The 56,165-nt window shown below is 72.7% G+C and carries 54 protein-coding genes and 1 riboswitch (1 of these 55 running past the window's edge); of the genes, 33 read left to right on the top strand and 21 right to left on the bottom strand.

Annotated elements, in window-relative coordinates; genetic code table 11:
- The 5 genes from ABT232_RS30765 to sucD form a co-directional block, all read left to right on the top strand.
- A protein-coding gene (locus ABT232_RS30765; RefSeq protein ID WP_351845866.1) for a VWA domain-containing protein crosses the window boundary here: on the top strand, positions 1-368 show its end. Its footprint begins 796 nt before the window's first position; the window shows 368 of its 1,164 coding nt (coding positions 797-1,164); the start codon falls outside the window, past its left edge; its stop codon occupies positions 366-368.
- Positions 369-533: 165 nt separating this feature from the next.
- The gene (locus ABT232_RS30760) at positions 534-1,517 is read left to right on the top strand and encodes a hypothetical protein (RefSeq protein ID WP_351845864.1); all 984 of its coding nucleotides are present in this window, start codon (positions 534-536) and stop codon (positions 1,515-1,517) included.
- A gap of 147 nt (positions 1,518-1,664) precedes the next feature.
- Entirely contained in the window at positions 1,665-3,800 is a 2,136-nt protein-coding gene (locus tag ABT232_RS30755) for a hypothetical protein (RefSeq protein WP_351845861.1), read from the top strand.
- A gap of 449 nt (positions 3,801-4,249) precedes the next feature.
- Positions 4,250-5,431, top strand: a complete 1,182-nt coding sequence (gene sucC, locus ABT232_RS30750) for an ADP-forming succinate--CoA ligase subunit beta (protein ID WP_351845858.1) — start codon at positions 4,250-4,252, stop codon at positions 5,429-5,431.
- Positions 5,432-5,459: 28 nt separating this feature from the next.
- Complete coding sequence (sucD, locus tag ABT232_RS30745; protein WP_189229063.1) at positions 5,460-6,344, top strand: succinate--CoA ligase subunit alpha; 885 nt, start codon at positions 5,460-5,462, stop codon at positions 6,342-6,344.
- Between the two features lie 223 nt (positions 6,345-6,567).
- Here the strand turns inward: sucD and ABT232_RS30740 are convergent, their stop codons facing one another.
- Positions 6,568-7,848 (bottom strand): helix-turn-helix domain-containing protein, encoded by a 1,281-nt coding sequence (locus ABT232_RS30740; protein WP_351845856.1) that lies wholly within the window; start codon positions 7,846-7,848, stop codon positions 6,568-6,570.
- A 96-nt stretch (positions 7,849-7,944) separates the two neighbouring features.
- Between ABT232_RS30740 and ABT232_RS30735 the strand changes: the two genes are divergently transcribed.
- On the top strand, positions 7,945-10,002 hold the full coding sequence (locus ABT232_RS30735) for a cell division protein PerM (RefSeq protein ID WP_351845854.1): 2,058 nt from the start codon (positions 7,945-7,947) through the stop codon (positions 10,000-10,002).
- 29 nt (positions 10,003-10,031) lie between these two features.
- Here the strand turns inward: ABT232_RS30735 and ABT232_RS30730 are convergent, their stop codons facing one another.
- On the bottom strand, positions 10,032-10,772 hold the full coding sequence (locus ABT232_RS30730) for a hypothetical protein (RefSeq protein ID WP_351845851.1): 741 nt from the start codon (positions 10,770-10,772) through the stop codon (positions 10,032-10,034).
- Positions 10,773-11,112: 340 nt separating this feature from the next.
- On the opposite strand from ABT232_RS30730, the gene purN reads away from it, so the two are divergent.
- Together purN and purH are read left to right on the top strand one after the other, a co-directional pair.
- Complete coding sequence (gene purN / locus ABT232_RS30725) at positions 11,113-11,742, top strand: phosphoribosylglycinamide formyltransferase (RefSeq protein WP_351845848.1); 630 nt, start codon at positions 11,113-11,115, stop codon at positions 11,740-11,742.
- The gene (gene purH, locus ABT232_RS30720) at positions 11,739-13,319 is read left to right on the top strand and encodes a bifunctional phosphoribosylaminoimidazolecarboxamide formyltransferase/IMP cyclohydrolase (RefSeq protein WP_351845846.1); all 1,581 of its coding nucleotides are present in this window, start codon (positions 11,739-11,741) and stop codon (positions 13,317-13,319) included. Before purN ends, purH begins: the two co-directional genes overlap by 4 nt.
- 85 nt (positions 13,320-13,404) lie before the next feature.
- Here purH and ABT232_RS30715 read toward each other — a convergent pair whose 3' ends face one another.
- Complete coding sequence (locus ABT232_RS30715) at positions 13,405-14,052, bottom strand: hypothetical protein (protein WP_351845844.1); 648 nt, start codon at positions 14,050-14,052, stop codon at positions 13,405-13,407.
- A 252-nt stretch (positions 14,053-14,304) separates the two neighbouring features.
- Between ABT232_RS30715 and ABT232_RS30710 the strand changes: the two genes are divergently transcribed.
- From ABT232_RS30710 to ABT232_RS30670, 9 genes are all read left to right on the top strand, one after another.
- A complete protein-coding gene (locus ABT232_RS30710; protein WP_351845841.1) occupies positions 14,305-15,159 on the top strand; it encodes a bifunctional methylenetetrahydrofolate dehydrogenase/methenyltetrahydrofolate cyclohydrolase in 855 nt (284 codons plus the stop codon).
- A 94-nt stretch (positions 15,160-15,253) separates the two neighbouring features.
- A complete protein-coding gene (locus ABT232_RS30705; protein WP_351845895.1) occupies positions 15,254-15,688 on the top strand; it encodes a DUF3017 domain-containing protein in 435 nt (144 codons plus the stop codon).
- Positions 15,689-16,111: 423 nt separating this feature from the next.
- On the top strand, positions 16,112-17,263 hold the full coding sequence (locus ABT232_RS30700) for a helix-turn-helix domain-containing protein (RefSeq protein WP_351845840.1): 1,152 nt from the start codon (positions 16,112-16,114) through the stop codon (positions 17,261-17,263).
- A 389-nt stretch (positions 17,264-17,652) separates the two neighbouring features.
- Entirely contained in the window at positions 17,653-18,642 is a 990-nt protein-coding gene (locus ABT232_RS30695) for a malate dehydrogenase (RefSeq protein WP_351845838.1), read from the top strand.
- Between the two features lie 386 nt (positions 18,643-19,028).
- Positions 19,029-20,555, top strand: a complete 1,527-nt coding sequence (locus tag ABT232_RS30690) for an aldehyde dehydrogenase family protein (RefSeq protein WP_351845836.1) — start codon at positions 19,029-19,031, stop codon at positions 20,553-20,555.
- A 129-nt stretch (positions 20,556-20,684) separates the two neighbouring features.
- The gene (locus tag ABT232_RS30685; RefSeq protein WP_351845833.1) at positions 20,685-22,217 is read left to right on the top strand and encodes a GMC family oxidoreductase; all 1,533 of its coding nucleotides are present in this window, start codon (positions 20,685-20,687) and stop codon (positions 22,215-22,217) included.
- On the top strand, positions 22,214-23,440 hold the full coding sequence (locus ABT232_RS30680) for a quaternary amine ABC transporter ATP-binding protein (RefSeq protein WP_351845831.1): 1,227 nt from the start codon (positions 22,214-22,216) through the stop codon (positions 23,438-23,440). Before ABT232_RS30685 ends, ABT232_RS30680 begins: the two co-directional genes overlap by 4 nt.
- A complete protein-coding gene (locus tag ABT232_RS30675; protein WP_351845829.1) occupies positions 23,440-25,374 on the top strand; it encodes an ABC transporter permease in 1,935 nt (644 codons plus the stop codon). The genes ABT232_RS30680 and ABT232_RS30675 overlap by 1 nt, the downstream gene beginning before the upstream one ends.
- Position 25,375: 1 nt before the next feature.
- Complete coding sequence (locus tag ABT232_RS30670; protein WP_351845826.1) at positions 25,376-26,329, top strand: ABC transporter substrate-binding protein; 954 nt, start codon at positions 25,376-25,378, stop codon at positions 26,327-26,329.
- Positions 26,330-26,332: 3 nt separating this feature from the next.
- Here ABT232_RS30670 and ABT232_RS30665 read toward each other — a convergent pair whose 3' ends face one another.
- Positions 26,333-26,782: a carboxymuconolactone decarboxylase family protein gene (locus tag ABT232_RS30665; protein WP_351845823.1), complete on the bottom strand. Its 450-nt coding sequence runs from the start codon at positions 26,780-26,782 to the stop codon at positions 26,333-26,335.
- Positions 26,779-27,378: a carboxymuconolactone decarboxylase family protein gene (locus tag ABT232_RS30660; RefSeq protein ID WP_351845822.1), complete on the bottom strand. Its 600-nt coding sequence runs from the start codon at positions 27,376-27,378 to the stop codon at positions 26,779-26,781. The genes ABT232_RS30665 and ABT232_RS30660 overlap by 4 nt, the downstream gene beginning before the upstream one ends.
- A gap of 47 nt (positions 27,379-27,425) precedes the next feature.
- Between ABT232_RS30660 and pdxR the strand changes: the two genes are divergently transcribed.
- The 3 genes from pdxR to ABT232_RS30645 all read left to right on the top strand — a co-directional run bounded on the left by pdxR (position 27,426) and on the right by ABT232_RS30645 (position 30,447).
- The gene (gene pdxR, locus ABT232_RS30655; protein ID WP_351845819.1) at positions 27,426-28,808 is read left to right on the top strand and encodes a MocR-like pyridoxine biosynthesis transcription factor PdxR; all 1,383 of its coding nucleotides are present in this window, start codon (positions 27,426-27,428) and stop codon (positions 28,806-28,808) included.
- A gap of 88 nt (positions 28,809-28,896) precedes the next feature.
- Positions 28,897-29,250 (top strand): hypothetical protein, encoded by a 354-nt coding sequence (locus tag ABT232_RS30650; protein ID WP_351845817.1) that lies wholly within the window; start codon positions 28,897-28,899, stop codon positions 29,248-29,250.
- Positions 29,251-29,262: 12 nt separating this feature from the next.
- On the top strand, positions 29,263-30,447 hold the full coding sequence (locus ABT232_RS30645) for a glutathionylspermidine synthase family protein (RefSeq protein ID WP_351845814.1): 1,185 nt from the start codon (positions 29,263-29,265) through the stop codon (positions 30,445-30,447).
- Between the two features lie 39 nt (positions 30,448-30,486).
- Here the strand turns inward: ABT232_RS30645 and rocD are convergent, their stop codons facing one another.
- A complete protein-coding gene (gene rocD, locus ABT232_RS30640) occupies positions 30,487-31,692 on the bottom strand; it encodes an ornithine--oxo-acid transaminase (RefSeq protein ID WP_351845812.1) in 1,206 nt (401 codons plus the stop codon).
- Positions 31,693-31,796: 104 nt separating this feature from the next.
- Positions 31,797-31,886: riboswitch (ZMP/ZTP riboswitch) on the top strand.
- A gap of 33 nt (positions 31,887-31,919) precedes the next feature.
- On the opposite strand from rocD, the gene ABT232_RS30635 reads away from it, so the two are divergent.
- Positions 31,920-33,374, top strand: coding sequence for a glycine hydroxymethyltransferase (locus ABT232_RS30635; protein WP_351845809.1), 1,455 nt, complete (start codon positions 31,920-31,922; stop codon positions 33,372-33,374).
- A 40-nt stretch (positions 33,375-33,414) separates the two neighbouring features.
- Here the strand turns inward: ABT232_RS30635 and ABT232_RS30630 are convergent, their stop codons facing one another.
- The 3 genes from ABT232_RS30630 to ABT232_RS30620 all read right to left on the bottom strand — a co-directional run bounded on the left by ABT232_RS30630 (position 33,415) and on the right by ABT232_RS30620 (position 35,652).
- A complete protein-coding gene (locus ABT232_RS30630; RefSeq protein WP_351845807.1) occupies positions 33,415-34,077 on the bottom strand; it encodes a hypothetical protein in 663 nt (220 codons plus the stop codon).
- 125 nt (positions 34,078-34,202) lie between these two features.
- Entirely contained in the window at positions 34,203-35,057 is an 855-nt protein-coding gene (locus tag ABT232_RS30625; RefSeq protein ID WP_351845806.1) for a hypothetical protein, read from the bottom strand.
- Positions 35,050-35,652: an RNA polymerase sigma factor gene (locus ABT232_RS30620; protein ID WP_450871945.1), complete on the bottom strand. Its 603-nt coding sequence runs from the start codon at positions 35,650-35,652 to the stop codon at positions 35,050-35,052. Before ABT232_RS30620 ends, ABT232_RS30625 begins: the two co-directional genes overlap by 8 nt.
- 89 nt (positions 35,653-35,741) lie before the next feature.
- Between ABT232_RS30620 and trpS the strand changes: the two genes are divergently transcribed.
- Positions 35,742-36,755 carry a tryptophan--tRNA ligase gene (gene trpS / locus ABT232_RS30615; RefSeq protein ID WP_351845801.1) on the top strand — a complete coding sequence of 338 codons (1,014 nt, stop codon included), beginning with the start codon at positions 35,742-35,744 and terminating at the stop codon, positions 36,753-36,755.
- A 237-nt stretch (positions 36,756-36,992) separates the two neighbouring features.
- Complete coding sequence (locus tag ABT232_RS30610) at positions 36,993-37,574, top strand: 2'-5' RNA ligase family protein (RefSeq protein WP_351845798.1); 582 nt, start codon at positions 36,993-36,995, stop codon at positions 37,572-37,574.
- A 69-nt stretch (positions 37,575-37,643) separates the two neighbouring features.
- Here the strand turns inward: ABT232_RS30610 and dprE2 are convergent, their stop codons facing one another.
- Positions 37,644-38,399, bottom strand: a complete 756-nt coding sequence (gene dprE2 / locus ABT232_RS30605) for a decaprenylphospho-beta-D-erythro-pentofuranosid-2-ulose 2-reductase (RefSeq protein ID WP_351845795.1) — start codon at positions 38,397-38,399, stop codon at positions 37,644-37,646.
- A gap of 8 nt (positions 38,400-38,407) precedes the next feature.
- The gene (gene dprE1, locus ABT232_RS30600; RefSeq protein WP_351845792.1) at positions 38,408-39,763 is read right to left on the bottom strand and encodes a decaprenylphosphoryl-beta-D-ribose oxidase; all 1,356 of its coding nucleotides are present in this window, start codon (positions 39,761-39,763) and stop codon (positions 38,408-38,410) included.
- 133 nt (positions 39,764-39,896) lie between these two features.
- On the opposite strand from dprE1, the gene ABT232_RS30595 reads away from it, so the two are divergent.
- The 4 genes from ABT232_RS30595 to ABT232_RS30580 are packed head-to-tail and all read left to right on the top strand — an operon-like array spanning position 39,897 to position 42,868.
- The gene (locus ABT232_RS30595; RefSeq protein ID WP_351845789.1) at positions 39,897-40,448 is read left to right on the top strand and encodes a phosphatase PAP2 family protein; all 552 of its coding nucleotides are present in this window, start codon (positions 39,897-39,899) and stop codon (positions 40,446-40,448) included.
- Entirely contained in the window at positions 40,441-41,553 is a 1,113-nt protein-coding gene (locus ABT232_RS30590) for a decaprenyl-phosphate phosphoribosyltransferase (RefSeq protein ID WP_351845787.1), read from the top strand. The genes ABT232_RS30595 and ABT232_RS30590 overlap by 8 nt, the downstream gene beginning before the upstream one ends.
- Positions 41,547-41,975, top strand: coding sequence for a GtrA family protein (locus ABT232_RS30585; protein WP_351845784.1), 429 nt, complete (start codon positions 41,547-41,549; stop codon positions 41,973-41,975). The genes ABT232_RS30590 and ABT232_RS30585 overlap by 7 nt, the downstream gene beginning before the upstream one ends.
- Positions 41,963-42,868 carry a YihY/virulence factor BrkB family protein gene (locus ABT232_RS30580; protein WP_351845782.1) on the top strand — a complete coding sequence of 302 codons (906 nt, stop codon included), beginning with the start codon at positions 41,963-41,965 and terminating at the stop codon, positions 42,866-42,868. The genes ABT232_RS30585 and ABT232_RS30580 overlap by 13 nt, the downstream gene beginning before the upstream one ends.
- Here ABT232_RS30580 and ABT232_RS30575 read toward each other — a convergent pair.
- Positions 42,822-44,171 (bottom strand): D-alanyl-D-alanine carboxypeptidase family protein, encoded by a 1,350-nt coding sequence (locus ABT232_RS30575; RefSeq protein WP_351845779.1) that lies wholly within the window; start codon positions 44,169-44,171, stop codon positions 42,822-42,824. The two genes, ABT232_RS30580 and ABT232_RS30575, sit on opposite strands and share 47 nt — an antisense overlap.
- Before the next feature lie 91 nt (positions 44,172-44,262).
- Between ABT232_RS30575 and ABT232_RS30570 the strand changes: the two genes are divergently transcribed.
- The 3 genes from ABT232_RS30570 (at position 44,263) to ABT232_RS30560 (ending at position 46,427) form a co-directional block, all read left to right on the top strand.
- On the top strand, positions 44,263-44,502 hold the full coding sequence (locus ABT232_RS30570) for an SCO4848 family membrane protein (protein WP_351845776.1): 240 nt from the start codon (positions 44,263-44,265) through the stop codon (positions 44,500-44,502).
- A gap of 48 nt (positions 44,503-44,550) precedes the next feature.
- Positions 44,551-45,894, top strand: a complete 1,344-nt coding sequence (locus tag ABT232_RS30565; RefSeq protein ID WP_351845773.1) for a metallophosphoesterase — start codon at positions 44,551-44,553, stop codon at positions 45,892-45,894.
- Positions 45,895-46,025: 131 nt separating this feature from the next.
- Positions 46,026-46,427, top strand: a complete 402-nt coding sequence (locus tag ABT232_RS30560; protein WP_351845770.1) for an ATP-binding protein — start codon at positions 46,026-46,028, stop codon at positions 46,425-46,427.
- Between the two features lie 30 nt (positions 46,428-46,457).
- Here ABT232_RS30560 and ABT232_RS30555 read toward each other — a convergent pair whose 3' ends face one another.
- The 9 genes from ABT232_RS30555 to ABT232_RS30515 all read right to left on the bottom strand — a co-directional run bounded on the left by ABT232_RS30555 (position 46,458) and on the right by ABT232_RS30515 (position 52,895).
- Positions 46,458-47,201: a TetR family transcriptional regulator gene (locus ABT232_RS30555; RefSeq protein ID WP_351845768.1), complete on the bottom strand. Its 744-nt coding sequence runs from the start codon at positions 47,199-47,201 to the stop codon at positions 46,458-46,460.
- Between the two features lie 31 nt (positions 47,202-47,232).
- Positions 47,233-47,745, bottom strand: coding sequence for a thiol-disulfide oxidoreductase DCC family protein (locus tag ABT232_RS30550; RefSeq protein WP_450871946.1), 513 nt, complete (start codon positions 47,743-47,745; stop codon positions 47,233-47,235).
- Positions 47,742-48,158, bottom strand: a complete 417-nt coding sequence (locus ABT232_RS30545; RefSeq protein ID WP_351845766.1) for a hypothetical protein — start codon at positions 48,156-48,158, stop codon at positions 47,742-47,744. Before ABT232_RS30545 ends, ABT232_RS30550 begins: the two co-directional genes overlap by 4 nt.
- 108 nt (positions 48,159-48,266) lie before the next feature.
- The gene (locus tag ABT232_RS30540; protein ID WP_351845764.1) at positions 48,267-48,677 is read right to left on the bottom strand and encodes a VOC family protein; all 411 of its coding nucleotides are present in this window, start codon (positions 48,675-48,677) and stop codon (positions 48,267-48,269) included.
- A gap of 136 nt (positions 48,678-48,813) precedes the next feature.
- Positions 48,814-49,575 carry a succinate dehydrogenase iron-sulfur subunit gene (locus ABT232_RS30535; protein ID WP_351845762.1) on the bottom strand — a complete coding sequence of 254 codons (762 nt, stop codon included), beginning with the start codon at positions 49,573-49,575 and terminating at the stop codon, positions 48,814-48,816.
- The gene (gene sdhA, locus ABT232_RS30530; RefSeq protein ID WP_351845761.1) at positions 49,575-51,329 is read right to left on the bottom strand and encodes a succinate dehydrogenase flavoprotein subunit; all 1,755 of its coding nucleotides are present in this window, start codon (positions 51,327-51,329) and stop codon (positions 49,575-49,577) included. The genes ABT232_RS30535 and sdhA overlap by 1 nt, the downstream gene beginning before the upstream one ends.
- Positions 51,330-51,348: 19 nt before the next feature.
- The gene (locus tag ABT232_RS30525) at positions 51,349-51,825 is read right to left on the bottom strand and encodes a succinate dehydrogenase hydrophobic membrane anchor subunit (RefSeq protein WP_351845759.1); all 477 of its coding nucleotides are present in this window, start codon (positions 51,823-51,825) and stop codon (positions 51,349-51,351) included.
- A gap of 5 nt (positions 51,826-51,830) precedes the next feature.
- Complete coding sequence (gene sdhC, locus ABT232_RS30520; protein WP_351845757.1) at positions 51,831-52,211, bottom strand: succinate dehydrogenase, cytochrome b556 subunit; 381 nt, start codon at positions 52,209-52,211, stop codon at positions 51,831-51,833.
- A gap of 189 nt (positions 52,212-52,400) precedes the next feature.
- Positions 52,401-52,895 carry a 2-oxo-4-hydroxy-4-carboxy-5-ureidoimidazoline decarboxylase gene (locus ABT232_RS30515; protein ID WP_450872047.1) on the bottom strand — a complete coding sequence of 165 codons (495 nt, stop codon included), beginning with the start codon at positions 52,893-52,895 and terminating at the stop codon, positions 52,401-52,403.
- A 228-nt stretch (positions 52,896-53,123) separates the two neighbouring features.
- Here ABT232_RS30515 and ABT232_RS30510 point away from each other — a divergent pair, with 228 nt between their 5' ends.
- The 3 genes from ABT232_RS30510 to ABT232_RS30500 all read left to right on the top strand — a co-directional run bounded on the left by ABT232_RS30510 (position 53,124) and on the right by ABT232_RS30500 (position 56,069).
- Positions 53,124-54,788 carry a beta-N-acetylhexosaminidase gene (locus tag ABT232_RS30510; protein ID WP_450872041.1) on the top strand — a complete coding sequence of 555 codons (1,665 nt, stop codon included), beginning with the start codon at positions 53,124-53,126 and terminating at the stop codon, positions 54,786-54,788.
- 79 nt (positions 54,789-54,867) lie between these two features.
- Positions 54,868-55,371: a hypothetical protein gene (locus tag ABT232_RS30505; RefSeq protein ID WP_351845755.1), complete on the top strand. Its 504-nt coding sequence runs from the start codon at positions 54,868-54,870 to the stop codon at positions 55,369-55,371.
- 98 nt (positions 55,372-55,469) lie between these two features.
- Positions 55,470-56,069: a hypothetical protein gene (locus ABT232_RS30500; protein ID WP_351845753.1), complete on the top strand. Its 600-nt coding sequence runs from the start codon at positions 55,470-55,472 to the stop codon at positions 56,067-56,069.
- Positions 56,070-56,165 lie beyond the last annotated feature (96 nt).

Genomic DNA, 56,165 nt, shown 5'->3' with positions numbered 1-56,165 from the left:
ACGACCCGGTCGACGTGCTCTTCGGCACCCAGCTGGGCGGCGGTACGGACATCAACCGGGCCCTGGCGTACTGCCAGTCGCAGATCACCCGGCCCACCGAGACGGTGGTCGTGCTGATCAGCGATCTCTACGAGGGCGGGATAAGGGACGAGATGCTGCGGCGGGTCGCGGCGATGAAGGCGTCGGGGGTGCAGTTCGTGACCCTGCTCGCGCTGTCGGACGAGGGAGCGCCCGCCTACGACCGGGAGCACGCGGCCGGGCTCGCGGCGCTCGGCGCACCCGCGTTCGCCTGTACCCCCGACCTCTTCCCGGAGGTGATGGCGGCGGCGATCGAGAAGCGCCCGCTGCCGATACCGGACACCGCGTGACGACAGAGAACGGACGTATGAGACCGGCAGGAAAGGGGACATGACTACTCATCGGTAACGGGGGGCTTGCGCGACCTCGGGAGGGCCGTGCAAGGATCGACGCCCTGCCGGCCGATCGCACACCGGCACCCGCACCTTTCCGCCGCATCGGAGGAACCTCCCCTCTTGACCTGGTCAGCAGCCCTGCCTGGTGCCGCCGCGCGTGCGTTGCGCACGGCGGTGGCGCGGCGTGCGCTGCAACTGGTCCTGCTGGCGGGCGGACTGTTCGTCATCGGGGTGCTGTGCGGGGCCCGGGCGGAGGCGGCGGAGACGTCAGCGTCGACGCCGACGTCACCGTCGGCTACGGCGGAGACGGTGACGACGGTTACGAGGGCTACGACGGCTGCACCGGCATCGACCGCGGTCACCGCGGTGACCGCGGTGACCGCGAAGGCGTCTGCCGCTGTGGAACCCGAGACGGTCCTCGACAGCGAGGTGGTCGTCGAGGCGGTCGTCGAGGATGTGCGTGGGCGGGTCGTGCGGCCCGTCGGGGACGTGGTGGAGTCGGTGACGGAGGGACTTGCCGAGGGCGGGTCGGCGGCGCTGCCGTCACAGCCCTCACTTCCCGGTCTGCCCTCACTCCCCGGCCTGACCCCGCTGCCCGAGGAGCCGTCGCTGCCGGGCCTGCCCGACCTCCCGGAGCAGCCGCTTCCGGCGCCGGGCGAGGCGACGCCGCTGCCTCTTCCGTCGCCGCAGTCGCAGACCCCGGCCGGACCGGGTGCGGACGACGGTGAGGCGTCACCGTCCGACGCCGTGACCGGGCCCGGTGAGCCGCGCGCCCAGCACGGGCCGCACCTCACCACCCCGATCGCCCCTGCCGCCGCCGAGCGCCACTCCACGGGCACGGGCACGGGCACCGGCACCATCGCCGGCACCGCCGGCGCTGCCGGCACCGAGCACGCTCCCGCCCACCCCGCTCCGACGGGTGGCGACCACGGCGTGCTCGGCAATCGGACGGCCGCCGACAGCGGCACCTCGCGGCACGGTGACGCGTATGCCGTGACCGTGGACCACCGTGCGCCGCTGCGGCTCGTGCCCGGCGACACCCTGCGGGCCGACGCGGACGAGACACGGGACAGGTACCGGGACATTCCCGTATTCCCCGGCTAGGGCAGGCCTTCCCCCGCCTCGACCTGCCGCGCGGGGGCGGAACAGGTCTGCCCACCCGCCCGGAGTTCCCACCTCCGGAATGTCCCCGAGCCCGGAGTCCCGACGGATTCCTCGGCGTCTCGGAACCCCAAAGGAACAGACGCACCCATGAACAAGAACATTCGCCGGTCCATCGTCATAGCCGCCGGCGTCACCGGCGCATGGGCGCTCGGCTCCACCGCCGCCAGCGCCGACGAACTGCCCGCCGCCTCCCTCTCCGCGCCGGACGCGACCGACGCCGCGGCCGGCTCCCTCACCTCCCTCACCGCCGGGGTCACCGACGCGGTGGAAGGGACCGTCTCCACGGTCACCGGCGCCACCGGAGACGCGGTCGAGACGGCCACCTCCACCTCCGCGACCTCAACCATCACCTCAGGCACCTCGACCACCTCCACCACTTCCACCACCGTCGACCAGGCCCGCCGCTACCTCGAAGCGGAGGTCCCCGCCTCCCGCGCGGTTCGAGAGGTCCGCGGCGCCCAGGCCATCCAGGGCGCTCAGGCCGCCCGCGCGACCGCACAGGCCCGCGCGGCAGCCACCACCGACACCACCGTCCACAGCACCATCTACACCGCAACCGACACCGCAACCGACACCGCCTGGAACACACTCCCCGCCACCCCTGCCACACACAACACCCCCACCTCCCCCCAGTCGCCGGTCGACTACCTCTTCGGCCCCCTCTCCGCCTTCGCGCCGGAGCTGGAGCAGGCCCTGGCCGCCGCCCAGACCCGGCTGCGGGACGGGCAGTCGGCGGTGCGTGCGCAGGCGCAGGGCGTCGACGGCGTCGTAAGGACGAAGGCGCAGTACGCGGTCGCCGGGGCGGGCCGTACGGCCGCAGGTGCGCAGGGCGCGACGCAGGCCACGGCGACCGGGGCCCAGTCCCGTGGCGCGGGCGTGGCCATCCTCGCGCAGGCGGAGGCCGGCAAGGCGGCCGCGGCCGCCACGGCCACCGTCGCCTCCGTGCCGAGCCACGTCGCCTCCGTGCCGAGCCACGTCGCCTCCGTGCCGAGCCACGTCACTTCGGTGTCGAGCCACGTCACCGGCGTCGTCGACGAGACCGCGGCCGCCGCCGTCCCGCCGCTCGCGGTCTCCGCCGTGGCGGGCGTCGAGCCGGTCGCCGGCGACGCGGTGCACGGGGTGCGGCCTGTCGCCGGTGGTGCCGTGGCCGGTGCGGGGCCGGTCGTCACCGGTGCGGTGGCGGGCGTGACCCCGGTCGTCCCGCGGGCGGTGCACGGCGTGACCCCGGTGGCCGCCGAGGCCGCCGACGGTGTGACCGGCACCGCCGGGCACGCCGTGGAGGCCGCGACCGCGCTGGCGTACGGCGTCGTCGCCGACGTCCATCCCGTGGCAACCGGTGCCGCGCACGGCGTGCAGCCCGTCGCCGCCGGTGCCGTCGCCGATGTGCGGGGAGTCGCCGGAGGGGCGGTGGCCGGGGTTCGGCCGGTGCTCGGCGGGGTCGCCGAGGAGGTGCCCGGGTACGCGACGGGCGTCGTCGCGGACGTACCGCCGTACGCCACGGGGCTGGCCGGTCAGGCCGTCGCGGACGCGGCCGGTGCCGTGCTGCCGCCGGTCGCGCACACCGCGGTGCGCGGGGTGGTGCCGGTCGCCGGTCAGGCGGTCGCGGACGCCGGCGGGCTGGTGCACGGCGTGACGGGCGACGCGCACGCGTTCGGAGAGGGCGTCGCCACGGGCGTGGCGCCGCTGGCGTCCGGGGTGACCGGGCACGCCGGGGGCTTCGCGCACGGTGTCGCGGCGGAGGTGGCGCCGTTCGCGCAGGGCGTCACGGGTGCCGTGTACGAGACGGTGCGGCCCGTCGTCGACGGTGTCGGCGGCAGTGCGACCGCGCTGGCGTACGGCGTCGCCGAGGACGTCACCCCGTTCGCGTACGGCGTGACGAGCGAGGTGGCGCCGTTCGCGCACGGCGTCGCCGGTGCTGTGGCGCCGTTCGCCGAGGACCTGACCGGGACCGCGCGGTCCGCCGGCGGCTCCCTCGCCGGTCACGCGGTCACCGGCGCCGAAGGCGTGGCCGAGTCGGTCACCCCGGGCTACGCGCCGGACGCCCGCGACCTGACCGGCACCGCCCACGACCTGACCGGCACCGCCCACGACCTGACCGGCACCGCCCACGACCTGACCGGCACCGCCCACGACCTGACCGGCACCGCCCGCGACCTGACCGGCACCTCCTACGACCTGACCGGCACCGCCCACGACCTGGCCCGCACCTCCTACGGCGTCTGACCGCCACCCTCCGACCCCGCGGGGCGACGCGGACCCGGACGGCCGAATGCCGTCGGCCGGTCCGGCCGTGACTCCGCGGAAGAGGGCCCGGCGATCGCCATAGGGGTGGGGATCGCGGGGTCCGGGGCCCGACGGGACCGTGCGTTCGTCCCCGCCGGAGCCTTGCAAGGAACCTCACCGGGCTCACCCCGGCCCGGTGAGGTTCCGCCCCACTCGCAAACGTTCCGGCACCCCGTGCCAGCGATCACGGCATCATGTGACAGGTATCACCGCTCGTGTGTGACCCGCGATTTAGATAGCCCCCGCAACCGGCGATAACCTGCGAGACGGACATGCCGCGCGCTCGGACACCGTGTGCGCCACCCTAGTGACAGCGGACGTCACGTTGCCCTTCGCGGCACGCCCACGCATCCAACGAACCGCGAGATCACTGATAGGGACGGAAGCGCGTGGACCTGTTCGAGTACCAGGCGAGGGACCTCTTCGCCAAGCACGATGTACCGGTGCTGGCCGGTGAAGTCATCGACACGCCTGAGGCGGCGCGCGAGATCACCGAGCGGCTCGGCGGCAAGTCTGTCGTCAAGGCGCAGGTGAAGGTCGGTGGTCGTGGCAAGGCCGGTGGCGTGAAGCTCGCCGCCACCCCGGACGAGGCCGTCGCCCGTTCGACGGACATCCTCGGCATGGACATCAAGGGCCACACGGTCCACAAGGTCATGATCGCCGAGACCGCTCCGGAGATCGTCGAGGAGTACTACGTCTCCTTCCTCCTCGACCGTGCCAACCGCACCTTCCTCTCCATCGCCTCCGTCGAGGGCGGCATGGACATCGAGGAGGTGGCGGCCACCCGTCCGGAGGCCGTCGCCAAGACCCCGATCGACGCGATCGACGGGGTGACGCAGGAGAAGGCCCGCGAGATCGTCGAGGCCGCCAAGTTCCCGGCCGAGGTCGCCGACAAGGTCGCCGACGTGCTGGTCAAGCTGTGGGACGTCTTCATCAAGGAGGACGCCCTCCTCGTCGAGGTGAACCCGCTGGCCAAGGTCGCCTCCGGTGACGTCATCGCCCTCGACGGCAAGGTGTCGCTCGACGACAACGCCGAGTTCCGTCACCCGGACTTCGAGGAGCTGCACGACAAGGCCGCGGCCAACCCGCTCGAGGCCGCCGCCAAGGAGAAGAACCTCAACTACGTCAAGCTCGACGGTGAGGTCGGCATCATCGGCAACGGCGCGGGTCTGGTCATGTCGACCCTGGACGTCGTCGCGTACGCCGGTGAGGCGCACGGTGGCGTCAAGCCCGCCAACTTCCTGGACATCGGTGGCGGTGCCTCCGCCCAGGTGATGGCGAACGGCCTGGAGATCATCCTCGGCGACCCGGACGTCCGCTCCGTGTTCGTCAACGTCTTCGGTGGCATCACCGCCTGTGACGAGGTCGCCAACGGCATCGTCCAGGCCCTGCAGCTGCTGGAGGACCGCGGCGAGGAAGTCACCAAGCCGCTCGTCGTCCGCCTCGACGGCAACAACGCCGAGCTCGGCCGGCAGATCCTCACCGACGCCAACCACCCGCTGGTCCAGCGCGTCGACACCATGGACGGCGCGGCCGACAAGGCCGCCGAGCTGGCCCACGCCGCCAAGTAAGCACTCAGGACGAGGACACCAACACACCATGGCTATCTGGCTCAACAAGGACAGCAAGGTCATCGTCCAGGGCATGACCGGCGCCACCGGCATGAAGCACACCAAGCTCATGCTCGGCGACGGCACCAACGTCGTGGGCGGCGTCAACCCGCGCAAGGCGGGTCAGTCCGTGGACTTCGACGGCACCGAGGTACCGGTCTTCGGCACCGTCAAGGAGGCCATCGAGAAGACCGGCGCCAACGTCTCCGTCATCTTCGTGCCGGAGAAGTTCACCAAGGACGCGGTCGTCGAGGCCATCGACGCCGAGATCCCGCTGGCCGTCGTGATCACCGAGGGCATCGCCGTGCACGACTCGGCGTCGTTCTGGGCGTACGCCGGCAAGAAGGGCAACAAGACCCGGATCATCGGCCCGAACTGCCCCGGCATCATCACCCCGGGCCAGTCGAACGTCGGCATCATCCCGGGCGACATCACCAAGCCGGGCCGTATCGGCCTGGTCTCGAAGTCCGGCACGCTGACGTACCAGATGATGTACGAGCTGCGTGACATCGGCTTCTCGACCGCTGTCGGCATCGGTGGTGACCCGATCATCGGCACCACGCACATCGACGCGCTCGCCGCGTTCGAGGCCGACCCCGAGACCGACCTGATCGTCATGATCGGCGAGATCGGCGGCGACGCCGAGGAGCGGGCCGCGGACTTCATCGCGAAGAACGTGACCAAGCCGGTCGTCGGTTACGTCGCGGGCTTCACCGCGCCCGAGGGCAAGACCATGGGCCACGCCGGCGCCATCGTCTCCGGCTCGTCCGGCACCGCCCAGGCGAAGAAGGAGGCCCTGGAGGCCGCCGGCGTCAAGGTCGGCAAGACGCCGACCGAGACGGCGAAGCTGGCCCGGGAGATCCTGGCCGGCTGACTCCGCGCCCGACTGCGCGCCTGACCCGGCCGACGCACAGCCGACCGGGCCGGCGGCACAGCCGACAAGGGCCCGTCCCCTCCGGGGGACGGGCCCTTCGCCGTGCCCAGCGCGCGGTGCCCATACGCCGTGCCCAGCGAGCCGTGCCCATGCGCCGTGCCCAGCGAGCCGGCCACGCACGCGCGGTGCGGGGGGTGCCGCGCACCCTGGTGCGCGACGCCGCTCAGCGGGCCTGCGGGAGCAGCCTCTCCGGTCCGTTCGGCGTCTCCTCGCGGAGCTTCTCGCGGAGGTTCAGCTCCCGCTCCGACAGCGGCCCCGGCGCCGCGCGCGGCGGTACTCCGAACACCGTCTCGCCGGGCGGCACCGGAGGCTCGTAGCGGGTCGGCGCGGTACGGAGGGTGAGGCCGGTCGCGCCGATCAGCGCGACCGTGAAGGCGATCGCCGCCCTGGTCCAGAAGCGCGCCCGGCGCTCGCTGCCCATGCGGACCGCCGGCGGGCGGGCGGCACGCAGCCGTTCCCCGGAGGCCAGTTCCGCCAGCCGCCGGTGCAGGACCGTGGGGTCCGACAGCTCCGGCAGCCGCTCGGCCACCGCCTCGCGGGCGTGCAGCAGCCGGTTCGCCGCCGCCGGCGTGCTCGCCTCCGTCTCCGCCGCGGTCTCCGGCAGATTGAGGCCGACCCCGTCGTAGAGCACGAGGGTGCGGCGGTACGGCGGCGGGAGCGTCAGCAGGGTGTCCAGCAGGGCGCGGGCGGAGGCGTCGGGGGGCGGCGGCTCCGGGTGGCGGTAGCGGGGGCGGAAACGGTGCCAGGGGGAGAGGGCGTACTCGTACGCCGCCGCGCGGACCCACCCCGCCGGGTCCCGGTCCACGGCCACCTCCGGCCAGCGCTGCCAGGCCTGCTGGAACGCCCGCTCCACCGACTCCCGGGCGAGCTCCCGCCGACCGGTGAGGAGATAGGCCTGGCGGACGAGAGCGGGGGCGCAGAAGGCGTAGAGCGCGTCGAACGCCTGGGCCGGGGTGAGGGGGGTGGCGTGGTCGGTCCGCACCTCGGGACCGGCCGCCGCGGAGAGGACGGCGGTGGGCGCGAGTGCCTTCTGCGCATGCGCACGCGGAAGCACTTCCGCCTTCCCTTCCGAGCCCGAGCCCGAGCCCGAGCCCGAACCCGAACCCGAACCTGAGCCCGGGCCCGGAGCAGAGGTCGAACTCGGTTCGGAGGTCCGACCCTCCGTCACCCGCGTCGGCACGGACGGCGGTTCACCGCCGGACGGCTTCTCCGGCGCGACCGCCTCCGGCTTCCCGGGCCCCGGCTCGGCCAGTTGGGCCAGCAGCTTCGCGTACGCATCCCGTTTCCGGCCGCGCGGAGTCGTGCGGCCGGACTCCCACGCGCGCACGGTCTCCCGGCCCACGCCCATCCGCGCCGCGAGCTGAGCCTGCGTCAGCGCCCCGGCCTCACGCAGGCGTCGGCGCTCCTTGGGCGGGGGCAGCGGCGTTGCGGGGCTCTGCGTCACGGCTCGCCCCTCCGTACGAAAAAGCACATAAGCACATATTGAGCGACACAGCGGGGGTTCGCCTGTTACGACGGAAAAGCGCGTGTCGGGGGGAGCATGACGGGCGTGAACCGGATGACCGACCACCGATCGTCGCTGTCACCCCTGCTCAACCGGTTGCCGGGCCGCTCGCCCGGACTGGCCGCCGGCCTCCTGGGCGGCGCGCTCGCGGCCGGACTGGGCCTCGGCTCGTTCGCCGTGCTGGTGATGGTGCTGTGGATCAGCTCGCCGTACCCCGACAGCGGGCCCGGCGGCGCGCTGCACGTCGCCGCCGCGCTGTGGCTGCTGGCGCACGGCGCCGAACTGGTCCGCGCCGACACCCTCTCCGGCGTCCCCGCGCCCGTCGGTGTCACCCCGCTGCTGCTGTTCGTGCTGCCCGCGTGGCTGCTGCACCGGGCGGCGCGGGACGCCGTGGACGGGGGCGGTGATGGGGACGGGGCGGCTCCCGGGCCGTACGGCGGCGTCCCGCCGGGTGGCCGGGCGGTGTGGGCCGGGGTCGTACTCGGCTACCTCGCGGTGGCGAGCGCGGCGGTGCTGTACGCGGCGCGCGGCGATCTGCGGCCCTCCTGGGTGTGGACGGCGCTCAGCCTGCCGCTGGTCGCCGCGGTGGCGGCCGGGACCGGCGTCTGGACGGCGTACGGCCGCCCGCACGGCCCCGTGGACAGCGCGCTCATCCTGCTGCCGGGCGCACTGCGCCGCTTCTTCCTCGGGAGCGGCGGAGCGGTGGGCCGGGAGCGGCTGGGAATCGCGGCGCGGGCCGCGGGCGCCGGGGCCGCGGCGTTCGTCGGGGGCGGGGCGGTACTGGTCGCGGTGTCGCTGGTGTGGCACGGCGGGGCGGCGCGGGTGTCGTTCGCGCAGCTCACGGAGGGATGGTCGGGACGGTTCGCGGTCCTGCTGCTCTGCCTCGCACTGGTGCCGAACGCGGCGGTGTGGGGCGCGGCCTACGCGCTCGGCCCCGGTTTCGCGCTCGGCGTCGGCCATGTCACGGGGCCGCTGTCCGCCGCCCCCGCGCCGCTGCTGCCGCCGTTCCCGCTGCTCGCGGCCGTGCCGGAGGCCGGTCCCGGGACGCCGCTGAACTGGGCGGCCGGTGTGGTGCCGGTGGCGGCCGCGGTGACGGTCGGGTGGTACGTGGGGCGGGCGGGAGTGCGCTCGCTGGGCCGGACCGCCGGAGTGGCGCTGCTCGCCGCCGTGTTGTGCGGGGCGGCGCTCGCCGTACTGGCCGGGCTGGCGGGCGGACCGCTCGGCGTCGGGGCGCTGGCGAGCTTCGGCCCGGTGTGGTGGCAGGTCGGGGCGGCGGGACTGGGCTGGACGGCGGCGGTGGGAGTGCCGGTGGCGCTGGGCGTGACGGCGTGGGACCGGCGCAGCCCCGAGCTGCCGGAGGAGCGGAAGACGCCCCTGCCCCCGCCGGTCGTGGACCGGCCCGTACCGCTGCCGCGCGACCGGGCGACGGCCGTGCCTGACGCCGATGCCGACGACTCCCACGACATCGACATCGACATCGATATCGACCTCGGCGAGGGCATCGACATCGACGACGGCATCGGCCTCGACGACGACTCCGGAGCCGGCGGCGACACCGAAGCCGACGCCCGTGCCGATGCGAGGAGGGGGGTCGACAGCGACACCGGAACCGGCTTCGGCACCGATCTCGACCTCGGTCCAGACCTCGACCTCAGCCGTGACATCGACCTCAGCCGTGACATCGACCTCAGCCGTGACATCGACCTCAGCCGTGACATCAACCTCAGCCGTGACATCGACATCGACCTTGACCTTGACCGCGAGCCTGACCTCGACCTCGGCCCCGACACCAAGCGCACCGGCGACAGCGACGCCGACGCCGACGCCGACATCGACATCCTCTTCGCCCCGGAGCCCACCCCGGTCTCCACCCCGCGGCCCACCCCGGCATCCACCCCGCAGTCCGCGACGCGCCCCGCCCCGGACTCCACCCCCGACCCCGACCCCACCTTCGAGGTCCCCTACGGCTTCCCGCCCGCCGACCCCTGGCACGTGGACGAAGCCGCGCGGGAGGCGCGCTGGGCGGCGCTCAGGGAGGCGGCGCTGGAGTCCTCCAGGCGGCAGGACGCCGGAGAGTCGACGGCCTCCGGGTGACCGGGGCCGCCGAGCGGTGGGCGGTGGGCTCAGTCGCTGCCGTTCAGCACACTGCGCAGTTCCTTGGGCAGGAGCTCGTCGCAGGACTGCTTGGCCGCGTTGGTGAGGGCGTCGTTGGTGCAGGTGTAGTAGTCGCGGTAGACGATCTGGGCGGTGAAGGAGGCCGCGACGAGGACGATGGCGAGGGAGGCCGTGACCAGGCCGCTGATGGCGGCGGTCTGCGGGCGGGCCGGCGTCGGGTTCTCGGAGCGGGGCTTGGCGCGCAGGGCGCTGATGCCCCAGTAGAGGGCGAGCGCGCCGAGCAGCAGGGCGACGTAGGCCCAGGCGAAGAGGGCGAAGAAGAAGGCCCACATGCCGGCGAGCAGCGCGTACCGCGCGCGGCGCTGGGCCGGGTCGGTGGGGTCCCAGCGCATGCCGCCGGGGCCGGGGCCGCCGCTCGGTCCCTCGGGTCCGCCGCTGCGGGGACGCTCGCCGAAGCCGCCGCCGGAGGAGCGGCCGGGCTGCTGGTCGCTCCACTGGCTGCCCCACCCGGGCCGTCCGCCGCCCTCGCCGCGCGGGTCCTCGCCGTCGGCCGGCCGCCGCGGCTGCCAGGGGCGGTCGGGGGTGCCCTCGGGCGGCGGCGCGAACGGGTTGTCGTCCTGCCCGGTGCCGCCGCGCTCGTCGCTGTCCGGCGGGGAGGTGGGGCGCTCTCGCAGCAGTACGCCGCTGTGCTGCCCTCCCTGCGCGGACTGCGGGGTGAGCGTGAGGAGTCGCAGGCTGCGGTCCGGCATCAAGTGAGCGTCTTCCCCTGGTGAGTACGGCTGACGGAACATGTGACGACTGACGTGCCGACGGACGCGTCGGCAGCACTGCCGGCATCGACGGAGCCAGGCCCGTCACTTCATGAACGCTCCGTGCGCGCGGCGCGTTCCCGACCCGGCTCCTCCCAGACGCTACCTTCCGGCCACGCCCCCGTCCCGTGGGGGCCGCCCGGTGTGCCGGTATCGTTGCTGACGGTCGGCCGCTTCGTAGGCTTCCCCGTATCCGGGGGCGCGAAGCATTCGTACGAACGCACATACGGCGCCGTACCCGGCCGACCGTACCGTCGTACCCCCGAGAAAGGGCCCCACCGTGGCCGCCAAGCCCGTGGCCAAGCGCCTCGTCGTGCTGGTCTCCGGATCCGGCACCAACCTCCAGGCGCTGCTCGACGCCATCGAGACCACCGGCGTCGAGGCGTACGGAGCCGAGATCGTCGCCGTCGGCGCCGACCGTGACGGCATCGAGGGGCTGGCGCGGGCCGAGCGTGCCGGGCTGCCCACCTTCGTGTGCAGGGTGAAGGACCACGCCACCCGTGAGCAGTGGGACGCCGCGCTCGCCGAGGCCGTCGCCGCCCACGAGCCCGACCTCGTGATCTCCGCCGGGTTCATGAAGATCGTGGGCAAGGAGTTCCTGGCCCGCTACGGCGGGCGGTTCGTGAACACCCACCCCGCCCTGCTCCCCAGTTTTCCCGGCGCCCACGGCGTCCGTGACGCGCTCGCGTACGGCGCCAAGGTCACCGGCTGCACCGTCCACTTCGTCGACGACGGCGTCGACACCGGGCCGATCATCGCGCAGGGCGTGGTGGAGGTCCGGGACGAGGACGACGAGAGCGCTCTGCACGAGCGCATCAAGGAAGTCGAGCGAAGGCTGCTCGTCGAGGTCGTGGGGCGGATCGCCCGCAACGGCTATCGCATTGAGGGACGAAAGGTAGTTATCCAGTGACCGCCGAGAGCAAGACCGCTGAGAACACCAGGCGGCCCCTTCGCCGGGCGCTCGTCAGCGTCTACGACAAGACGGGCCTCGAAGACCTCGCGCGCGGCCTGCACGAGGCGGGCGTCGCACTCGTCTCCACCGGGTCCACGGCCGCGCGTATCGCCGCCGCCGGCGTCCCCGTCACCAAGGTCGAGGAGCTGACCGGCTTCCCGGAGTGCCTGGACGGCCGGGTGAAGACCCTGCACCCGCGGGTGCACGCGGGCATCCTCGCCGACCTGCGTCTCGAGGACCACCAGCGGCAGCTCGCCGAGCTGGGCGTGGAGCCGTTCGACCTGGTCGTCGTCAACCTCTACCCGTTCCGCGAGACCGTCGCCTCGGGCGCCTCCCCGGACGAGTGCGTCGAGCAGATCGACATCGGCGGCCCGTCCATGGTCCGCGCGGCCGCCAAGAACCACCCGTCGGTCGCCGTGGTCACCAGCCCGCACCGTTACGCGGACGTCCTCGACGCGGCCGCGAACGGCGGCTTCGACCTCACCACCCGCAAGCGGCTGGCCGCCGAGGCGTTCCAGCACACCGCGGCGTACGACGTGGCCGTGGCGAGCTGGTTCGCGAGCGAGTACGCCCCCGTCGACGACTCGGCGTTCCCCGACTTCCTCGGTGCCACCTGGGAGCGGAAGAACACCCTGCGGTACGGCGAGAACCCGCACCAGCCCGCCGCGCTCTACGTGGACGGCACCGGCGGCGGCCTCGCCGAGGCCGAGCAGCTGCACGGCAAGGAGATGTCGTACAACAACTACACGGACACGGACGCCGCCCGCCGTGCCGCGTACGACCACGACGAGCCGTGCGTCGCGATCATCAAGCACGCCAACCCGTGCGGCATCGCCGTCGGCGCGGACGTCGCCGAGGCGCACCGCAAGGCGCACGCCTGCGACCCGCTGTCCGCGTTCGGGGGCGTGATCGCGGTCAACCGCCCGGTCTCCAAGGAGATGGCCGAGCAGGTCGCCGAGATCTTCACCGAGGTCATCGTCGCGCCCGACTACGAGGACGGCGCGCTCGAAGCCCTCACCAAGAAGAAGAACATCCGCGTCCTGCGCTGCCCGCAGGGCCCGGCGGGCACGGTCGAGGTCAAGCCGGTGGACGGCGGTGTCCTCCTCCAGGAGACCGACCGCCTCCAGGCCGCCGGCGACGACCCGGCCACCTGGACCCTGGCGACCGGCGAGGCGCTGGACGAGGCCGGGCTGGCCGAGCTGGCCTTCGCCTGGAGGGCCTGCCGCGCGGTCAAGTCCAACGCGATCCTCCTCGCCAAGGGCGGCGCCTCCGTCGGCGTCGGCATGGGCCAGGTCAACCGCGTCGACTCCGCCAAGCTGGCCGTGGAGCGCGCCGGCGCCGAGCGCGCCCAGGGCTCCTACGCCGCCTCCGACGCCTTCTTCCCCTTCCCCGACGGTCTGGAGATCCTCGTCGAGGCCGGTGTGAAGGCGGTCGTGCAGCCGGGCGGCTCGGTCCGCGACGAGCTGGTCGTGGAGGCCGCGAAGAAGGCGGGCGTCACGATGTACTTCACGGGCACGCGGCACTTCTTCCACTGAGCCGCCACTCCCACTGACGCACCAGGGCCGTGTCCCCCCTTCGACGGGTGGGACACGGCCCTTGGTGCGGACGGCCCGCGAACGCTCAGTAGCGCGGGCGGGAGAACCAGGCGGTGCCGCTGGGCACGACCGGGGCGGCCGCGATGATGCCGCCGAAGATCAGCCAGAGCAGCGGGCCGATGACCGACGACGCCATGCCGGTGTCGAGGCCGACGAACAGCCCGAGCAGGCCCACGATCGCGCCGAGCGCCCCGTAGATCACCGCGGTGATGCGGATGCCCTGGCCGCCCTTGCCGAACTTGACGCCGAGCGTGATGGAGAGCGCGGCCAGCGCGGCGGCGATCAGCGCGAAGACGGCGAAGATGCCGGCCGCGGCGTCACCGCCGTCGCCGAGCGAGGAGAAGCCGAGCTCGTCCGCGCCGTCCGACATGTCGCTGGCGAACGCCGCGAAGTAGACGAAGGCCAGCGCGCCCAGTATCTGCACCGCCGAGATGATGAACAGGAAGACGCGGGCGGTGACCAGCAGGCCCGGCATGGACTGCGGGGCCATCATGTTGGCGCCCGGGTAGCCGGGGTATCCGGCGGGGTAGCCGGGCTGCTGCTGCGGGTAGCCGTAGCCCTGCTGCGGCGGTACGCCGGGCGGGGCCTGCTGCGGGTAGCCGTATCCGGGAGCGGCGGCAGGCGGCTGCTGGGGCGGCTGCCCGTAGGGGTTGTTCGGGTCGCCGAAACTCATGGCGGGCCTTCCTCCGTTTGCATGAAGTGCGGGGACGAGACGCGGCGCGATGCGGAGGAAGGTTCTACAGATGCGGTTCGTCCCCCCGGTACTGCCCGCGGCACTGTGGCCTCAATCGTTCTTCAGCCACCGCCGACTTGTCCAGCCGCATTCCCTATGTGTTGTGCAAGTGCAACCTCGTCGATCTTGGGCGCTTCCGTTCCGGGAGACCCGGATTGGAACCGGGGGCCGGTCATCCGGGAGGATGGGGCCATGACCGCCCAGATTCTCGATGGCAAGGCCACCGCAGCCGCGATCAAGTCCGATCTGACCGCCCGCGTGGCGGCGCTGAAGGAGAAGGGCGTCACGCCCGGCCTCGGCACGATCCTGGTCGGGGACGACCCCGGCAGCCAGAAGTACGTCGCGGGCAAGCACCGCGACTGCGCCCAGGTCGGCATCGCCTCCATCCAGCGCCAACTGCCCGCCACGGCCACGCAGGAGGAGATCGAGGCGGTCGTCCGCGAGCTCAACGAGGACCCTGCCTGCACCGGTTACATCGTGCAGCTGCCGCTGCCCAAGGGCATCGACGAGAACCGGATCCTGGAGCTGATGGACCCGGACAAGGACGCCGACGGTCTGCACCCGATGAACCTCGGCCGGCTGGTGCTCAACGAGCCCGCCCCGCTGCCCTGCACCCCCAACGGCGTCCTCACCCTGCTGCGCCGGTACGGCGTGGAGATCAAGGGCGCCGAGGTCGTGGTCGTCGGCCGCGGTGTGACCATCGGCCGCCCGATGCCGCTGCTGCTCACCCGCCGCAGCGAGAACGCCACCGTGACCCAGTGCCACACCGGCACCCGTGATCTGTCGGCGCACCTCAAGCGCGCGGACATCATCGTCGCCGCGGCCGGTTCGGCCCATCTGATCCGGCCCGAGGACGTCAAGCCGGGCGCGGCCGTCCTCGACGTCGGTGTCTCGCGCAGCGCCGAGGGGAAGATCGTCGGCGATGTGCACCCGGACGTCGCCGAGGTGGCCGGCTGGATCTCCCCGAACCCCGGCGGTGTCGGCCCGATGACGCGGGCGCAGCTGCTGGTCAACGTGGTCGAGGCGGCGGAGCGCAGTGTCGGCTGAGCGGAGCCCGGAGCGGGCCGGGGCGCCGGACGCGGAGCGCGCCACCGGTGACGAGGAGCCGAGGGTCACGGGCAGCACGCCCGAGACCGTCGAGGTGCGGGACGCGATCAGCGCGCCCGACGCCGAGGGCCGGCCCCGCCGGGTCACGCGCCGCTTCCCGCTGTTCACCCGGGACACCGCGCGCCCCGAGGGCGGCGGCCGGGCCGCTTCCGGCGCGGCCCCGGCGCCGGCCCGGCAGTGGCCGGTGCTCGCCGTGCTGCTCACGGTCGGCCTGGGGCTGCTGCTGACCGCCCTGGACGCGTTCCGGCTCGGCACGCTGCTGGTGGGGGTCGCGCTGCTCGGCGGCGCGGTCTTGCGCTGGCTGCTGCCGAGCGTCGGGCTGCTCGCGGTCCGGTCCCGGTTCACGGACATCGCCACCTACGGCGTGCTGGGCACCGTCATCGTGCTGCTGGCGCTGATGGTGCAGCCGAAGCCCTGGCTGGAGATCCCGTTCCTCAAGGACACCCTGCATTTCACGGTCAGCAGCTGACCGGCGGGAGCGGCGGCCCGTCCTCACCCCCGTGAGAGGACGGGCCGCCGCCCTCGAACAACCTCCCGCACGGCGAACGGCGTGTTCAACGTCTGTCAGTTCGCTGTGGCACGGAAGTGACCGTTCCGCTACGGTGTCCGCGCGTTGTCGCACACCGGCGTACGGGGGCTGGTGAGCGGCCGTAAAACGCCTGATACGGACGAGACGGATCATGTGTCCCTGTTGTGTCGATGTATTGACAAGTTCGGGGATGTGCGGCCAAGGCACTGCACAGCGTGGCTAATGTGTCCCATCGGGCAATAAGGTCGGGCAATCAGGACGCGCGGGGGTGCGTCGTCGCCGGGGGAACTGCGATCCTGACGGCGCGCATCCCCGTGGGCGGGGGAACAGCAAGCACGAACCGGGGGGAAGAGGGGGGAAGCAATGCCTCGTTGGAAGGCCTTGCCGGATGAACTCGATCCGCAGATCAGGGAGTTCACCAGCCAGCTGCGGCGGCTCGTGGACCGCAGCGGCCTGAGCGTCGCCGCGGTCGCCGACCGCACCGGCTACAGCAAGACGTCCTGGGAGCGTTATCTGGGCGGTCGCCTGCTCGCGCCCAAGGGCGCGATCGTGGCCCTGGCCGAGGTGACCGGCACCAATCCGGTCCATCTGACGACGATGTGGGAGCTCGCCGAACGCGCCTGGAGCCGTTCGGAGATGCGCCACGACATGACCATGGAGGCCATCCGGATCTCGCAGGCGCGCGCCGCGCTCAGCGAGTTCGGCCCGCCGCCGGCGGGTGCCCAGGGCGGCAGGACGGCCCGGCGCGGCGCCAGCGCCACCGCCACGCCCGGCATCGCGGGCCCGGCCGGTGTCGCCCCGACGGTGCCGCCGCAGCCCACCGCGTCCGACGCGGACGCCCGGTCGTCCTCGGCCGGATCCTCCGGCGGCGGCTCCGGCGTCAACTCCTGGGGCGTCGCCGGATACACCGGGCCGTCCTCGGCGGGCGGCCGGGCGGCCGGTGGCGGTGCCCGCCCCGCGGGCGGACGCGCGTCCGGCGCGGGCGGCACGGCGACCCCGTCCGCCTCCGCCCCGGCGGGCGGCGGCAAGCGGCGGCTGACGATGTTCCTCGCGGGCGTCGTCGGTGTGCTCGTCGTGGTCGCGGGCGCGTTCTTCCTCACCCAGGGCGGCGGGGAGAACGCGAACGCCGGTGCGACGGCGTCGCCCTCGCCGTCCGTCACCACCGATGCCGCGCTGCCGCCCGGCGTGAAGTGCAGCGGCGACGGCTGCACCGGCAAGGACGCGGAGAGCATGGGGTGCAGCGGCGACCTGGTGACCACCGCCAGGACCGCCACCCTCGGCACCACCGTCATCGAGGTCCGCTACAGCGAGACCTGCGGCGCCGCCTGGGGCCGTATCACGCAGGCCGCGCAGGGGGACGCGGTCGAGGTGAGCGCGGGCAAGGCCCGGGAGAACGGCTCGATCACCACGGCCGGCGACACCATCGCGTACACCCCGATGGTGGCCGTCAAGGACGCCGGTGACGCCGTCGCGTGCGCGACGCTGGCGTCGGGCGAGAAGGGCTGCACCGAGTAGCGGCGACGGCCGGAAGAACGGCCGGAAGAGCGGCCGGAAGAGCGGCCGGGAAAACAGCTGAGAAAAAATAGGTGTGGCCGCCCGGATCCGGGGCAGGCGGAACGTACCCCCACGGGAGTCCGGCGAGAATTCGGAACCCCCGCACGGCGGCCGCCTTCGTCCCCCCTCTCCCGGACGGGCGGCCGCCTTTCTTTTCCGGCCGCCGTCCTTTCCGGCCGCGCCGCTCCGGCAGTCGGGCGGTCTGTGGGCTGGGCCACACCGACCCGGGGGTCCGGCATCCCGGATGCGCGATAGCCTGACCCGCGGATATCTCTTGACGCCAAGAGATCGATCATCCGGTACCCCAGGGGCAGGGACGCCCCACCGCCAGCTGTCATACGGAGAACGCCATGACCCGCACTCCCGTGAACGTCACCGTCACCGGCGCGGCCGGCCAGATCGGTTACGCCCTGCTCTTCCGCATCGCCTCCGGCCAGCTGCTCGGCGCGGACGTGCCGGTCAATCTCCGCCTCCTGGAGATCACCCCGGCGCTCAAGGCCGCCGAGGGCACCGCGATGGAGCTGGACGACTGCGCGTTCCCGCTGCTCCAGGGCATCGAGATCACCGACGACCCGAACGTGGCCTTCGACGGCGCCAACGTCGCCCTGCTCGTGGGCGCCCGCCCGCGCACCAAGGGCATGGAACGCGGCGACCTGCTGGAGGCCAACGGCGGCATCTTCAAGCCGCAGGGCCAGGCCATCAACGCCCACGCCGCGGACGACATCAAGGTGCTCGTCGTCGGCAACCCGGCCAACACCAACGCCCTGATCGCCCAGGCCGCCGCCCCGGACGTACCGGCCGAGCGCTTCACCGCGATGACCCGCCTGGACCACAACCGCGCGCTGACCCAGCTGGCGAAGAAGACGGGCTCCACGGTCGCCGACATCAAGCGGCTGACCATCTGGGGCAACCACTCCGCCACCCAGTACCCGGACATCTTCCACGCCACCATCGCCGGCAAGAACGCCGCCGAGGTCGTCAACGACGAGAAGTGGCTGGCCGAGGACTTCATCCCGACCGTCGCCAAGCGCGGTGCCGCCATCATCGAGGCCCGTGGCGCCTCGTCGGCCGCCTCCGCCGCCAACGCCGCCATCGACCACGTCCACACCTGGGTCAACGGCACCGCCGAGGGCGACTGGGTCTCCATGGGCATTCCGTCGGACGGCTCCTACGGCGTCCCGGAGGGCCTGATCTCCTCCTTCCCGGTCACCGTCAAGGACGGCAAGTACGAGATCGTCCAGGGCCTGGAGATCAACGAGTTCTCCCGCGCCCGCATCGACGCCTCCGTCCAGGAGCTGGCGGAGGAGCGCGAGGCGGTCCGCGGTCTCGGCCTCATCTGATTGTCCTCCCGGCGGTCGGTGCGCTATATTTGATCAAGCACCGGCCGCCGCAACTCGCGGCGCCAGGTCGTGCGTTGGTGGTCCAAGGAAAGACGCCCCGCTTCCTGCGGGGAAATGCAGGTGCAAGGCCTGCCCGGCGCTCCGATGAACGAGGCCCGTCCCGCAGCAGCGGGGCGGGCCTCGTCGCATGCCGCCGCCGATTCCGCGTCGCGGACGGCCGCGAAGGACCCTTTACGCCGCCGCCGCACCTGTGTATTGCCCGGAAATGTCCGTAAGTTCCGTGAGGCAGCCCACTTTCCGAACCGGATTGCGCATGCCCCGGAGGGGCACGGGCAGGTGCTCCCGGTCCTGAACGGGACGCACAGGAACGGAAGGCAACACCAGGCATGGCGGACATTACGGAACTCCAGGCTCGGAAGAGCGTCCACGCGGCAGGCGTATGGCGGCACGCCGTCTCCGGCGCCACGCGCACGATCCTCGACCCCGCGGACGCCGCACCGTTCGCCCTGGTCGCGGAGGGCGACGAGAAGGACGCGGACCTCGCCGTAGAGGCCGCGCGGGACGCCTTCGACGGCGGCGCCGGCGCATGGCCCCGCACCCCCGTCGCCGAGCGTGCCGCCCTGCTGCGCCGCGTCGCCGACCTCCTCGTGCGCGACCGCGAGGAACTGGGGCTGCTGGAGAGCCGCGACGCGGGCAAGACCGTGGAGGAGGGCCGCGTCGACATCGACTGCGTGGCCGACGCCTTCCGCTACTTCGCCGACCTCGTCGCCGCGGAGGCCCCCGGCCGGGTCGTCGACGCCGGGTCGCCCGACGTCCACAGCGTCGTCGTCCACGAGCCGGTCGGCGTCTGCGCGCTGATCACCCCCTGGAACTACCCCCTGCTCCAGGCCAGTTGGAAGATCGCCCCGGCGCTCGCGGCGGGCAACACCTTCGTGGTCAAGCCCAGCGAGATCACCCCGATGACCACCATCGCCCTCATCGGGCTGCTGGCCGAGGCCGGACTGCCCGCCGGTGTCGCCAACCTCGTCACCGGCCCCGGCCACACCGTCGGCGCCCGCCTCGCCGAGCACCCCGACGTCGACCTGGTCTCCTTCACCGGCGGCCTGGCCAGCGGCGTCAAGGTCGCCCAGGCGGCGGCCCCCACCGTCAAGAAGGTCGCCCTCGAACTCGGCGGCAAGAACCCCAACGTCGTCTTCGCCGACGCCTGCGCCACCGACGAGGGCTTCGACACCGCCGTCGACCAGGCGCTCAACGCGGCCTTCATCCACAGCGGCCAGGTCTGCTCGGCCGGCGCGCGGCTCATCGTCGAGGAGGCGGTCCGGGAGCGGTTCGTCGCCGAACTGGCCCGCCGGGCCGCGAGGATCCGCCTGGGCCGGGGCACCGCGGACGGCGTCGAGTGCGGGCCGCTCGTCTCCGAACAGCACCGGGCCAAGGTCGAGGCGTACGTCGCCTCCGCGCTGGCGGAGGGCGCGGTGCTGCGCACCGGCGGCAAGCGGCCCGAACCGGCCCCGGAGCGGCCGGAGAGCGGGTACTTCTACGAGCCGACCGTCCTCGACGCATGCCACCGCGAGATGAGGGTCGTACGCGAGGAGGTCTTCGGGCCGGTCCTGACCGTCGAGACCTTCCGCACCGAGGACGAGGCCGTCGCGCTCGCCAACGACACCGAGTACGGCCTCGCCGGCGCCGTCTGGACCGCCGACGCGGGCCGCGCCCGGCGGGTGGCCGGCCGGCTGCGCCACGGCACCGTCTGGATCAACGACTTCCACCCCTACCTCCCGCAGGCGGAGTGGGGCGGCTTCGGCAGGAGCGGCGTGGGCCGTGAACTGGGTCCCGCCGGACTCGCGGAGTACCGCGAGAGCAAGCACGTCTACCAGAACCTCGCCCCGCGGCCGGTCCGCTGGTTCGCCGGCTGACTCCCACGCCACCTCCGGCCCCCAGGCCACCTGCGGCCCCAGGCCACCTGCGTTCCCCACCACGTCACCTGCGGCCCCCGCGCCACCTCCGGCCCCCACACCGGTTTCACTCCCAGGAGCAAGCACCCCATGTCCCAGACCCCCCACGTCTACGACTACGTCGTCATAGGCGGCGGCACCGCGGGCTCGGTCATCGCCTCCCGGCTGACCGAGAACCCGGATGTCACCGTCGCCGTCATCGAGGGCGGCCCCAGCGACGTCGGCCGCGACGACGTCCTCACCCTGCGCCGCTGGATGGGCCTGCTCGGCGGCGAACTGGACTACGACTACCCGACCACCGAGCAGCCGCGCGGCAACTCCCACATCCGGCACAGCCGCGCCCGCGTCCTCGGCGGCTGCTCCTCCCACAACACGCTGATCGCCTTCAAGCCGCTGCCGTCCGACTGGGACGAGTGGGAGGAGGCCGGCGCCAAGGGCTGGGGCGCGGTGCCGATGGAGGCGTACTTCGCCCGGCTGGAGAACAACATCGTCCCGGTCGACGAGAAGGACCGGAACGCCATCGCCCGCGACTTCGTCGACGCCGCCCAGGCCGCGCTCGGTGTGCCGCGCGTCGAGGGCTTCAACCGGAAGCCGTTCACCGAGGGCGTCGGCTTCTTCGACCTCGCCTACCACCCGGAGGACAACAAGCGCTCCTCCGCGTCGGTGGCGTACCTGCACCCGGTGATGGACGAGCGCCCCAACCTGACGATCCTGCTGGAGACCTGGGCGTACCGGCTGGAGCTGGACGGCACCCGCGCCGAGGGCGTCCGTGTGCGGACCAAGGACGGCGAGGAACTGCTGGTCAGGGCCCGCGAAGAGGTCGTGCTGTGCGCGGGCGCGGTCGACTCGCCGCGGCTGCTGCTGCACTCCGGCATCGGCCCGAGGGCGGACCTGGAGGCGCTGGGCATACCCGTGGCGCACGATCTGCCCGGCGTCGGCGAGAACCTGCTCGACCACCCGGAGTCGGTGATCGTCTGGGAGACCCACGGTCCGATCCCGGAGAACTCGGCCATGGACTCCGACGCCGGCCTGTTCGTGCGCCGCGACCCCGAACACCCGGGCCCCGATCTGATGTTCCACTTCTACCAGATCCCGTTCACGGACAATCCGGAGCGACTGGGCTACGAACGGCCGTCGTACGGGGTGTCCATGACCCCGAACATCCCCAAGCCGAAGAGCCGCGGCCGGCTCTACCTGACCAGCCCGGACCCGGCCGTGAAGCCCGCCCTCGACTTCCGCTACTTCACCGACGAGGACGACTACGACGCCCGCACCCTCGTCGACGGCATCCGCGTCGCCCGCGAGATCGCCAGGACCGAACCGCTGTCGACCTGGCTCAAGCGCGAGGTCTGCCCCGGCCCGGCCGTCACCGGCGACGAGGAGCTGAGCGAGTACGCCCGCAAGGCCGCGCACACCGTCTACCACCCGGCCGGCACCTGCAGGATGGGCGCCGCCGACGACGAACTCGCGGTCGTCGACCCCGAGCTGCGCATCCGCGGCCTGGAGGGCATCCGGATCGCCGACGCGTCCGTCTTCCCGACCATGACGGCGGTGAACCCGATGATCGGGGTGCTGATGGTCGGGGAGCGGGCCGTCGACCTGATCGGTGGTGACGCCCGATGAGTACCGCCAACCCCACCCCCGAAACCCTCACCCCTCCCGTCTTCTCGGTCGAGGGCCTGTGGAAGGTCTTCGGCCCCAAGGCCGACCGCGTCCCGGCCGACCCCGAGCTGGCCGCCCTCACCCCCGCCGAGCTGCGCGCCCGCACCGGCTGCACCGCCGCCGTCCGCGATGTCGGCTTCGAGGTCCGCAAGGGCGAGGTCTTCGTCGTCATGGGCCTGTCCGGCTCCGGCAAGTCCACCCTGGTGCGCTGTCTGACCCGGCTGATCGAACCGACGGCCGGCACCATCGCCATCGACGGCGAGGACGTCCGCGCCATGGACAAGGCGCGGCTGCGCGCACTGCGCCGCCACCGCGCGGCCATGGTCTTCCAGCACTTCGGCCTGCTGCCGCACCGCACCGTCCTCGACAACGTGGCCTACGGCCTGGAGATCCAGGGCGTCGGCAAGGCCGAGCGGCGCGCGAAGGCCGCCGAGGTCGTCGCCAAGGTGGGCCTGGCGGGCATGGAACGGCGGCGGCCCGGCCAGCTGTCCGGCGGTCAGCAGCAGCGGGTCGGCCTCGCGCGGGCGCTGGCCGTGGACCCCGAGGTGCTGCTGTTCGACGAGCCGTTCAGCGCGCTCGACCCGCTGATCCGGCGGGAGATGCAGGAGGAGGTCGTCCGGCTGCACCGCGACGAGGGCCGCACGATGGTCTTCATCACCCACGACCTCGCCGAGGCGCTGAAGCTCGGCGACCGGATCGCGCTGATGCGCGACGGCCGGATCGTGCAGCTCGGCACCCCCGAGGAGATCGTCGGCTCCCCGGCCGACGACTACGTCCGCGAGTTCGTCCGGGACGTGCCGCGCGAGCAGGTCATGACGGCCCGTACGGCCATGCGGCCCGCGTCCGCGGAGGAGGCCGGAGCGGGCCCCGCCGTCGCGCCGCAGGCCACCGTCGCGGAGGCCATCGAGGCCGTCGCCCGCAGCGGCGGACCCGCCCGGGTGATGGACGGGCCGCGCTGCCTGGGCGTCGTCGACCACCAGGGGCTGCTGGCCGTGGTCGCGGGGACGGAACCGGGAGCGGGCGCGGTAGTGCAGACCCGTGGGGACGCGGGAGCGGAGATCCCTGGGGCCGCGGGAGCCCGGACCCCCGAGACCTCCGAGGGCGCGGGAGCCGAGACCCCTGAGGGCGGGGGAGTGGAGTCCGGCAGGGGACGCGGGGCGAAGGCGCACGGGGAGGCCGCTTGATGGCGACCGTCACGGCGTCCGCGCCGCGCACCCTCCCAGCCGTCCTGAAGAACCGTGCCGTGGCCAAGCTGGCGGTCCTCGCGCTCGCCGCGATCGTCCTCGTACCGCTGGCGCACAGCCGCTGGGCGAGCGGTTCCTGGCCGGACGCGCTGACCGTCGACCTGACCGGCCCGCTCACGGACACCAGCGGCTGGATCATCGACAACCGCGACAGCCACCCGCTGTTCCTCTACTTCTTCGGGCACGTCAGCAACGCCGTCGTGCTCTCCGTCCGCGCCGTCTACCTCGCCCTGCTCGCCGCCGGGTGGGCGGGCGTGACGGCGCTGGGCGCCTTCGTCGCCTGGCGGGTCGCGGGAGCGCGGCTCGCGCTGGGCACGGCGGCCGCGTTCCTCGCCTGCGGGCTGCTCGGCATGTGGGTGCCGACCATGCAGACGCTGGCCCTGATGACGGTCGCGGTGCTCGCGTCGGTCGCCGTGGGCGCCCTGCTCGGGCTCGCGGCCGGACTGTCCGACCGGATGGACCGGATCCTGCGGCCCGTGCTGGACACCATGCAGGTGCTCCCGGCCTTCGCCTATCTGCTGCCGGTCGTCCTGGTGTTCGGCATCGGCGTCCCCGCCGCCGTCCTCGCCACCGTCGTCTACGCCGCCCCGCCGATGGCCCGCCTCACCGCGCTCGGCCTGCGCGGCGCCGACCGGGGCGTCCTGGAGGCCGTGGAGTCGCTGGGCGCGACGGCCCGGCAGCGACTGCTGACCGCCCGGCTGCCGCTGGCCCGCAAGGAACTGCTGCTCGGCGTCAACCAGACGATCATGATGGCGCTGTCCATGGCGGTGATCGCCTCGGTGATCGGCGCCGGCGGCCTCGGCGACCGCGTCTACCAGGCGCTGGCCTCGGTCGACGTGGGCGCGGCGCTGGCCGCGGGCATCCCGATCGTGCTGCTGGCGGTCGTCCTGGACCGGGTGACCGGTGCCGCGGGCGGCGGCACCGCCGCACCCCGGCGCGCACTGTGGCCGTACGCCCTGGCCGCCGCGGTGGCGGTGACCGCCGCCGGACGCCTGACGGGTCGCGCCGACTGGCCCGAGGCCTGGACCCTGAACATCGCCACGCCCGTCAACCGGGCCGTCGACTGGATGACCGACCACCTGTACTCCGGTGTGCCCGTCGTCGGCGGTACCGGCGACTGGGCGGCCCGCTTCACCACCTGGGTGCTCGACCCGCTCCGGGACGGCCTCCAGTGGCTGCCCTGGTGGTCGGTGCTGCTGGTGGTCGCCGCCCTCGCCTGGCTGATCGGCACCTGGCGCACCACGCTGACCGCCGTGCTCGCCATGGCGGCGATCGGGGAGCTCGGCGTGTGGGAGCCGTCCCTGGACACGCTGTCGCAGGTGCTGGCGGCGGTCGCCGTCACTCTCGTCCTGGGCGTCGCCACCGGTGTCGCGGCCGCCCGCAGCGACCGCTTCGAGCGGCTGCTGCGGCCCGTCCTGGACGTCCTTCAGACGATGCCGCAGTTCGTCTACCTCATCCCGGTGGTCGCCCTCGCCGGCGTCGGCCGCGCCCCCGCCGTCGCCGCCGCCGTCGTCTACGCGCTGCCCGCCGTCGTCCGTATCACCGCGCAGGGGCTGCGCCAGGTCGACCCGGCCGCGCTGGAGTCGGCCCGCTCGCTCGGCGCGACCGGCGGCCAGCAGCTGCGGCAGGTGCAGCTCCCGCTCGCCCGCCGGTCCCTGCTCCTCGCCGTCAACCAGGGCGTGGTGCTCGTGCTCGCCGTCGTCATCATCGGCGGCCTGGTCGGCGGCGGCGCGCTCGGCTACGACGCCGTCTTCGGCCTCGCCCAGGGCGACCTGGCGACCGGCCTGGTCGCCGGTGCCGCCATCGTCTGCCTGGGGCTGATGCTCGACCGGGTCACCCAGCCCGTGGACCGCCGTCCGACGAAGGGAGCGTGACATGCGACTCCGTACCACCTCCGTGGCCGCCGGCGCGTCCGCACTGCTGCTGACCGGCTGCGGCGCCGCCGACATGACCCGGCAGGCCTCGCCGTTCGCGAACGCCGAGGGCACGAGGAGCGTGACCCTGTCCGTCCAGTCCTGGGTCGGCGCCCAGGCCAACGTGGCCGTCGCCCAGTACCTGCTGGAGCACGAGCTGGGCTACCGCGTCGACACCGTCCAGGTCGACGAGATCCCCGCCTGGGACGCCCTCAGCCAGGGCCGCGTCGACGCGCTGCTGGAGGACTGGGGCCACCCCGAGCAGGAACAGCGGTACGTCGAGGACAAGAAGACGATCACGCCGGGCGGCGAGCTCGGCGTGACCGGACACATCGGCTGGTACGTCCCCACGTACTTCGCGAAGCGGCACCCCGACGTCACCGACTGGAAGAACCTGAACAAGTACGCCGACGAGTTCCGCACCGCGGAGAGCGGCGGCAAGGGCCAGCTGATGGACGGCTCGCCGTCCTACGTCACCAACGACAAGGCGCTGGTGCAGAACCTCGGCCTGGACTACCAGGTCGTCTTCGCCGGCTCCGAGGCCGCGCAGATCACCCAGATCAAGCAGTTCGCCAAGGAGAAGAAGCCCTTCCTGACGTACTGGTACTCGCCGCAGTGGCTGTTCGACAAGGTCCCCATGACCGAGGTGAAGCTGCCCGCCTACCGGGAGGGCTGCGACGCGGACCCGGCGAAGGTCGCCTGCGCCTATCCGCACACCCCGCTGCGCAAGTACCTCAACACCGACTTCGCCGAGAACGGCGGGGAGGCGGCGGCCTTCCTGAAGAAGTTCAAGTGGACCACCGAGGACCAGAACGAGGTCGCCCTGATGATCGCCGAGCAGAAGCTCAACCCGCAGGAGGCGGCGCGGAAGTGGGCCGAGCGGCACCGGTCCACCTGGAAGGCGTGGCTGCCGTGACGGTCACCACGCGGTGCTCCCCGCCGGGACGCGCCGGCTGACCATGAGCCGGTTCCAGCCGTTGACGACGGTGATCAGGGCGATGAGATGGGCCAGTTCGGTGCTGTCGAAGTGCCGGGCGGCCCTCTCGTACACCTCGTCCGGGACGAACCCGTCGGTGAGCACGGTGACCGCCTCGGTGAGCGCGAGCGCGGCCCGCTCGCGCGCGTCGAAGACGTCGTCCCCGGCCTCCTGCCAGACCGCGAGGAGGTCGAGGCGGCGTTCGCCCACCCCGTGCTCGCGGGCGATCCCCAGATGCATGTCCAGGCAGAACGCGCACCGGTTGAGCTGTGAGGCGCGGATCTGGACCAGTTCGGCGAGGACCGGGTCGCCGAGCCCCTGCCTCGCGGCGGCGCTCAAGGACCGCATCGCGGTTCGGACGCCGGGGGCGAGGTGCGTGGTGCGTGCGGTCACTTGTGGCCGCCCGGCTGGTAGTGGCCCGGCACGCGGCGGCAGGTCACGCCGAACCTGTTCCAGGCGTTGATCACCGTGACGGAGGCGATCAGCTGGACCAGCTCGGCCTCCTCGAAGACCTTCGCCGCCTTCGCGTACACCTCGTCCGGGACGAACCCGTCCGTCAGCACCGTGACGGCCTCGGTCAGCTCCAGCGCCGCCAGCTCCTTCTCGGTGTAGAAGTGCGGCGACTCCTCCCAGGCGCTCAGCTGGATGATCCGCTCGGCGCTCTCGCCCGCCGCCAGCGCGTCCTTGCTGTGCATGTCCAGGCAGAGCGCGCAGTGGTTGAGCTGCGAGGCCCGGATCTTCACCAGCTCGCGCAGCTTCGGGTCCAGGCCCTGCTGGGCGGCGGCGTCGAGCCGGACCATCGCCTTGAAGACCTCGGGGGCCAGAGCGGCCCAGTCCAGGCGGGCGGTGGGCTCGGGGGCGTACTGCGTGGTGGAGCCGGAGCCGGAGGTGGAGGCAGTGGCGGGCGCCGAGGCAGGGGAGGAGGCGGGGGCAGCGGTGGCGGCGGGGGTGTCGGTCGCCGTCGTGGTCGTGGGCGTCGTGTGCGTCATGTCCTCGACCCTAGGAACCTGGCGGCCCAGGCGTATGGTCCATTTCCATGGCGAAACCGTGGGCCACCCTGGGCATCGACCTGCACCTCGAACCGACCGGCGGCGCAGTGCGCCGCGGCCTCACCGACGCCCTGCGCGACGCCGTCCGCACCGGCCGGCTCGCCCCCGGCACCCGCCTGCCCTCCTCCCGCACCCTCGCCGCCGACCTCGGTCTCGCCCGCAACACCGTCGCCGGCGCCTACGCCGACCTGGTCGCCGAGGGCTGGCTCACCGCCCGCCAGGGCTCCGGCACCCGGGTCGCCGACCGCGCGGTGCCACGACCCGCCGACCGCCCGGCCCGCACGCCGAGCCGATCCGGCCGCCCCGCATACAGCCTCGTCCCCGGCACCCCCGACCTCGCCTCCTTCCCGCGCGGCCAGTGGCTCAAGGCCGCCCGCCGCGCCCTGACCACGGCCCCGAACGACGCCCTCGACTACGGCGACCCGCGCGGCCGCGTCGAACTGCGCACCGCCCTCGCCGGCTACCTCTCCCGGGCCCGCGGCGTCCGCACCGACCCCGACCGGATCGTCATCAGCGCCGGCTTCGCCCACGGCCTCCAGCTGCTCGCCCGGGTGCTGCGCGCCCGCGGACTGGCCGGCCTCGCCGTGGAGTCGTACGGCCTCGACGTGCACTGGAGGCTGGTCGAGCAGACGGGCCTGCGGACCGAGCCGCTGCCGTTCGACACCGCGGGCACCGAGGTCGACGGGCTCGACGAGGCCGGCGCCGTCCTGCTGACCCCCTCCCACCAGTTCCCCATGGGCGTGGCCCTGCGGCCCGAGCGCCGCGCCGCCGTCGTCGACTGGGCCCGCCGCACCGGCGGACTGATCCTCGAGGACGACTACGACGGCGAGTTCCGCTACGACCGCCAGCCCGTCGGCGCCCTCCAGGACCTCGACCCCGAACACGTCGTCTACCTGGGCACCGCCAGCAAGTCCCTCGCCCCCGGCCTCCGGCTGGGCTGGATGGTGCTGCCACCGTCACTGGTGGACGAGGTGCGCGGACTCGGCGGCTCAGCGGTGGCCGTCCTCGACCAGCTGACCCTCGCCGAGTTCATCACCTCCGGCGCCTACGACCGTCATGTCCGCGCCGCCCGGCTGCGCTACCGGCGCCGCCGCGACACACTCGTCGCCGCCGTCGCCGCACGCGCCCCCGAGGTGACGGTCACCGGCATCGCGGCCGGACTGCACGCCCTGCTCCAACTCCCGCCCGGCACCGAACAGCCCGTGGTCCGCGCCGCCGCCTGGCAGGGCCTCGCCGTGCACGGTCTGTCCCGCTACCGCCACCCCGCGGCCACCGGCCGCCCCGTCGACGCCCTCGTCGTCGGCTACGGCACTCCGCCCGACCACGCATGGGCGGGAACCTTGGAGGCCCTGTGCAACGTCCTGCCCTGAGGTGATCGTGCTCAGTCAGGACCCGTATGATTCCGGGCCGACGCCCACCGCGGGCACCGCACGGGGAGACGACGGGGAGAACACGGACATGGCAGAGACCCGGCGACGGCTGCGCTCCAGCACCGTAGTGCTCGGCGGAATGGGTGTGATCGCCGCGGCCCTCACCTCCTGCGGCTCCGACCCCGACCGCCGCTGCGTCGACCGCGACAGCTACGACTACATCAACGGCTACAAGGTCGTCGCGGACAAGAACTGCAAGTCCGGCTCCTCGTCCGGCACGTCCGGCAAGGGCAGGAAGACCTCCGGCAGCCGCGTCGACGCCGACTGGTACTACGACGCCGAAGTCAGCGGCGGCTACGCCGACTACGGCACCTTCAGCCGCGACGAGGCCGTCGACCGCGGCGGCTTCGGCTGCTCCGGCTCCGGCAGCGGCGGCGGCTGAGCGGCCCGCGCCATGGAACGCCGCACCACGGAGCCCCGCCCCGGCTGGCAGCAGACCGTCGAGGAACAAGGGCTCATCTACCCGCTCACCCGCTACCCCGACGACTCCCTGCGCCCCTACTGGGACGAGAGCGCCTACTACGTCTTCTCCCTCGACGAGGTCGAGGCGCTGGAGGAAGTCGTCGAGGAACTGCACCGCATGTGCCTGGCGGCGGCCGACCACATCGTCACCACCGACCGCTTCGCCGACCTCGGCATCACCGACCCGCGCATCGCCCGGGCCGTCGCCGAGGCCTGGCACCGCCGCGCCGAACTCCCCTCCGTCTACGGCCGCTTCGACCTCCGCTACGACGGCCGCGGCCCGGCCAAGCTGCTGGAGTACAACGCCGACACCCCCACCTCCCTCGTCGAGGCCGCCTCCCCCCAGTGGTTCTGGATGGAGGAACGCTTCCCCGGCGCCGACCAGTGGAACTCCCTCCACGAACGCCTCGTCGACGCCTGGAAGAAGCAGGCCCGCCTGCTCCCACCGGGAAGCCCCCTCTACTTCGCCCACTCCAGCGCCGACGAACTCGGCGAGGACCTGATGACGGTCGCCTACCTCAAGGAGACCGCCGAACAGGCCGGCCTCGACACCAGCTGGATCTCCATGGAGGAGATCGGCTGGGACCGGCTCTCAGGCCGCTTCGTCGACCAGCAGCTCCGCTTCATCCGCAGCTGCTTCAAGCTCTACCCCTGGGAATGGCTGACCACCGACCGCTTCGCCGACCACGTCCTCGACACCCTGGACAACGGCGGCGGCACCGGCACCACCCTGTGGATCGAGCCCGCCTGGAAGATGCTGCTCAGCAACAAGGCCCTCCTCGCCATCCTCTGGGAGCTCTACCCCGGCCACCCCAACCTCCTCCCCGCCTACCTCGACGGCCCCCGCGACCTCCCCGCCACCACGGGCTACGTCGCCAAGCCCCTGCTGGGCCGCGAAGGCGCCGGGGTCACCGTCCACGAGCCCGGCACCGACCCCGTCCCGCGCGACGAACGCTGCTGCTACCAGGCCCTGGCCCCCCTCCCCGACTTCGACGGCAACCGTGTCGTCCTCGGCGCCTGGGTGGTCGAGAACGAGTCCGCGGGCCTGGGCATCCGCGAGTCCTCCGGCCTGATCACGGACGAGTACGCCCGCTTCCTGCCGCACGTGATCCTCTGACCGCGATCCTCTGAGGGCGGGCGCCGGCATCGGCGGCGCCTACAAGCCCAGCACCGCCCGCAGCTGCGCCAGCCCCCAGTCCAGATCCTCCTCGCCGATGACCAGCGGCGGAGCGATCCGGATCGTCGAGCCATGGGTGTCCTTCACCAGCACACCCCGGTCCATCAGCTTCTCGGACAGCTCCCGCCCCGTGCCGAACCGCGGATGCACGTCCACCCCCGCCCACAGCCCCCGCCCGCGCACCTGCGTCACCCGGCCCGTCCCGGTCAGCTCCGCCAACTCGCGGTGCAGCCGCTCGCCCAGCTCCGCCGACCGTGCCTGGTACTCGCCCGACTGCAGCATCGCGATCACCTCCAGCGCCACCGCGCACGCCAGCGGATTCCCGCCGAACGTCGACCCGTGCTCCCCGGGCCGGAACACCCCCAGCACCTCGGCCGACGACACCACCGCCGACACCGGCACGATCCCGCCGCCCAGCGCCTTGCCCAGCACATACGCGTCCGGCACCACCCCCTCGTGCTCACAGGCGAACGTCCGCCCGGTCCGCCCGAGACCCGACTGGATCTCGTCCGCGATCAGCAGCACGTTCCGCTCCCGCGTCAGCTCCCGCACCGCCGGCAGATAACCGGCCGGCGGCACCAGTACCCCCGCCTCGCCCTGGATCGGCTCGATCAGCACGGCGACCGTGTTCTCCGTGAGCGCCGCCCGCATCGCCGTCAGATCCCCGTACGGCACGATCTCGAAGCCCGGCGTGTACGGCCCGTAGTCCGCCCGCGCCTCCGGATCGGTGGAGAAGCTGATGACGGTGGTGGTCCGGCCGTGGAAGTTGCCGCCCGCCACCACGATCTTCGCCATCTCGGCCGGCACCTTCTTGACCCGGTAGCCCCACTTCCGGGCGGTCTTCACCGCCGTCTCCACCGCCTCCGCGCCGGTGTTCATCGGCAGCACCATCTCCATCCCGCACAGCTCCGCCAACTGCGCGCAGAACGCGGCGAACCGGTCGTGGTGGAACGCCCGCGACGTCAGCGTCACCCGGTCCAGCTGTGCCTTCGCCGCCTCGATCAGCCGGCGGTTGCCGTGCCCGAAGTTGAGCGCCGAGTAACCGGCCAGCAGATCCAGATAGCGGCGCCCCTCCACATCGGTCATCCACGCCCCCTCAGCGGTGGCGACCACCACCGGCAACGGGTGATAGGTGTGCGCGCTGTGCGCCTCGGCGGCGGCGACGAGGTCTTCCGTAGCGGTCACGGCATCTCCAGACGGTGGACCAGAAGATGGGAGCGCCCTCCTTCCTATCCTCGCTCGCATGGTGGACGCGGGACCTTCGCCGTCCGGCGCGCCCGGTAGGCTGAACCACGGGCCGTGACTGGCGCGCTTGGGATGGGACCGACCATCGGGGAGCGGCCCTGCGGGAAACTGTGCCGTGCGCCTGGGCCGAACCGTGTACGCCGAACGCCACGTCCGGAGGTCCCCTGATGTCTGACGCATCCGCTCCCCTCTCCACCGAGTCCACCGCCTTCCGTGCCGCCCTCGACGTGATCCGCGCCGTCGAGCCGCGTGTGGCCGACGCCATCGGCCAGGAGGTTTCCGACCAGCGCGAGATGCTCAAGCTGATCGCCTCCGAGAACTACGCCTCCCCGGCCACCCTGCTGGCCATGGGCAACTGGTTCAGCGACAAGTACGCCGAGGGCACCATCGGCCGCCGCTTCTACGCCGGCTGTCGCAACGTCGACACCGTCGAGTCGCTGGCCGCCGAGCACGCCAAGGAGCTCTTCGGCGCCCGCCACGCCTACGTCCAGCCGCACTCCGGCATCGACGCCAACCTCGTCGCCTTCTGGTCCGTGCTCGCCGACCGCGTCGAGGTGCCCTTCCTGGAGAAGGCCGGCGTCCGCCAGATGAACGACCTCACCGACGCCGACTGGGCCGAACTGCGCCACGCCTTCGGCAACCAGCGGATGCTCGGCATGTCCCTGGACGCCGGCGGTCACCTCACCCACGGCTTCCGCCCGAACATCTCCGGCAAGATGTTCGACCAGCGCTCCTACGGCACCGACCCGACCACCGGCCTGATCGACTACGAGGCGCTGCGCGCCCAGGCCCGCGAGTTCAAGCCGCTGATCATCGTCGCCGGCTACTCCGCCTACCCCCGTCTGGTGAACTTCCGCGTCATGCGCGAGATCGCCGACGAGGTCGGCGCGACCCTGATGGTGGACATGGCCCACTTCGCCGGTCTCGTCGCCGGCAAGGTGCTCACCGGCGACTTCGACCCGGTCCCGCACGCCCAGATCGTCACAACCACCACCCACAAGTCGCTGCGCGGCCCGCGCGGCGGCATGGTCCTGTGCGACGACTCCCTCAAGGACCAGGTCGACCGCGGCTGCCCGATGGTCCTCGGCGGCCCGCTCCCGCATGTGATGGCCGCCAAGGCCGTCGCCTTCGCCGAGGCCCGTCAGCCCTCCTTCCGTGACTACGCCCAGCGCATCGTCGACAACTCCCGCGCCCTCGCCGAGGGCCTGATGCGTCGCGGCGCCACCCTGGTCACCGGCGGCACCGACAACCACCTCAACCTGATCGACGTCGCCTCCTCCTACGGCCTCACCGGCCGCCAGGCCGAGGCCGCCCTGCTCGAATCGGGCATCGTCACCAACCGCAACGCGATCCCGGCCGACCCCAACGGCGCCTGGTACACCTCCGGCATCCGCATCGGCACCCCGGCCCTGACCACCCGCGGCCTGGGCACCGCCGAGATGGACGAGGTCGCCGGTCTCATCGACCGCGTCCTCACCGCCACCGAGGCCGGCACCACCAAGTCCGGTGCGCCCTCCAAGGCCGCCCATGTGCTCGACCCGAAGATCTCGGACGAGATCTCCCACCGCGCCACCGACCTCGTGGCAGGCTTCCCGCTCTACCCGGAGATCGACCTCGGCTGATCCCGGTCGGCGGCCGATCGACGGCTCACCGATCGACGACTCACCGGTCGATCAGCTCCTGGCGAGGCTCCACCCGCGGCGGTCCGGCGTTCTGCCGGGCCGCCGCGCGGCGTATCAGCAGCGAACCCCCCGCCCCGAGGACCAGCCCCGCGCCCAGCGCGGGTACCGCCCGGCTCCAGCCGCTGTCGCCGTCCGCCGGGCCCGACGCGGGCAGCTCACCGGCCCGCGCGGACCTGGGGCCCATCACACCCAGCTCCTTCAGCAGCGCACGCAGTGCGGCCGGCTGCGCGGCGCGGTGCCAGTAGCCGTCCGGCGCCTCCGGCAGGTACGACTGCGTGTGGATCCAGACTGCCGAGGAGGCGCCGTCCGGATAGACCTGGTCCATCCGCCAGGGGTCCACGTCATGCAGCAGCCAGGTGACGCTGATCTGCCGCGTGCCGTGCAGATCGGCCTTTGGTGTCCTGACCGGTCCGCCGTCGTCCGGCCGGCCGAGCAGCCGGTTCAGCTCGTCGTACCTCTCGTCGGAGTAGACCAGCGAGGCCGCCTCCGCGCTCTGCGGCGAGACCAGCAGCGCGCTCGTCGGCCCGCCGGCCGAGGCGGGCGGCGCGCCCCACAGCACCAGCGTCAGCACCGCTCCCAGCGCCGCCGACGCGCTCCCGGCCCGGCATCCGCGGCCCTTGCTCCGCTCCGTCCGTCCACGCATCCGAACCCCCAAGCCCGCGATCCCCGTGCGGCCCGCCCCGCGCGCCGCGTGTCACTTCTGGTACACCGCCCGACCCGCCGGGGTTCCCACCCCGCGCCCACTTTTCGCGGCTCACTTTTCGCGGCTCACCTTTCGAGCGACTTCGCGATCCCCACCGCCCGGTCCTTCGCCGCCACGCCCTCCAGCCGCAGCGTCACCGTGTCCGGGCCGGTGCCCCGCATCCACAGCAGGGTCGGCCCGGCCGGGCGGCGCTCGCGGGTGAAACGGTCGCCGTCCGCGTCCACCAGCCACAGGCTCAGCAGATGCGGCCGCGGGAACCACAGCGCCGGATCCGCCACCTCGCCCGGCCCGGCCGTGCCGTCCAGCGGCACCCACTGCGGCTGCTCGGGCACCGTCTTCACGAAGCCCACGTCGAGGCGGGCCAGGTGCTCGTCCAACCGCACGATCCGGTCCCGCTCGCGCCAGCACAGGGTCACCAGCGCGCGGCCCCGCGGCCCGGCGGTCACCGTCACCGCGTCCGGGGCGCCCAGCGCCGGCGGGATCAAGGGCTCGAAACCGGCCCGCCGCCGCGCCTGCGCGAGGGAGACCGGCCGCTCGCAGCCGGGCACCTCGGCACCGGCCGACGGCGTGGCCGACGGGTCGTACCGCACCTCCACCCCGCCGAAGGCGAACCAGTCGACGACCGCGGCCCGCACCGGCGGAGTGAGCGCCAGCAGGGTCAGCAGCCCGCACAGCGTCGCCGTCAGCGAACGCCACCGCGGCCGGGTCCACCGCCGCACCGCCCGCAGCCGCTCGGCGACGCCCCGCGGCTCGGGCTCGGGCACCGGCAGCCGCTCGGCGAGTATCTGCCCCAGCACCCGCTCGACCATCGACTCCGGCCCCGCGCCCTTTGGCGCGTCCATCGACCGCCCGAGAGCCCGCAGTTCCTCGGGCAGCCGGCCGGCACGGCCGCGCTCCGACGGCTCCGCTCCCTCACCCACGCTCGTCACCCCCTTCCCGAGGCCGGAAACCGGGCAGCAGCCGCTCCAGCTTGCGCAGCGCGCGATTCAGCCGGGACTTCACCGTGCCCCGGGGCCAGCCCAGAGCCTGGGCCGTCTCCGGCTCGTCCATCTCCAGCAGATAGCGGTAGGTGACGACCAGGCGATGCTCCTCGCTCAGCTGCTCCAGCGCCGCCAGCAGGGCCGCCCGGCGCTCGCTCTCCAGCGTCGCCACCGCGGGGTCCGCCGCTTCCGGTATCAGCGGCTCCGCCTCCGCGTACGCCGCCTCCCGGCCGGCGAGCGTGCGCTGGCGCGCCGCCGTCCGCACTGTGTTCCTCGTCTCATTGGCCACGATCGACAGCAGCCACGGCTTGAACGCCGCGCCGTCCTTGAACCGGCCCAGCGCGCAGTACGCCTTGACGAAGGCCTGCTGCACCACGTCCTCCGCGTCCGCACCCGCGCCGAGCGCGGCGGCCGCCCGCAGGGCGATGCCCGTGTGGGCCCGCACCAGCTCCGCGTACGCCTCCGGCTCACCGGCGCGTACGCGTGCGATCACCGCGGCCTCATCGACGATGCGGCCCCCCTCCCGCGTCCTCACACCCTTGTTACACCGCCGGAGACGGATCGGTTCCCACCTGTTCCCGACCAGTTCCCGACAGCCCCCCGGGACCTGAGAGAATGGTGAGCATGGCTTCTGACCGACCTCGTGTGCTCTCCGGAATCCAGCCCACCGCAGGCTCGTTCCACCTCGGCAACTACCTCGGCGCCGTCCGCCAGTGGGTGGCCCTGCAGGAGTCCCACGACGCCTTCTACATGGTCGTCGACCTGCACGCGATCACGGTCCCGCAGGATCCGAAGGAGCTGCGCGCCAACACCCGGCTCGCCGTCGCGCAGCTGCTGGCGGCCGGCCTCGACCCCGAGCGCTGCACGCTCTTCGTCCAGAGCCACGTCCCCGAGCACGCGCAGCTCGGCTGGGTCATGAACTGCCTCACCGGCTTCGGCGAGGCGTCCCGCATGACCCAGTTCAAGGACAAGTCCGCCAAGCAGGGCGCCGACCGTGCCTCCGTCGGCCTGTTCACGTACCCGATCCTCCAGGTCGCCGACATTCTGCTGTACCAGGCGAACGAGGTGCCGGTCGGCGAGGACCAGCGCCAGCACATCGAGCTGACCCGCGACCTCGCCGAGCGCTTCAACGGCCGCTTCGGCGCGACGTTCGAGGTCCCGAAGCCGTACATCCTCAAGGAGACGGCGAAGATCTACGACCTCCAGGACCCGGCGATCAAGATGAGCAAGTCGGCGTCCACGCCGAAGGGCCTCATCAACCTGCTCGACGAGCCGAGGACCACCGCCAAGAAGGTCAAGAGCGCGGTCACCGACACCGACACGGTCGTCCGCTTCGACTCGGAGCACAAGCCCGGCGTCAGCAACCTCCTGACGATCTACTCGACCCTCACGGGGACGGGAATCGCGGAACTGGAGGAGAAGTACGTCGGCAAGGGCTACGGTGCGCTCAAGACGGACCTCGCCGAGGTCATGGTCGAGTTCGTGACGCCGTTCCGGGAGCGCACCCAGCAGTACCTGGACGACCCGGAGACGCTGGACTCGATCCTGGCCAAGGGCGCGGAGAAGGCCCGGGCCGTCGCCGCGGAGACGCTGGCGCAGGCCTACGACCGGGTGGGTTTCCTGCCGGCCAAGCACTGAGCAGGGCACCGAGCCGGGTGCGCGGCACGGCGTGAGCCGCGTACGAGGCGGGGTGCCGAGCCGCGTGCGGGTCGTGCGTGAAGATCACGGCTCGGTCCGCACCACGCACAGCGCTGCACATCACTACGGCTGCGCCTGCCCACGGCCCGGCCGTGGCCGTACAGTCGATAGCCGGACGGCCGCACGCGCGGCCGTCCGCGCCCGCACAGACGTACCGACACGACGACAGGAGACGACGTGGGGACCGTAACGATCGGTGTGTCGATCGCGGTCCCGGAGCCCCACGGCAGCCAGCTCCAGGAGCGGCGCGCGGGCTTCGGCGACGCCGCGGCTCACGGCATCCCCACGCATGTCACCCTGCTGCCGCCGACCGAGGTCGACGACAGCACCCTGCCGGCCGTCGAGGCGCACCTCGGGGAGGTCGCGGCCGCGGGGCGGGCGTTCCGGATGCGGCTGTCCGGCACCGGCACCTTCCGTCCGCTGTCGCCGGTCGTGTACGTCCAGGTCGTCGACGGCGCCGAGGCCTGCGCCTGGCTCCAGAAGCAGGTCCGCGACGCCTCCGGCCCGGTGGCACGCGAACTGCAGTTCCCGTACCACCCGCACGTCACCGTGGCGCACGGCATCGCCGAGGAGGCGATGGACCGCGCCTACGCCGAACTGGCCGACTACGAGGCCGAGTGGTCCTGCACCGGCTTCGCCCTCTACGAGCAGGGCGCCGACGGGGTCTGGCGCAAGCTGCGCGAGTTCACCTTCGGCGGCGGCCCGGTGGTGCCCCCGCAGGCCGCACCCGTGGAGCGCGGCACCATCCCCAGCGCCTAGGTGTGTTGTTCGGACAGGTTGGTGACGCGGCCGGCTGGTGGGTGGCCGTCGATCCAGGTCCCCGAGGAGCTAGATCGGCAGCCGCCGGAACACCGCGCGGGGCGCGTGGCGCAGGGCGGACATGGCCAGGCGGAGCGCTCCGGGCACCCACACCGTCTCCGAGCGGCGGCGCAGCCCCGTCTCGATGGCCGTGGCGACGGCCTCCGGCGTGGTCGACAGCGGCGGCTCGGCCAGGCCCGACGTCATCCTCGACCGCACGAAGCCGGGGCGTACGACCATGACGTGGACGCCGGTGCCGTGCAGCGCGTCGCCGAGGCCCTGGGCGAAGGCGTCCAGGCCCGCCTTGCTGGAGCCGTAGATGAAGTTCGAGCGGCGGGCGCGCTCGCCGGCGACCGAGGAGAGCACCACCAGCGAGCCGTGGCCCTGGGCCTGCAGGGCACGCGCGGCGACCAGGCCCGCCGAGACCGCCCCGGTGTAGTTGGTCTGCGCCACGCGCACCGCGTTGACCGGTTCGCGTTCGTCGCGCGCCTGGTCGCCGAGGATGCCGAAGGCGAGCAGCACCATGTCGATGTCGCCCTCGGCGAAGACCTTGCCGAGGACCGCCTCGTGGGCCTCGGGGTCGAGCGCGTCGAAGGCGACGGTGCGTACGTCGGCGCCCTGGGCGCGCAGTTGCCCGGCGGCCCGCTCCAGGCCGGGTGAGGGGCGGCCGGCCAGCCAGACCGTGCGGGTGCGGCGGGTGATCAGCCGGCGGGCGGTGGCCAGCGCGATCTCGGACGTACCGCCGAGGACGAGCAGGGACTGGGGGAGGCCGAAGGCGTCCTTCACGGCGTCTCCTAAAGGGTGAGTCGACGGGCGAGATCGGAAACGAACACACCGCGCGGGTCCAGCTCCGCGCGCAGGGCGCGGAAGTCGTCCAGGCGCGGGTACATCGCGGCGAGCAGTTCGGGCCGCAGCCGGGAGTCCTTGGCGAGGTAGACGCGCCCGCCGGCGGCGGCCACCTCCTCGTCCAGTTCGTCGAGGAAGGCGTCCAGGCCGGGCAGGCCGGCCGGGATGTCGAGGGCCAGGGTCCAGCCGGGGGCGGGGAAGGAGAGCCAGCCCGGGTCGGCCTCCCCGAAGCGTTTGAGGACGGCCAGGAAGGACGGGCACCGGCGTTCGGAGATCCGGCGCACGATCCGGCGCAGGGCCTCTTCCCGGCCGTGTCCGACGACGAACTGGTACTGCACGAAGCCGCCGCGGCCGTAGACGCGGTTCCAGTGCGGCACGCCGTCCAGGGGGTGGAAGAAGGCGGAGATCCTCTGGAGTTCACCGGCCCGCGCGCGCGGGGCCCTGCGGTACCAGAGCTCGTTGAACAGCCCCACGGTCCGCCGGCTGAGCAGTCCCTCGGGCAGGAAGGCGGGCGCGGCCGGGAGCTGGGAGGGGCGGAAGGCGAGCGGGTCGCGGCGGGTCCGGGCGCGCTTGGGCAGCGCCTCCAGGGGGGCGTGGTCGCCGCGCGTCAGCACCGCGCGGCCGGTGGCCGCGCCGCGGGCCAGGAGGTCGATCCAGGCGACCGAGTAGCGGTAGCGGTGGTCGGTGGCGGTCAGCCGGGCCATCAGGTCGTCGAGGTCGGTGGCCCGCTCGGTGTCGACCGACATCAGCGAGGTCTCGACCGGCTGGAGCTGGAGGGTGGCGGTGAGGATCACGCCGGTCAGGCCCATGCCGCCGGCGGTCGCGTCGAACAGCGGGGTGCCGCGGCGCACGTCCTGGATGCCGCCGTCGGCCGTGAGCAGTTCCAGGGCCAGCACATGGCGGGAGAAGGATCCGCACACATGGTGGTTCTTGCCGTGGATGTCGGCGCCGATCGCCCCGCCGACCGTCACATAGCGGGTGCCGGGCGTCACCGGCACGAACCAGCCGAGCGGCAGCAGCACCTGCATCAGCCGGTGCAGGGAGACGCCCGCGTCGCACAGCACGGTGCCGGCCGCGACGTCGATCGCGTGGATGCGGTCCAGGCCGGTCATGTCGAGGACCGATCCGCCGGCGTTCTGCGCCGCGTCGCCGTACGCCCGTCCGAGGCCTCTGGGGATGCTCCCGCGGGCCCCGCAGTCGCGGACGGCGGTCACGGCCTCCTCGTAGGACCTGGGGCGGATCAGGCGGGCGGTGGTGGGCGCGGTGCGGCCCCACCCGGTGACGGAAACTGTCTCGGCAGGCATGTCGGTGACCGTATCGCCCCTATGTAAGTGTTTAGTCTGGAAACATCCCATCCCTCCCCGAAATGGGTGATTAATGGGATGTCGCTCAATATTGCCGGAGTTCCGGCCAGGTGGACGTGAACAGTGAGTCCACATGGACGACCTCGACGACATGGACCACCGAATCCTTTCGGCGCTCCGGGCCTACGGCTCCGACCCGCGCGTCGCCACGGCCGCGCGGGCCCTGTCCTGGGCCGGTGAGCACGGGGCGCTCTGGCTCGCGGCGGGTCTCGCGGGAGCCGCTGTGGACGGCCCGCGGCGCGGCGCCTGGTTGCGTGGAACGGCGCTCACCGCGGGCGCGCACCTCGTCAGCATGGGTGTGAAACGGATCGTGCGCCGTCCGCGCCCCGCGCATGTCGAGCCCTTGGTGCGCACCGCCGGACGGCACTCCTTCCCGAGTTCCCACGCCACGTCCGCGGCCGCCGCGGCCGTCGCCTACGGCGCGCTCGGCACCCTCGGCGCCCGGGCGGTCCCGCCGCTCGCCGCCGCGATGTGCCTCTCCCGCCTGGTCGTCGGCGTCCACTACCCCTCGGACGTCGCGGCGGGTGCGGCACTGGGGGCGTTCACGGCGCGTATCGGGGCGCGCTGGGTCCGGCAGGGCGCGCTCGGCGGCGCGTGCGATGTGACGGGGGCCGGACATGACTGAGGCCGCGCCCATGACCAACGGCACCCGCACCGACAACGCCCATACCGGCAACAGCCGCACCGGCAACGCCCATACCGGCAACAGCCGTACCGACAACAGCCAGAACGACGGCACCCGCATCAACAACACCCGCACCGACGGCACTTACACGGACGAAGGGCGCACGGGCGGCGTGCGCGCCGATGCCGTCCCCCGCGCCCGCCACGCCGAACAACCCCGCTCAGGGACCCTCCTGGGCGGCCTGGTCAGGACCGCGCGGCCCAAGCAGTGGGTCAAGAACATCCTGGTCGTCGCCGCTCCGGCCGCCGCCGGCCAGCTCTTCTCCCGGCACGCCCTCGCGGAACTCGGCCTGGTGTTCGCGCTGTTCACCGCCTGCGCCGCCGCGGTCTACCTGATCAACGACGCCCGTGACGCCGAGGCCGACCGGGCGCATCCGACCAAGCGGCACCGGCCGGTCGCCGCCGGTCAGGTCCCGGTGCCGGTCGCGTACGCGGTCGGCGGCGGGCTCGCCGTCCTGGCGCCGGCCGCCGCGGCGTGGCTGACGTCACCGGTGGTCGCGGCCCTGCTGACCGCGTACATCGGCATGCAACTGGCGTACTGCGTCAGCCTCAAGCACGTCCTGGTCGTGGACCTCGTGGTGGTCACCACCGGGTTCCTGATGCGGGCGATGGTCGGCGGGCTGGCGCTCGGCATCCCGCTGTCGCGCTGGTTCCTGATCACGACCGGGTTCGGGGCGCTGTTCATGGTCGCGGCGAAGCGGTACTCCGAGGCCGTGCAGCTGGCCGGGAAAGCGGGCGCCACGCGCGCGTTGCTGACCGAGTACACCACCGGCTACCTCCGCTTCGTGTGGCAGCTGGCCGCCGGGGTCGCCGTGCTCGGCTACTGCCTGTGGGCGCTGGAGGAGGGCGGCGATCCGCACACCGGGCTGCTGCCGTGGCGGCAGCTGTCGATGGTCGCCTTCATCCTGGCGATCCTGCGGTACGCCGTGTTCGCCGACCGGGGCACCGCGGGCGAACCGGAGGAGGTGGTCCTGCGCGATCGCGCGCTCGCCCTCATCGGTCTGGTCTGGCTCGCCATGTACGGTCTGGCGGTCGCCAATTGGTGACCCCGCCCCGCGAACTCCTCTCCTTCGCCGCCGTCGGCCTCGTCGCCTACACCGCCGACCTGGCCCTGTTCCTGTGGCTGCGCGGCCCCGCCGCCCTGGACCCGCTCACCGCGAAGGGCCTCGCCTTCCTGGCGGGCTGCACGGTGGCCTACGCGGGCAACGCGCTCGGCACCTACCGGGGACGGGCGGCGGGCGCCCGCTGGCGCCGGTACGCGGTGTTCCTCGCGGTGAACGTCGCGGGCGCCGGCGTGCAGGTGCTCTGCCTCGCCGTCAGCCACTACGGCCTCGGTCTCACCTCGCAGCGCGCGGATGTCGTGTCCGGCGCGGGAATCGGCATGGCGCTTGCCACGATCCTGCGCTTTTGGGGCACCCGTACATGGGTCTTCCGCAGCGAGGGGAGGGTCGGATCATGGACTGGCTGAAACAGCTCCCTGTGGTGGGGCCATGGGTCGCCCGGCTGATGACCACACACGCGTGGCGCTCGTACGAACGGCTGGACCGCGTGAAGTGGACGCAGCTGGCCGCGGCGATGACGTTCACCAGCTTCGTCGCGCTGTTCCCGCTGCTGACCGTGTCCGCCGCCATCGGCGCCGCCGCGCTCAGCGAAGGTCAGCAGAAGGAGCTGGAGGACAGGATCGCCGAGCAGATCCCCGGCATCTCGGACCAGCTGAACATCGGCGGCCTGGTCGACAACGCCGGCACCATCGGCCTCATCGCGGGCACCCTGCTGCTGTTCACCGGCATCGGCTGGGTCGGCTCGGTCCGCGAGTGCCTGCGCGCGGTGTGGGAGCTGCCGGACGAGGAGGACAACCCTTTCCTGCACAAGGCCAAGGACGCCGGTGTCCTGCTCGGCCTCGGCGGCGCGGTCCTGGTCACGCTCGGCGCCTCCACGGTCGCCTCGGCCGCCGTCGGCTGGACCTCCCGCGGGCTGGGCCTGGAGGAGCAGGGCTGGGGCAGCGCGCTGCTCCAGGTCGCCGCGTTCGCGGTCGCCGTCCTGGCGGCCTTCCTGCTCCTGCTGTACGTCCTCACCCTGCTGCCCGGCGTCGAGCCGACCCGGCACCGGCTGGTGGTCGGCGCGCTGGTCGGCGCGATCGGCTTCGAGCTGCTGAAGCTGCTGCTGAGCGGCTATATGCAGGGCGTGGCCGCGAAGAGCATGTACGGCGCGTTCGGCGTGCCGGTCGCCCTGCTGCTGTGGATCAACCTCACCTCGAAGCTGGTGCTGTTCTGCGCCGCCTGGACGGCGACGCCCAGCAAGGAGGCGGAGGGGATCACCGTCGGCGGCGTACCAGATCCGGCAGTGGCCAGCGGCGGTTGACCAGGAACGCGCCCCCGCCCAGCAGCAGGAGCAGGCCGCCCGCGATCGCCAGCGCGATGCCCATGCCGGTGGAGCCGCCGGCGGCCGGGGCGCTCGCCACCGGCTGGTCCGAGGTCCCGCCGGCCGCGCCGCCCCCGGCCTCGCCGCCGCCCGAGGGGGCGGAGGCCGTGGCACCCGGCCGGGCGCCGGACTGCGCGGCGCCCTTGGGCGGCACCAGCTCACCCACCGGCTCCACCTTGCCGGCGGCCTGGAAGCCCCAGTCGAAGAGCCGCGCGGTCTCCTTGTAGACCTCGTTGTGGTCGGACTTCTGCGGGTTCATCACCGTGACGAGCAGCACCTTGCCGTCGCGTTCGGCGACCCCGGTGAAGGTGGCTCCGGCGTTGGTGGTGTTGCCGTTCTTGACGCCCGCGATGCCCTGGTACTGCGAGATGTCGTAGTCGCCGGTGAGCAGCCGGTTGGTGTTCTGGATCTCGAAGGACTCGCGGACCGTCTTGCCCTTCTTGTTCTTCTTCGTCTCGCCGGGGAACTTCGCGGTCAGCGTGGAGCAGTACTCCCGGAAGTCCTTCTTCTGCAGCCCGGAGCGGGCGAACAGCGTCAGGTCGTAGGCGGAGGAGACCTGGCCCGGGGCGTCGTAGCCGTCGGGGCTCATCACCTCGGTGTCGAGGGCCTGGAGCTCCTCGGCGTGGTCGTTCATCTCGGCGACGGTCTTCTCGACACCGCCGTTCATCGCGGAGAGCACGTGCACGGCGTCGTTCCCGGACCGCAGGAAGACGCCCAGCCACAGGTCGTGGACCGTGTAGGTCTCGTCCTCCTTTATGCCGACCATGCTGGAGCCGGCGCCGACGTCCGCCAGGTCCTCCGGCTTGACCTTGTACGTCGTGGTGCTCGGGTACTTCGGCAGCAGGGTGTCGGCGAACAGCATCTTCAGGGTGCTGGCCGGCGCCAGCCGCCAGTGCGCGTTGTGCGCGGCCAGCACCTCGCCGGACTCGGCGTCGGCGACGATCCACGACCGCGCGGTGACGTCCTTCGGCAGCACCGGCACCCCGGACGCGAGGTTCACCTGGGTTCCCGGCTGCCCCAGCCGCTCGCCGCCGACGGTCGACATGCCGGCCGGGGGAGTGACCGACGGACTCGCACTCGTACTCGCACTGGCACTCGCGCTCGCGCCGGGTCCGGGGGTGGCGCTCGCCGACGGGCTCGGGGTCGGCGCCGCCAGAGCGGCGGGAGCGGTCAGCGAGAGGGTCAGCAGGGTCGCGGAAGCGAGCAGCAGAGATCGCGTGGCGGTCTTCTTGGGTGCGGGCACGAGCGAGAACGTACAGGGCGCCGTTGTGGAAGTCCCGCCCCCCTCCCCACCCCGGCCCAGGAACCGGACACCCGGCGGCGATACTGAACGCATGAAACTCAGCCGCCCCATCTCCTGGTTCCTGCTCGCCTTCGGGGTGTGGAGCTGGGTCATCTGGGTCACTTTCGTCAAAAACCTGATCAAGGACGGCAGCGGGCTCGCGTTCGAGGACGGTCAGCCGACGGCGTACTTCTGGGTGCACCTGCTGCTCGCCGTCGTCTCCTTCGTATTGGGGACGGTCGTCGGGGCCATCGGGTTGCGCGGACTGCGCGCACTGCGCCGAACGTCATAACGTCCGCCTCCCGGCCCCGCCCCCCGGCTTCCAGAAGAGAGCAACGGCATGGTGATCGTCTTCCTGCTCGTCACGATGAGCGTCCTCGTGGCCGGCAACTGGTACCTGTGGCGCCGCCTGTTCCGCGACACCACGCGGGCGCCGGGTGCCGTCCGCCGCGCGGGCGCGGTGCTCGTCGCGGGCGGCTGGGTGATCGCGATTGGTGCGCTGATCGCCGAACGCGCCGGCGCGCCGTTCTGGCTCCAGCGCACCCTGGCCTGGCCCGGCTTCCTCTGGCTGGCGCTCTCGATGTACCTGCTGCTCGCCCTGCTGCTGGGCGAGGCCGTACGGCCGCTGCTGCGCCGGTACCTGGAGCGCCGGGACCGTGCGCGGGCGGCCGTCGAGCCGGAGGTGCGGCAGCCGGAGCCGATACCGGCGGGCGCCGCGGCCTCGCAGGAGGACGAACCGGCCGAGGCCCGCTCCACCGGGACCGCCGCGGCGTCGCAGGAGGACGAACCGGCCGAGGCCCGCTCCACCGGGACCGCCACGGCCGGCCCCGGCACTCCGCGCCCGTCCGCTCCCACGGGCCCGTCCCGGCGGCTGTTCGTCTCCCGCGTGGTCGCGGGCACCGCCGCCGCGGCGGCCGTCGGCACGGTCGGCTACGGCTCGTACGGCGTGCTGCGCGGCCCGACGGTGAAGCGGGTCACCGTGCCGCTGGCCAAGCTGCCGCGCGCGGCCCACGGTTTCCGTATCGCGGTGGTCAGCGACATCCACCTGGGGCCGGTGCTCGGCCGGGGCTTCGCGCAGAAGGTCGTCGACACGATCAACGGCACCCAGCCCGACCTCATCGCCGTCGTCGGCGACCTCGTCGACGGCAGCGTGAAGGACCTCGGCCCGGCCGCGGCACCGCTCGCCCGGCTGAAGGCCCGGCACGGCGCGTACTTCGTCACCGGCAACCACGAGTACTTCTCCGGCGCCGAGCAGTGGGTCGAGGAGGTACGGCGGCTGGGCCTGCGCCCGCTGGAGAACGACCGTACGGAACTGCCCTTCTTCGACCTCGCGGGCGTCAACGACGTGGCCGGCGAGGACGAGGGCCAGGGCCCCGACTTCGGCAAGGCGCTCGGCGACCGGGACACCGCGCGGGCCTGCGTCCTGCTCGCCCACCAGCCGGTGCAGATCCACGACGCCGTCGAGCACGGCGTCGACCTCCAGCTCTCCGGCCACACCCACGGCGGCCAGCTCTGGCCCGGCAACCTCCTCGCGGCCGCCGCCAACCCCACGGTCGCGGGCCTGGAGCGGTACGGCGACACCCAGCTGTACGTCAGCCGGGGCGCGGGCGCGTGGGGGCCGCCGACCCGGGTGGGCGCGCCGTCCGACATCACCGTGGTGGAGCTGGCGTCGCGCCAGGCGTGAACGGCGCGGGCCATGGCCCGATCCCGCGGTGCCGCACCGCCGGGATTCCGCCGCGTCCGCCCGATCCGCACCGGTCGGCCGCTCCGCACCGCACCATGGGTCAGAGGTGTGTGCGGGGGTGAGGAGCAGACGTGGTGAGGCGCTACTCGGTCCGGCTGCCCCGGCACCCGGCGTCCGTCGGTCTCGCCCGGCGCCGGGTGCGGGACCATCTGGCCGCCTGGGGGCACGGACCGGACGACCCGGCGCTCACGGACGCCGTGCTGCTGGTGTCCGAACTGGCCACCAACGCCGTCCGCCACGGACCCCGTGCCGAGGGCGAGTTCGAGGTCGTCGTCACCGCGCTGGCCGACGGGGCCTGCCTGGTCGAGGTCTCCGACGAGGGCCGGGCCGCTCCCCGGCCGCGGAGCCCGGGGCCCGACGACGAGGCCGGGCGCGGTCTGCACCTGGTGGAGCACATCGCCGCCGCGTGGGGTGTGTGGAGCCGGGGGCGCGACGGCAAGACGGTCTGGGCGCTCGTGCGGGCCCGCTCCTGAGGGCCGCGCGGGCCGGGCGCGGGCGGCGGGTCAGGAACCCGCGGACTTCCCGCCCGGGGCGGGCAGCACCCGCGTCATGCCCGGCAGGAAGTCCGTGAACAGCTCGTGCACCTCCCGCACCAGCGGCCGCAGCACCCGGAACCGGGCCAGCGCCACACCGCGCGAGGTGAGCCGGGCGCCGCGCTCGGCGAGCCGGTAGCTGCGCTCCCTGCCCTCGGTCCGGTCGAAGATCCAGTACAGGACGAGCCCCATCTGGGACAGCCACATCAACTCGGGCAGTACGTCCCGCAGTTCCTCGGGCACCTTGGTCTTCGTCGCCCCGGCCAGCACCTCCCGGTGGACGCTGATCGCCTCCCGGCGCGCGTGCTCCGACTCCGGGGAGAAGGGGCTGAGCGGACTGTCCGGGTCGGCGGCGTTCTTGAAGAACTGCACCGCGAACTCGTGGTACGGCGTGGCCACGTCCAGCCAGGCCTTCAGCACGCCCGCCAGCCGCGCCTCCAGGCCGGTCTCCCGGTCCAGGACCGCGCGGGCCGCCGCCTGGTGCTCGGCGGCGATCCGGTCGTAGAAGCCCTGGATCAGGTGCTCCTTGCCGGCGAAGTAGTAGTAGGCGTTGCCGACGGAGACCCCGGCCTCCTGGGCGATGGCCCGCATGGTCGTCTTGTCGTAGCCGCGCTCCTGGAACAGCCGCATGGCCGTCTCCAGGATCAGCGCGCGGGTCTGCTCGGACTTGCTGGGCGCGTCGCCCGGACCGGGGCTGTCGTTCTTGGCAGGCACGGAAGAAGAGCCTAAGCGGTCGGCGCGCGGCCTACGGAGCGGGACAGGCCTCGCCGGCACAGCCGGGCGGGTGGTACGTCCAGCCGAAGCCGGGGTCGTACCGCCAGCCGTCCGCGCGGCGGTAGGCCCGCCCGCCCCAGTGCGCGCCCCGCCATTTCGCGGCGGCCAGCACCGCGCCCCGGGCCAGCAGCGCGCCCGACGGGGTGCTGAGGCGATGCGCGAGTCCCCTGTGCTCGCGCAGCGCCCACAGCGTCACGATCCACGCGGCCGCTCCCTGATACACCTGCCCGGCGTCCCCGACGACGGTGATCTCGTCGAAGGTGGTGCCGTGGTCGAGGCCGGGGAAGCGGCGCCGGGCCTCGGCGGAGCCCGCCGCCACCAGGTCCAGCGGCACCAGCTGCCGCTGGCGGACCAGCCAGTCGCGCAGGAAGCCGCACAGGCCGCACTCGGCGTCGTACAGGACGGTGAGCCGGCGGACCGGGGCGCCCTGGGCGCCCCGGTCCCGCGCGGTGGTGGCCACCGCGTCGCGGGCGGTCCCGGTCACCACGATCCCGCGCCCGCCGCCGGAGCGGTCCGGCCCTGCGGCGGGACCGGCGGCAGCTGCTCGCGCTCCATCACCCCGCGCCGCCGGATGCGGTTGAGGACGTACACGTTGCCCAGGTGCATCACGCCCAGCACCAGCAGCACCACGCCCAGCTTCGTCGACAGCGCCTCGAAGACGCCGCGGGTGTCGGTGATGGTCTCGTCGCCGTTCAGGTACAGCGCCACGAAGCCGAGGTTGACCAGGTAGAAGCCGACCACGAGCAGGTGGTTGACGGCGTCGGCGAGCTTGTCGTCGCCGTGCAGCACATCGGCGAGGAAGATCCGCCCGTTGCGGCTCAGCGTGCGGGCCACCCAGATGGTCAGGGCGACGCTCACCAGCAGGTAGATGACGTAGGCGACGACCGTACGGTCCATGTCCCCCACCCTTTCTTGAACGCGTTCAAAACGCTGACAGGGCTGACTCTAGACCTGTTTTTGAACGTGTTCAACCAAGCTGTGGAGACCGCCGGTGTGACGCCCGCCTCAGGGCCTGCGCCCCAGCTCCGGGCGCTTGGTGTAATCCGTGAACCCCAGGACGTTGCCCCACGGGTCGGCGATCTCGACGGCCCAGCCGGTGGCCACGGCGGTGGGGTCGTCGAGCAGGGTGACGCCCGCGCCGGCCAGCGCCCGCGCCGCCACCCGGGCGTCCGGCACCTCCAGCCACACCCGCGCCGAGGGCCACGGCGGCGGCCGGTGCCCGAACATCTCCTCGTGGCGCAGCAGGATGCCGGGCGTCTCGCCCCCGACCTTCAGCAGGGCGATCCCGGCCTCGTCGAGCCGGAAGGCGGTCGTGAACCCGGCGCGCTCGTAGAACGCCACCGCCTCGGCCAGGTCGCCGACGGGCAGCAGTACGTTGTCGAAGCCGAGCAGCTCGTACGACTGGTCATCTGACATACGGTCAGAATAGGTCGCAAACCGTCTGAAACTCGGCATTTTGGCGCTGCTGAGCCGCCACCCTCCCCGGAACACGACAGGGCCCCGCTTCCCGGTGCGCTGCACCGGGAAGCGGGGCCCTGTCCGACGAGAAGACTCAGAAGCGACGCGTGATGAGCGCCTTCTTCACCTCGGCGATCGCCTTGGTCACCTCGATACCGCGCGGGCAGGCGTCCGTGCAGTTGAAGGTGGTGCGGCAGCGCCAGACGCCGTCCTTGTCGTTCAGGATCTCCAGCCGCTGCTCGCCGGCCTCGTCACGCGAGTCGAAGATGAAGCGGTGGGCGTTGACGATGGCCGCCGGGCCGAAGTACTGGCCGTCGTTCCAGAACACCGGGCAGGACGAGGTGCAGGCCGCGCACAGGATGCACTTCGTGGTGTCGTCGAACCGCTCGCGGTCCTCGGCCGTCTGCAGCCGCTCACGGGTCGGCTCGTTGGTGTCCTTCGTGATCAGGAAGGGCATCACGTCCCGGTACGCCTGGAAGAACGGCTCCATGTCGACGACCAGGTCCTTCAGGACCGTCAGGCCCTTGATGGGCTCGACCGTGATCGGCTTCTCGGGGTTGATGTCCTTGATCAGCGTCTTGCAGGCCAGACGGTTCTTGCCGTTGATCCGCATGGCGTCCGAGCCGCAGATGCCGTGGGCGCAGGAGCGGCGGAAGGTCAGCGTGCCGTCCAGGTCCCACTTGATCTTGTGCAGACCGTCGAGGACGCGCTCCTTGGGGTCGATCTCCAGCTGGAAGTCTTCCCAGGTCGCCTCCGCCGAGACCTCCGGGTTGAAGCGGCGGATCCGGAACGTGACGGTGATGTACGGGGAGGCGGCGGAGTCCGCCTCGACCTTGTCCAGAACAGGGGTAGCCATCAGTACTTACGCTCCATCGGCTGGTAGCGGGTCTGGACGACCGGCTTGTAGTCGAGACGGACGGTTTCGGACCCGTCGGCGCCGACCTCGCGGTACGCCATGGTGTGGCGCATGAAGTTGACGTCGTCGCGGTTGGGGTAGTCCTCGCGGTAGTGACCGCCGCGGGACTCCTTGCGGGCGAGGGCGGAGACCGCCATGACCTCGGCCAGGTCGAGCAGGTTGCCCAGCTCGATCGCCTCCAGCAGGTCCGTGTTGAACCGCTTGCCCTTGTCCTGGATCGCCACGTTCTTGTAGCGCTCGCGCAGCTCGGCGATCTTCTCGACCGCCGTCTTGATCGTCTGCTCGGTGCGGAACACCATGACGTTGGCGTCCATGGTCTCCTGCAGCTCCTTGCGGAGCGTGGCGACCCGCTCGTTGCCGGTGGAGTTGCGCAGCCGCTCGATCTGCGCGACGACCAGGGACTCCGGGTTCTCCGGCAGCTCGACGAAGTCGGCCTTCTGGGAGTACTCGGCGGCGGCGATGCCCGCGCGCTTGCCGAACACGTTGATGTCCAGCAGCGAGTTGGTGCCCAGGCGGTTGGCGCCGTGCACGGAGACACAGGCGACCTCGCCGGCGGCGTAGAGACCCGGCACGACGGTGGTGTTGTCGGCCAGGACCTCACCCTCGACGTTGGTCGGGATGCCGCCCATGGCGTAGTGCGCGGTCGGCTGGATCGGGATCGGGTCCGTGTAGGGCTCGATGCCGAGGTAGGTGCGCGCGAACTCGGTGATGTCCGGGAGCTTGGCGTCCAGCTGCTCCGGCGGGAGGTGCGTGAGGTCGAGGTAGACGTGGTCGCCCTCGGGACCGCAGCCGCGGCCCTCACGGATCTCGGTGTAGATGGAGCGGGAGACGACGTCACGGGACGCGAGGTCCTTCATGACCGGCGCGTACTTCTCCATGAAGCGCTCGCCGTCCTTGTTGCGGAGGATGCCGCCCTCACCGCGGGCGCCCTCCGTCAGCAGGATGCCCATGCGCCAGATGCCGGTCGGGTGGAACTGGAAGAACTCCATGTCCTCCAGCGGGATGCCCCGGCGGTACACGGCGGCCTGGCCGTCACCGGTCAGGGTGTGCGCGTTGGAGGTCACCTTGAAGAACTTGCCGCAGCCACCGGAGGCGTAGATCACGGCCTTCGCCTGGAAGATGTGGATCTCACCGGTCGCCAGCTCGTAGGCGACGACACCGGCGGACCGCTTGACGCCGTCGACCTCGGTGATCAGCTGGTCCAGGACGTAGAACTCGTTGAAGAACTCCACGCCCTCCTTGACGCAGTTCTGGTACAGCGTCTGGAGGATCATGTGGCCGGTGCGGTCCGCCGCGTAGCAGGACCGGCGGACCGGCGCCTCGCCGTGGTTGCGGGAGTGACCGCCGAAGCGGCGCTGGTCGATCGTCCCGTTGGGCGTCCGGTTGAACGGCAGGCCCATCTTCTCCAGGTCGAGGACCGAGTCGATGGCCTCCTTCGCCAGGATCTCGGCGGCGTCCTGGTCGACCAGGTAGTCACCGCCCTTGACCGTGTCGAAGGTGTGCCACTCCCAGTTGTCCTCCTCCACGTTGGCCAGCGCGGCGGCCATGCCGCCCTGCGCGGCGCCCGTGTGGGAGCGGGTGGGGTAGAGCTTGGTCAGGACCGCGGTGCGGCTGCGCTTCGTCGACTCGATGGCCGCGCGCATACCGGCGCCACCGGCGCCGACGATGACGGTGTCGTACTTGTGGATCTTCATGATTCTCGCAGCCCCGTGCCTAGCGGATGTTCGGGTCGAAGGTGAAGATCACCAGCGTGCCCAGCAGGATGGTGAACACCGTGGCGGTGTAGAGCAGGCCCTTGAGCCACAGCCGGGTGTTCGCGCGTTCCGCGTAGTCGTTGATGACCGTGCGCAGCCCGTTCGCGCCGTGCAGCATCGCCAGCCACAGCATCAGCAGGTCCCAGACCTGCCAGAACGGGGAGGCCCAGCGGCCGGCCACGAAGGCGAAGCCGATCTTGGAGACACCGCCGTCCAGCACGAGCTGGATCAGCAGGTGGCCGATGACCAGGACGACCAGCACCACGCCGGACAGACGCATGAACAGCCAGGCGGCCATCTCGAAGTTGCCCCGGGTCGACTTCGGGGTCTTCTTGGTGCGCTTGCGCGGGGCCTCGATGTAGGGAGCGGGGTTGTCGGCGCTGTAACCGCCCTCGACGGGGCCGACGCCGGACGCGGTGGTCTCAGTGGTGGACATGGGCGTCAGCTCCCGAACAGTTCACGAGCGGCGTGGCCGAGGACGGGGTAGATCGCCCCGACCATCAGCACGACCCAGATGCCTACGACGGTCCAGAGCATCTGCTTCTGGTAGCGCGGGCCCTTCGACCAGAAGTCGACGGCGATGACGCGAAGGCCGTTGAGCGCGTGGAAGAGGATGGCGGCGACGAGGCCGTACTCCAGCACGGCGACGATCGGCGTCTTGTACGTGGCTACGACCTTGTCGTAGTCCTCGGGGGAGACACGGACGAGTGCGGTGTCCAGCACGTGGACGAACAGGAAGAAGAAGATGAGGACGCCGGTGACTCGGTGAGCCACCCAGGACCACATTCCTTCCCGTCCGCGGTACAGCGTTCCAGCCGGCACGGAAGAACCCTCCGGGAGCGGGATTGGGGCCTGCCGGCTTCGGTGTCGGACGGGCCCGGCCGGGTACGGTCCACCGGCCCCCAGCATCGTAGCGACGGTTGCCTGCGGCGCTTACGCCGGGCCGACCGGTGTGATCAAACTGGCACGCGGATGGGTGAGGGGTTGTGGCGTCTGCGGAGGTGTGTCCCGTTATCCACCGGGTGCGGAGGCGTTGTGGCTGGTCGCGCGGTTCTCCGCGCCCCCGAGACGCCTGACCAGCCGACCTTTCGCCAGGTGCCGCAGTTCCTCCCCGACGAGGAGCCGCTCCTCCTCCGGATCGTTCGCCAATCGTGACCGGATGGCCCCGAGAATCCGGTCGAGGACCTCGTCCGGTGTGGCGTCGTCCACACAGATGACGAACACATGACCGAATCTGGCCTCGTATGCCGCGTATGCCGCGCCCAGTGCGGTATGGGCGATCTCGTACGTCCCGTCCGGAAGCTCCGGCAGCGACTCGCCCGCCAGCGCCTCCGTCACGTCCGGGGCCGTCAGGTCGTACGCCGCCTCGTCCGCCGCGGCCAGCAGCGAGGCCAGGTCCGGGTACGGGCGGTGGGCGGCGACGCGGTCGGCCCAGCGCGGGCTGCGCAGGCAGCCCAGAAGGATCTGCCGGGCCGATTCGGCGGGGGCGGTGTTGAAGGCGTCCAGCTGGGCACAGGTGCCGCGGGACTGCTCCGGTGGGGCGAGCCGGCTCGGGAGGTCGGGGAGTCGGTGCGCGGGCAGCGTGGGTCCTCGAAAGAAGGTGTGAAAGATGTGCCGTCACGTTATCGAGCATGGTCATGCTGTGTCCGACGGATGCCCGAATTTCACCCGCACGGGAGAGTTTAGGGACCTCTGGTGGACGTATGCCGTCCGCTTCGGGCGTACGTTTGCGGCGTGAGCCAGCACAGGCGCCGGGTTCCGGCGACGAGGGCGAGGCGGAGGCGGGCGGCCGCGACGGCCGCCGGGGCCGCCGCCGTGGTCGTCGCGGCCGGCGTGGGCCTCGGGCTGTGGGCCGGCGGGGACGACGAGGGCGGCGGCGCGCCGGTGGGTTCGGCCCGGCGGACCCCGGCCGCGGAATCGGGGCGGGAGCCGGCGGCGCAGCCGAGCCCCACCCCGAGCCCCAGCCGCAGCTATCCCCTCTCCTCCGCGCCCCGCACCATCCCCGCCGTACGGGCGCACACACCGGCGCGCGGACCCGGCTGGCGGCCCGACGACAGCCACCGGGTGGTGGTGAGCGACGCGGACCTCGCCGACGAGGGGCGGCTGCTCGCCGGGGAGCTGGGGCTGGCGTACGGCGGCGAGAAGGGCGACGTGCGCGCCGGTGACGTACGGCTGGCGCTGAACGACGACGAAGGGGCGGACCCGGAGTCGTACACCATGACCGTGCGCGGCGGCCGGGTCACCATCAGCGCGCCCGACGACGCGGGCGTCTTCTACGGCACCCGCACGCTCAAGCAGTCCGTGCACGGCGGCGGCACCGCGCCGGAGGGCGTGGTCCGCGACGAGCCGGCGAAGCCGCAGCGCGGGCTGATGCTGGACATCGCGCGCAAGCACTTCGACGCGGGCTGGATCGAGGACCGGGTGCGGGAGCTCGGGGACCTCAAGTACAACCAGCTGGGCCTGCACTTCTCCGACGACCAGGGGTTCCGGATCGCCTCCGACTCGCATCCCGAGATCGTCAGCGAGGACCACCTGACCAAGGAGCAGGTGCGGCGGATCGTCGAGCTGGCCGAGAGCCGGCACATCACCGTGGTGCCGGAGATCGACTCGCCCGGGCACCTCGGCGCCGTCATCGCCGCCCACCCCGGGCTCCAGCTGCGCAACGCGCAGGGCGTCGCGGCGAGCGGCGCGGTCGACATCTCCGACCCGCAGGCCGCGGAGATCGTCGACGACCTGCTGGACGAGTACGCCGAGCTGTTCCCCGGCACCCCCTGGCACCTCGGCGGCGACGAGTACCGGGCGCTCACCGTGTCCGACCCCGAGGCGTCCTATCCGCAGCTCGCCGCCGCCGCCCGGGAGGCGTACGGCGCGGGCGGCACCGTCGCCGACCTCGCCACCGGCTGGCTCAACGACCGCGCGGAGACCGTCCGCGCCCACCGCAAGACCCCGCGCGCCTGGAACGACGGCTTCTACGAGGGCACCTCCGTGCCGGCCGACGAGCGGATCCAGGTCGCCTACTGGACGGGCAAGGAGATCGGGGCCCGGCAGCCGGTGGAGTATCTGAGCGCCGGCCGCGAGGTGATCAACTACAACGACGAGTTCCTCTACTACGTGCTCGGCGAGCCGCAGACCTTCGTCTACCCGACCGGACAGCGGATCTACGAGCAGTGGACACCGCGGGTGCTGCGCGGCACCGAGGCCGTGCCCGAGCGGTACGACGGGCAGATCCTCGGCGGGTCGTTCGCCGTGTGGTGCGACCTCGCCGGCTCCCAGACGCAGCAGCAGGTCGCGGCGGGCATCCGGATGCCGCTGCGGGCCACGGTGCAGAAGCTCTGGAACCCGGGCGAACCCTCGCTTTCCTGGGCGGAGTTCAGGACACTGGCGGACAGGCTCGGCTGATTCCGCGGTACGGCTGCGGGCTCCCGCGGGGCTGTGGTGTATTCGGGCCGAGCCGCAAGCGAACGTACGGGGGCTGGACATGGGGTACTGGGGGTATTTCGTCGTGGGCCGCGCGGAGCGGCCGCTGGACGGGCTGGCGGCGCTGGCGGGCATGGCGGGCGCGCGGCCGCACCGCACGGCGCCGGGCGGCTGGCAGGTGTGGGAGTGGCCGAGCGCGGACGGTGAGATCGCCGGGATGAGCGCGCTCGCCCGCGAGACCGGGGCGCCCGCGCTCTTCGGCTACGTCATGGACAGCGCCTGTGTGGTCGTGGAGGCGGCGGGCGAGGAGAGCGGGGTGTGGACGACCTGCCTCGCGCGGGCCGCGACCGCCCGCCACCTCGGCGCCGACAGCGAGGGCCTGACCCTGGAGGACTACTTCCTGCCGCCCCGTGACGCCGCCGAACGCGCCGTCGCCTGGGCCGCCGAGGCAGGCCGCACCGTCCCCGCCGAGCCGCTGTACGAGGTGCTGACCGCCGAGCCCGACCCGATGGCCGAAAACCTCTTCTTCCGCCTGCTCGACCGGCTCGGTGTGGTGCCCCTGTGACAGAACCGGGCGGTCGCACGCAGTAAGGGGAAGTGCGGGCTCCGTGAAGGTCGGCGCCCATGAAAGGCCCCTGAACTGGCCCGAACAGGGAGGCGTGGATGAGCCTGGTGGAACTGATCGCGCAGGCCGACGAACGCGGCCTGGCCGCGAGCGGATTGGCTTGTTTGGATCGGTGCGTGCCCCTGCTGGGCGGTGACGACGAGGTGCTGCGCCCGCTGTGGGGCCACCTCACCCAGGAACCGGGCGGCGGCGACTGGGGCGAACTGCTGGCACAGGTCCGCGGCAGGCTGCCCGAGGCCGCCGGGCCCGGCGCGGACGCCGACCAGGCCGTGCTGCTGGCCCGCCGGATGCTCGCCGCCGCCCCCGCCGACCGCGACGCCGCCGGGATCCGGGTGTGGGCGGACGCCTGCTCGGTCGCCGCCCTGCGGATCCACCGGCTGCTCGACCCCGCCGGGGACACCGGCCAGGCCGACGCCTCGCCCGACGGGCTCGACTCCGTACGGGCGGGCCGGGCGCCCGCGACCGGCCGCGCCGACGGCATGTCCCCGCTGGTCGCCGCCGAACTGCGCCGCCAGGTCACCGTCCTGGAACTCCTCGCCGAACACGGCACCGGCGGACTGCGCCGGGCCCTGGACGTGTCCACCGAGGGCCGGCGGGTGCTGCGCGCGGTGGTGTCCCGCAGAGCGCGCAACGCTTAGCGGGGGCGTCTCGTCGATCATGCCGGGCTCCCGGCGCCTGGCACCGCGCCTCGCCGCGTTGTCGTCGGTTGCCATGGCTCCGCCGTGCCGCCCTCC

This window comes from Streptomyces sp. NPDC001532, from assembly GCF_040298625.1.
GTDB lineage: Bacteria > Actinomycetota > Actinomycetes > Streptomycetales > Streptomycetaceae > Streptomyces.
Note: the sequence above shows the minus strand (reverse complement) of the source record. Positions and strands in the feature narration are given on the sequence as shown.

What these genes read in the sequence shown, in the direction of transcription:
- trpS (WP_351845801.1), top strand. Translation starts at nt 35,742, where the DNA reads ATGGCTTCTGACCGACCTCGTGTGCTCTCCGGAATCCAGCCCACCGCA.
- ABT232_RS30595 (WP_351845789.1), top strand. Translation starts at nt 39,897, where the DNA reads ATGGACGACCTCGACGACATGGACCACCGAATCCTTTCGGCGCTCCGG.
- ABT232_RS30710 (WP_351845841.1), top strand. Translation starts at nt 14,305, where the DNA reads ATGACCGCCCAGATTCTCGATGGCAAGGCCACCGCAGCCGCGATCAAG.
- ABT232_RS30635 (WP_351845809.1), top strand. Translation starts at nt 31,920, where the DNA reads ATGTCTGACGCATCCGCTCCCCTCTCCACCGAGTCCACCGCCTTCCGT.
- ABT232_RS30650 (WP_351845817.1), top strand. Translation starts at nt 28,897, where the DNA reads ATGGCAGAGACCCGGCGACGGCTGCGCTCCAGCACCGTAGTGCTCGGC.
- ABT232_RS30700 (WP_351845840.1), top strand. Translation starts at nt 16,112, where the DNA reads ATGCCTCGTTGGAAGGCCTTGCCGGATGAACTCGATCCGCAGATCAGG.
- ABT232_RS30570 (WP_351845776.1), top strand. Translation starts at nt 44,263, where the DNA reads ATGAAACTCAGCCGCCCCATCTCCTGGTTCCTGCTCGCCTTCGGGGTG.
- ABT232_RS30500 (WP_351845753.1), top strand. Translation starts at nt 55,470, where the DNA reads ATGAGCCTGGTGGAACTGATCGCGCAGGCCGACGAACGCGGCCTGGCC.
- ABT232_RS30645 (WP_351845814.1), top strand. Translation starts at nt 29,263, where the DNA reads ATGGAACGCCGCACCACGGAGCCCCGCCCCGGCTGGCAGCAGACCGTC.
- sucD (WP_189229063.1), top strand. Translation starts at nt 5,460, where the DNA reads ATGGCTATCTGGCTCAACAAGGACAGCAAGGTCATCGTCCAGGGCATG.
- ABT232_RS30565 (WP_351845773.1), top strand. Translation starts at nt 44,551, where the DNA reads ATGGTGATCGTCTTCCTGCTCGTCACGATGAGCGTCCTCGTGGCCGGC.
- ABT232_RS30755 (WP_351845861.1), top strand. Translation starts at nt 1,665, where the DNA reads ATGAACAAGAACATTCGCCGGTCCATCGTCATAGCCGCCGGCGTCACC.
- ABT232_RS30695 (WP_351845838.1), top strand. Translation starts at nt 17,653, where the DNA reads ATGACCCGCACTCCCGTGAACGTCACCGTCACCGGCGCGGCCGGCCAG.
- ABT232_RS30525 (WP_351845759.1), bottom strand. Translation starts at nt 51,825, where the DNA reads ATGTCCACCACTGAGACCACCGCGTCCGGCGTCGGCCCCGTCGAGGGC.
- sdhA (WP_351845761.1), bottom strand. Translation starts at nt 51,329, where the DNA reads ATGAAGATCCACAAGTACGACACCGTCATCGTCGGCGCCGGTGGCGCC.
- ABT232_RS30735 (WP_351845854.1), top strand. Translation starts at nt 7,945, where the DNA reads ATGACGGGCGTGAACCGGATGACCGACCACCGATCGTCGCTGTCACCC.
- ABT232_RS30675 (WP_351845829.1), top strand. Translation starts at nt 23,440, where the DNA reads ATGGCGACCGTCACGGCGTCCGCGCCGCGCACCCTCCCAGCCGTCCTG.
- ABT232_RS30660 (WP_351845822.1), bottom strand. Translation starts at nt 27,378, where the DNA reads ATGACGCACACGACGCCCACGACCACGACGGCGACCGACACCCCCGCC.
- ABT232_RS30670 (WP_351845826.1), top strand. Translation starts at nt 25,376, where the DNA reads ATGCGACTCCGTACCACCTCCGTGGCCGCCGGCGCGTCCGCACTGCTG.
- ABT232_RS30505 (WP_351845755.1), top strand. Translation starts at nt 54,868, where the DNA reads ATGGGGTACTGGGGGTATTTCGTCGTGGGCCGCGCGGAGCGGCCGCTG.
- ABT232_RS30730 (WP_351845851.1), bottom strand. Translation starts at nt 10,772, where the DNA reads ATGCCGGACCGCAGCCTGCGACTCCTCACGCTCACCCCGCAGTCCGCG.
- ABT232_RS30535 (WP_351845762.1), bottom strand. Translation starts at nt 49,575, where the DNA reads ATGGCTACCCCTGTTCTGGACAAGGTCGAGGCGGACTCCGCCGCCTCC.
- ABT232_RS30630 (WP_351845807.1), bottom strand. Translation starts at nt 34,077, where the DNA reads ATGCGTGGACGGACGGAGCGGAGCAAGGGCCGCGGATGCCGGGCCGGG.
- ABT232_RS30715 (WP_351845844.1), bottom strand. Translation starts at nt 14,052, where the DNA reads ATGAGTTTCGGCGACCCGAACAACCCCTACGGGCAGCCGCCCCAGCAG.
- ABT232_RS30685 (WP_351845833.1), top strand. Translation starts at nt 20,685, where the DNA reads ATGTCCCAGACCCCCCACGTCTACGACTACGTCGTCATAGGCGGCGGC.
- ABT232_RS30580 (WP_351845782.1), top strand. Translation starts at nt 41,963, where the DNA reads ATGGACTGGCTGAAACAGCTCCCTGTGGTGGGGCCATGGGTCGCCCGG.
- ABT232_RS30690 (WP_351845836.1), top strand. Translation starts at nt 19,029, where the DNA reads ATGGCGGACATTACGGAACTCCAGGCTCGGAAGAGCGTCCACGCGGCA.
- ABT232_RS30540 (WP_351845764.1), bottom strand. Translation starts at nt 48,677, where the DNA reads ATGTCAGATGACCAGTCGTACGAGCTGCTCGGCTTCGACAACGTACTG.
- dprE1 (WP_351845792.1), bottom strand. Translation starts at nt 39,763, where the DNA reads ATGCCTGCCGAGACAGTTTCCGTCACCGGGTGGGGCCGCACCGCGCCC.
- ABT232_RS30680 (WP_351845831.1), top strand. Translation starts at nt 22,214, where the DNA reads ATGAGTACCGCCAACCCCACCCCCGAAACCCTCACCCCTCCCGTCTTC.
- ABT232_RS30545 (WP_351845766.1), bottom strand. Translation starts at nt 48,158, where the DNA reads ATGGACCGTACGGTCGTCGCCTACGTCATCTACCTGCTGGTGAGCGTC.
- ABT232_RS30590 (WP_351845787.1), top strand. Translation starts at nt 40,441, where the DNA reads ATGACTGAGGCCGCGCCCATGACCAACGGCACCCGCACCGACAACGCC.
- pdxR (WP_351845819.1), top strand. Translation starts at nt 27,426, where the DNA reads ATGGCGAAACCGTGGGCCACCCTGGGCATCGACCTGCACCTCGAACCG.